Origin of the sequence: Enterobacter cloacae complex sp. SYL003 (genome assembly GCF_049236925.1) — a bacterium.
GTDB classification, from domain to species: domain Bacteria; phylum Pseudomonadota; class Gammaproteobacteria; order Enterobacterales; family Enterobacteriaceae; genus Enterobacter; species Enterobacter intestinihominis.
In genome coordinates this window covers 53003-109050 of record NZ_JBMKJK010000012.1, presented here as the reverse complement: position 1 = coordinate 109050, position 56048 = coordinate 53003, and the positions used below count along the sequence as shown (strand labels likewise).

Annotated in this window: 59 protein-coding genes (2 of these 59 running past the window's edge); 33 read left to right on the top strand and 26 right to left on the bottom strand. The window is 54.9% G+C overall.

Annotated features, from left to right (window positions below):
- The 9 genes from fabG to ptsG form a co-directional block, all read left to right on the top strand.
- Positions 1-724, top strand: the 3' portion of a protein-coding gene (gene fabG, locus ACOT1A_RS16300) for a 3-oxoacyl-ACP reductase FabG (RefSeq protein WP_022647739.1). The gene continues 11 nt to the left of window position 1, outside the view; only the last 724 of its 735 coding nucleotides appear in the window; the start codon falls outside the window, past its left edge; its stop codon occupies positions 722-724.
- Positions 725-878: 154 nt separating this feature from the next.
- Positions 879-1115, top strand: coding sequence for an acyl carrier protein (acpP, locus tag ACOT1A_RS16295; protein ID WP_003857954.1), 237 nt, complete (start codon positions 879-881; stop codon positions 1113-1115).
- A gap of 91 nt (positions 1116-1206) precedes the next feature.
- Complete coding sequence (gene fabF / locus ACOT1A_RS16290) at positions 1207-2448, top strand: beta-ketoacyl-ACP synthase II (protein ID WP_022647740.1); 1242 nt, start codon at positions 1207-1209, stop codon at positions 2446-2448.
- A 120-nt stretch (positions 2449-2568) separates the two neighbouring features.
- On the top strand, positions 2569-3378 hold the full coding sequence (pabC, locus tag ACOT1A_RS16285) for an aminodeoxychorismate lyase (RefSeq protein WP_023299796.1): 810 nt from the start codon (positions 2569-2571) through the stop codon (positions 3376-3378).
- A 2-nt stretch (positions 3379-3380) separates the two neighbouring features.
- Positions 3381-4403: a cell division protein YceG gene (gene yceG, locus ACOT1A_RS16280; protein ID WP_038415832.1), complete on the top strand. Its 1023-nt coding sequence runs from the start codon at positions 3381-3383 to the stop codon at positions 4401-4403.
- Positions 4393-5034, top strand: coding sequence for a dTMP kinase (gene tmk, locus ACOT1A_RS16275; protein ID WP_022647743.1), 642 nt, complete (start codon positions 4393-4395; stop codon positions 5032-5034). The genes yceG and tmk overlap by 11 nt, the downstream gene beginning before the upstream one ends.
- Positions 5031-6035 (top strand): DNA polymerase III subunit delta', encoded by a 1005-nt coding sequence (gene holB, locus ACOT1A_RS16270; RefSeq protein ID WP_271075102.1) that lies wholly within the window; start codon positions 5031-5033, stop codon positions 6033-6035. The genes tmk and holB overlap by 4 nt, the downstream gene beginning before the upstream one ends.
- Before the next feature lie 10 nt (positions 6036-6045).
- Positions 6046-6840, top strand: coding sequence for a metal-dependent hydrolase (locus ACOT1A_RS16265; protein WP_023299800.1), 795 nt, complete (start codon positions 6046-6048; stop codon positions 6838-6840).
- A gap of 298 nt (positions 6841-7138) precedes the next feature.
- On the top strand, positions 7139-8572 hold the full coding sequence (gene ptsG, locus ACOT1A_RS16260; RefSeq protein WP_006809245.1) for a PTS glucose transporter subunit IIBC: 1434 nt from the start codon (positions 7139-7141) through the stop codon (positions 8570-8572).
- 139 nt (positions 8573-8711) lie between these two features.
- Here the strand turns inward: ptsG and fhuE are convergent, their stop codons facing one another.
- Positions 8712-10901 (bottom strand): ferric-rhodotorulic acid/ferric-coprogen receptor FhuE, encoded by a 2190-nt coding sequence (fhuE, locus tag ACOT1A_RS16255; protein ID WP_032622149.1) that lies wholly within the window; start codon positions 10899-10901, stop codon positions 8712-8714.
- Between the two features lie 353 nt (positions 10902-11254).
- Here fhuE and hinT point away from each other — a divergent pair, with 353 nt between their 5' ends.
- The 8 genes from hinT (at position 11255) to ACOT1A_RS16215 (ending at position 17339) form a co-directional block, all read left to right on the top strand.
- Entirely contained in the window at positions 11255-11614 is a 360-nt protein-coding gene (gene hinT / locus ACOT1A_RS16250) for a purine nucleoside phosphoramidase (protein WP_006809243.1), read from the top strand.
- A 1-nt stretch (position 11615) separates the two neighbouring features.
- Positions 11616-11990 carry a YcfL family protein gene (locus ACOT1A_RS16245; protein ID WP_022647747.1) on the top strand — a complete coding sequence of 125 codons (375 nt, stop codon included), beginning with the start codon at positions 11616-11618 and terminating at the stop codon, positions 11988-11990.
- 13 nt (positions 11991-12003) lie between these two features.
- The gene (lpoB, locus tag ACOT1A_RS16240; RefSeq protein WP_085929697.1) at positions 12004-12648 is read left to right on the top strand and encodes a penicillin-binding protein activator LpoB; all 645 of its coding nucleotides are present in this window, start codon (positions 12004-12006) and stop codon (positions 12646-12648) included.
- Entirely contained in the window at positions 12629-13453 is an 825-nt protein-coding gene (gene thiK, locus ACOT1A_RS16235; RefSeq protein WP_276170107.1) for a thiamine kinase, read from the top strand. Before lpoB ends, thiK begins: the two co-directional genes overlap by 20 nt.
- An 11-nt stretch (positions 13454-13464) precedes the next feature.
- Positions 13465-14490: a beta-N-acetylhexosaminidase gene (gene nagZ, locus ACOT1A_RS16230; RefSeq protein ID WP_063146102.1), complete on the top strand. Its 1026-nt coding sequence runs from the start codon at positions 13465-13467 to the stop codon at positions 14488-14490.
- 31 nt (positions 14491-14521) lie between these two features.
- Positions 14522-15064, top strand: a complete 543-nt coding sequence (ycfP, locus tag ACOT1A_RS16225; protein ID WP_022647750.1) for an alpha/beta hydrolase YcfP — start codon at positions 14522-14524, stop codon at positions 15062-15064.
- Between the two features lie 236 nt (positions 15065-15300).
- Positions 15301-16605: an NAD(P)/FAD-dependent oxidoreductase gene (locus ACOT1A_RS16220; RefSeq protein WP_017693633.1), complete on the top strand. Its 1305-nt coding sequence runs from the start codon at positions 15301-15303 to the stop codon at positions 16603-16605.
- A 194-nt stretch (positions 16606-16799) separates the two neighbouring features.
- Complete coding sequence (locus tag ACOT1A_RS16215; protein WP_017384715.1) at positions 16800-17339, top strand: glycine zipper 2TM domain-containing protein; 540 nt, start codon at positions 16800-16802, stop codon at positions 17337-17339.
- Positions 17340-17397: 58 nt separating this feature from the next.
- Here ACOT1A_RS16215 and ACOT1A_RS16210 read toward each other — a convergent pair whose 3' ends face one another.
- Positions 17398-18033 (bottom strand): TetR/AcrR family transcriptional regulator, encoded by a 636-nt coding sequence (locus ACOT1A_RS16210; RefSeq protein ID WP_276170106.1) that lies wholly within the window; start codon positions 18031-18033, stop codon positions 17398-17400.
- A 245-nt stretch (positions 18034-18278) separates the two neighbouring features.
- On the opposite strand from ACOT1A_RS16210, the gene bhsA reads away from it, so the two are divergent.
- Entirely contained in the window at positions 18279-18536 is a 258-nt protein-coding gene (bhsA, locus tag ACOT1A_RS16205; protein WP_006809234.1) for a multiple stress resistance protein BhsA, read from the top strand.
- A 76-nt stretch (positions 18537-18612) separates the two neighbouring features.
- Here the strand turns inward: bhsA and ldtC are convergent, their stop codons facing one another.
- The 3 genes from ldtC to ACOT1A_RS16190 all read right to left on the bottom strand — a co-directional run bounded on the left by ldtC (position 18613) and on the right by ACOT1A_RS16190 (position 24388).
- Complete coding sequence (gene ldtC, locus ACOT1A_RS16200; protein WP_022650791.1) at positions 18613-19578, bottom strand: L,D-transpeptidase LdtC; 966 nt, start codon at positions 19576-19578, stop codon at positions 18613-18615.
- A 144-nt stretch (positions 19579-19722) separates the two neighbouring features.
- On the bottom strand, positions 19723-23169 hold the full coding sequence (gene mfd, locus ACOT1A_RS16195; RefSeq protein ID WP_032624473.1) for a transcription-repair coupling factor: 3447 nt from the start codon (positions 23167-23169) through the stop codon (positions 19723-19725).
- A 145-nt stretch (positions 23170-23314) separates the two neighbouring features.
- Positions 23315-24388, bottom strand: coding sequence for an acyltransferase family protein (locus ACOT1A_RS16190; protein ID WP_022647756.1), 1074 nt, complete (start codon positions 24386-24388; stop codon positions 23315-23317).
- A 256-nt stretch (positions 24389-24644) separates the two neighbouring features.
- On the opposite strand from ACOT1A_RS16190, the gene lolC reads away from it, so the two are divergent.
- Genes lolC through cobB form a run of 5 tightly spaced genes read left to right on the top strand, consistent with a single transcriptional unit; the run spans position 24645 to position 29584 of the window.
- Complete coding sequence (gene lolC / locus ACOT1A_RS16185) at positions 24645-25844, top strand: lipoprotein-releasing ABC transporter permease subunit LolC (RefSeq protein ID WP_017384712.1); 1200 nt, start codon at positions 24645-24647, stop codon at positions 25842-25844.
- Positions 25837-26538, top strand: coding sequence for a lipoprotein-releasing ABC transporter ATP-binding protein LolD (gene lolD / locus ACOT1A_RS16180; RefSeq protein WP_032624471.1), 702 nt, complete (start codon positions 25837-25839; stop codon positions 26536-26538). The genes lolC and lolD overlap by 8 nt, the downstream gene beginning before the upstream one ends.
- A complete protein-coding gene (gene lolE / locus ACOT1A_RS16175) occupies positions 26538-27782 on the top strand; it encodes a lipoprotein-releasing ABC transporter permease subunit LolE (protein WP_022647758.1) in 1245 nt (414 codons plus the stop codon). The genes lolD and lolE overlap by 1 nt, the downstream gene beginning before the upstream one ends.
- 54 nt (positions 27783-27836) lie before the next feature.
- Positions 27837-28748 (top strand): N-acetylglucosamine kinase, encoded by a 912-nt coding sequence (gene nagK, locus ACOT1A_RS16170; protein ID WP_023299807.1) that lies wholly within the window; start codon positions 27837-27839, stop codon positions 28746-28748.
- Positions 28749-28762: 14 nt separating this feature from the next.
- Complete coding sequence (cobB, locus tag ACOT1A_RS16165) at positions 28763-29584, top strand: Sir2 family NAD+-dependent deacetylase (RefSeq protein ID WP_022647760.1); 822 nt, start codon at positions 28763-28765, stop codon at positions 29582-29584.
- 34 nt (positions 29585-29618) lie between these two features.
- Here cobB and potD read toward each other — a convergent pair whose 3' ends face one another.
- From potD to potA, 4 genes are read right to left on the bottom strand one after another with little or no spacing between them, the layout of a single operon-like run.
- Complete coding sequence (gene potD, locus ACOT1A_RS16160) at positions 29619-30653, bottom strand: spermidine/putrescine ABC transporter substrate-binding protein PotD (protein WP_022647761.1); 1035 nt, start codon at positions 30651-30653, stop codon at positions 29619-29621.
- Positions 30650-31441: a spermidine/putrescine ABC transporter permease PotC gene (gene potC, locus ACOT1A_RS16155; protein WP_015570805.1), complete on the bottom strand. Its 792-nt coding sequence runs from the start codon at positions 31439-31441 to the stop codon at positions 30650-30652. Before potC ends, potD begins: the two co-directional genes overlap by 4 nt.
- On the bottom strand, positions 31438-32295 hold the full coding sequence (gene potB / locus ACOT1A_RS16150) for a spermidine/putrescine ABC transporter permease PotB (protein ID WP_108367738.1): 858 nt from the start codon (positions 32293-32295) through the stop codon (positions 31438-31440). Before potB ends, potC begins: the two co-directional genes overlap by 4 nt.
- Positions 32279-33427, bottom strand: a complete 1149-nt coding sequence (potA, locus tag ACOT1A_RS16145) for a spermidine/putrescine ABC transporter ATP-binding protein PotA (protein WP_276170117.1) — start codon at positions 33425-33427, stop codon at positions 32279-32281. The genes potB and potA overlap by 17 nt, the downstream gene beginning before the upstream one ends.
- Before the next feature lie 237 nt (positions 33428-33664).
- Here potA and pepT point away from each other — a divergent pair, with 237 nt between their 5' ends.
- Positions 33665-34888: a peptidase T gene (gene pepT / locus ACOT1A_RS16140; protein ID WP_032624465.1), complete on the top strand. Its 1224-nt coding sequence runs from the start codon at positions 33665-33667 to the stop codon at positions 34886-34888.
- A gap of 97 nt (positions 34889-34985) precedes the next feature.
- The gene (locus ACOT1A_RS16135) at positions 34986-35477 is read left to right on the top strand and encodes an REP-associated tyrosine transposase (RefSeq protein ID WP_022647766.1); all 492 of its coding nucleotides are present in this window, start codon (positions 34986-34988) and stop codon (positions 35475-35477) included.
- Between the two features lie 92 nt (positions 35478-35569).
- Here ACOT1A_RS16135 and ACOT1A_RS16130 read toward each other — a convergent pair whose 3' ends face one another.
- From ACOT1A_RS16130 to phoP, 3 genes are all read right to left on the bottom strand, one after another.
- Complete coding sequence (locus ACOT1A_RS16130; protein WP_022647767.1) at positions 35570-36691, bottom strand: cupin domain-containing protein; 1122 nt, start codon at positions 36689-36691, stop codon at positions 35570-35572.
- Between the two features lie 91 nt (positions 36692-36782).
- A complete protein-coding gene (gene phoQ, locus ACOT1A_RS16125; protein WP_022647768.1) occupies positions 36783-38246 on the bottom strand; it encodes a two-component system sensor histidine kinase PhoQ in 1464 nt (487 codons plus the stop codon).
- On the bottom strand, positions 38247-38918 hold the full coding sequence (gene phoP, locus ACOT1A_RS16120; RefSeq protein WP_026094318.1) for a two-component system response regulator PhoP: 672 nt from the start codon (positions 38916-38918) through the stop codon (positions 38247-38249).
- A 475-nt stretch (positions 38919-39393) separates the two neighbouring features.
- Between phoP and ACOT1A_RS16115 the strand changes: the two genes are divergently transcribed.
- Positions 39394-39786 carry a hypothetical protein gene (locus tag ACOT1A_RS16115; protein ID WP_022647769.1) on the top strand — a complete coding sequence of 131 codons (393 nt, stop codon included), beginning with the start codon at positions 39394-39396 and terminating at the stop codon, positions 39784-39786.
- 84 nt (positions 39787-39870) lie between these two features.
- On the opposite strand, the gene purB is transcribed toward ACOT1A_RS16115, so the two are convergent.
- From purB to rluE, 5 genes are read right to left on the bottom strand one after another with little or no spacing between them, the layout of a single operon-like run.
- Positions 39871-41241, bottom strand: coding sequence for an adenylosuccinate lyase (gene purB / locus ACOT1A_RS16110; protein WP_023305884.1), 1371 nt, complete (start codon positions 41239-41241; stop codon positions 39871-39873).
- A 19-nt stretch (positions 41242-41260) separates the two neighbouring features.
- Positions 41261-41890: a high frequency lysogenization protein HflD gene (hflD, locus tag ACOT1A_RS16105; protein ID WP_276170105.1), complete on the bottom strand. Its 630-nt coding sequence runs from the start codon at positions 41888-41890 to the stop codon at positions 41261-41263.
- A 27-nt stretch (positions 41891-41917) separates the two neighbouring features.
- Positions 41918-43030 (bottom strand): tRNA 2-thiouridine(34) synthase MnmA, encoded by a 1113-nt coding sequence (mnmA, locus tag ACOT1A_RS16100; RefSeq protein WP_032103856.1) that lies wholly within the window; start codon positions 43028-43030, stop codon positions 41918-41920.
- 40 nt (positions 43031-43070) lie between these two features.
- Positions 43071-43544: an NUDIX hydrolase gene (locus ACOT1A_RS16095; RefSeq protein ID WP_171933080.1), complete on the bottom strand. Its 474-nt coding sequence runs from the start codon at positions 43542-43544 to the stop codon at positions 43071-43073.
- A complete protein-coding gene (rluE, locus tag ACOT1A_RS16090) occupies positions 43544-44206 on the bottom strand; it encodes a 23S rRNA pseudouridine(2457) synthase RluE (protein ID WP_276170104.1) in 663 nt (220 codons plus the stop codon). The genes ACOT1A_RS16095 and rluE overlap by 1 nt, the downstream gene beginning before the upstream one ends.
- 117 nt (positions 44207-44323) lie before the next feature.
- Between rluE and icd the strand changes: the two genes are divergently transcribed.
- Positions 44324-45574, top strand: coding sequence for an NADP-dependent isocitrate dehydrogenase (icd, locus tag ACOT1A_RS16085; RefSeq protein WP_003857898.1), 1251 nt, complete (start codon positions 44324-44326; stop codon positions 45572-45574).
- Positions 45575-45650: 76 nt separating this feature from the next.
- A complete protein-coding gene (locus ACOT1A_RS16080; protein WP_023299817.1) occupies positions 45651-45896 on the top strand; it encodes a DUF2543 family protein in 246 nt (81 codons plus the stop codon).
- 4 nt (positions 45897-45900) lie between these two features.
- Here the strand turns inward: ACOT1A_RS16080 and ACOT1A_RS16075 are convergent, their stop codons facing one another.
- Positions 45901-47400, bottom strand: coding sequence for an EAL domain-containing protein (locus ACOT1A_RS16075; protein WP_023305887.1), 1500 nt, complete (start codon positions 47398-47400; stop codon positions 45901-45903).
- 123 nt (positions 47401-47523) lie between these two features.
- Positions 47524-47616: a stress response membrane protein YncL gene (yncL, locus tag ACOT1A_RS16070; RefSeq protein ID WP_071524166.1), complete on the bottom strand. Its 93-nt coding sequence runs from the start codon at positions 47614-47616 to the stop codon at positions 47524-47526.
- Positions 47617-47986: 370 nt separating this feature from the next.
- Between yncL and ACOT1A_RS16065 the strand changes: the two genes are divergently transcribed.
- Complete coding sequence (locus ACOT1A_RS16065) at positions 47987-48235, top strand: GlsB/YeaQ/YmgE family stress response membrane protein (protein WP_022647775.1); 249 nt, start codon at positions 47987-47989, stop codon at positions 48233-48235.
- Between the two features lie 52 nt (positions 48236-48287).
- Here ACOT1A_RS16065 and yoaJ read toward each other — a convergent pair whose 3' ends face one another.
- From yoaJ to ACOT1A_RS16050, 3 genes are read right to left on the bottom strand one after another with little or no spacing between them, the layout of a single operon-like run.
- A complete protein-coding gene (gene yoaJ, locus ACOT1A_RS16060; RefSeq protein ID WP_071785224.1) occupies positions 48288-48362 on the bottom strand; it encodes a protein YoaJ in 75 nt (24 codons plus the stop codon).
- Entirely contained in the window at positions 48363-48461 is a 99-nt protein-coding gene (locus ACOT1A_RS16055; RefSeq protein ID WP_015570793.1) for a YoaK family small membrane protein, read from the bottom strand. It lies immediately after the preceding gene.
- Between the two features lie 45 nt (positions 48462-48506).
- Positions 48507-49535, bottom strand: a complete 1029-nt coding sequence (locus ACOT1A_RS16050; RefSeq protein WP_022647776.1) for a sensor domain-containing diguanylate cyclase — start codon at positions 49533-49535, stop codon at positions 48507-48509.
- A gap of 313 nt (positions 49536-49848) precedes the next feature.
- Between ACOT1A_RS16050 and ACOT1A_RS16045 the strand changes: the two genes are divergently transcribed.
- Positions 49849-50103, top strand: coding sequence for a DUF333 domain-containing protein (locus ACOT1A_RS16045; RefSeq protein WP_022647777.1), 255 nt, complete (start codon positions 49849-49851; stop codon positions 50101-50103).
- A gap of 80 nt (positions 50104-50183) precedes the next feature.
- Positions 50184-50489 carry a hypothetical protein gene (locus ACOT1A_RS16040; RefSeq protein ID WP_022647778.1) on the top strand — a complete coding sequence of 102 codons (306 nt, stop codon included), beginning with the start codon at positions 50184-50186 and terminating at the stop codon, positions 50487-50489.
- Here the strand turns inward: ACOT1A_RS16040 and ACOT1A_RS16035 are convergent, their stop codons facing one another.
- Entirely contained in the window at positions 50490-50834 is a 345-nt protein-coding gene (locus ACOT1A_RS16035; protein WP_022647779.1) for a DUF488 domain-containing protein, read from the bottom strand. It abuts the gene before it with no gap.
- A 150-nt stretch (positions 50835-50984) separates the two neighbouring features.
- Between ACOT1A_RS16035 and ACOT1A_RS16030 the strand changes: the two genes are divergently transcribed.
- A complete protein-coding gene (locus ACOT1A_RS16030; protein ID WP_022647780.1) occupies positions 50985-51692 on the top strand; it encodes a CTP synthase C-terminal region-related (seleno)protein in 708 nt (235 codons plus the stop codon).
- 31 nt (positions 51693-51723) lie between these two features.
- Here ACOT1A_RS16030 and ACOT1A_RS16025 read toward each other — a convergent pair whose 3' ends face one another.
- Positions 51724-52911 carry a CynX/NimT family MFS transporter gene (locus ACOT1A_RS16025; protein ID WP_276170103.1) on the bottom strand — a complete coding sequence of 396 codons (1188 nt, stop codon included), beginning with the start codon at positions 52909-52911 and terminating at the stop codon, positions 51724-51726.
- Positions 52912-53010: 99 nt separating this feature from the next.
- Here ACOT1A_RS16025 and ACOT1A_RS16020 point away from each other — a divergent pair, with 99 nt between their 5' ends.
- Positions 53011-53802 (top strand): AraC family transcriptional regulator, encoded by a 792-nt coding sequence (locus tag ACOT1A_RS16020; protein WP_023305889.1) that lies wholly within the window; start codon positions 53011-53013, stop codon positions 53800-53802.
- On the opposite strand, the gene ACOT1A_RS16015 is transcribed toward ACOT1A_RS16020, so the two are convergent.
- Both ACOT1A_RS16015 and ACOT1A_RS16010 read right to left on the bottom strand, forming a co-directional pair.
- A complete protein-coding gene (locus ACOT1A_RS16015) occupies positions 53786-54232 on the bottom strand; it encodes a DUF441 domain-containing protein (protein ID WP_003857881.1) in 447 nt (148 codons plus the stop codon). The genes ACOT1A_RS16020 and ACOT1A_RS16015 overlap by 17 nt on opposite strands.
- Before the next feature lie 106 nt (positions 54233-54338).
- Positions 54339-56048: the 3' portion of a glycoside hydrolase family 31 protein gene (locus tag ACOT1A_RS16010; RefSeq protein ID WP_276170102.1), read on the bottom strand. Its footprint extends 327 nt past the window's final position; only the last 1710 of its 2037 coding nucleotides appear in the window; the start codon falls outside the window, past its right edge; it ends in the stop codon at positions 54339-54341.

The following is a 56048-nucleotide window of genomic DNA, read 5'->3' as shown; positions in this document are numbered from 1 at the left end:
AGGAAAAATTGCCCTGGTGACCGGCGCAAGCCGCGGTATCGGGCGTGCTATTGCTGAAACACTGGTTGCGCGCGGCGCGACGGTGATCGGGACTGCGACCAGCGAGAATGGCGCACAGGCCATCAGCGAGTATCTGGGTGCGAACGGTAAAGGTCTGGTACTGAATGTGACTGAACCAGCATCTATCGAATCTGTTCTGGAAAATATTCGCGCAGAGTTTGGCGAAGTGGATATTCTGGTCAATAATGCCGGGATCACTCGCGACAACCTGTTGATGCGAATGAAAGATGATGAGTGGAACGATATTATCGAAACCAACCTGTCATCGGTATTCCGTCTGTCAAAAGCGGTAATGCGCGCTATGATGAAAAAGCGTCATGGACGTATTATCACTGTAGGTTCTGTGGTTGGTACCATGGGAAATGCTGGTCAGGCTAACTACGCTGCGGCGAAAGCAGGTCTGATCGGTTTCAGTAAGTCGCTGGCGCGCGAAGTCGCGTCCCGCGGAATTACTGTAAACGTTGTTGCTCCGGGCTTTATTGAAACGGACATGACGCGTGCGCTGACCGATGATCAGCGTGCGGGTACGCTGGCGGCAGTTCCAGCGGGTCGTCTTGGCGACCCTAAAGAAATCGCCAGCGCGGTTGCATTTTTAGCCTCTGACGAAGCGGGTTACATCACTGGTGAAACCCTCCACGTCAACGGCGGGATGTACATGGTTTAATCACGATCGAAAATATTTGCGTTATTTGGGCAAATGGCCTCAAAATAACGTAAAATCGTGGTAAGACCTGCCGGGATTTAGTTGCAAATTTTTCAACATTTTATACACTACGAAAACCATCGCGAAAGCGAGTTTTGATAGGAAATTTAAGAGTATGAGCACTATCGAAGAACGCGTTAAGAAAATTATCGGCGAACAGCTGGGCGTTAAGCAGGAAGAAGTTGTGAACTCCGCTTCCTTTGTTGAAGACCTGGGCGCAGATTCTCTTGACACCGTTGAGCTGGTAATGGCTCTGGAAGAAGAGTTTGATACTGAGATTCCGGACGAAGAAGCTGAGAAAATCACCACCGTTCAGGCTGCCATTGATTACATCAACGGTCACCAGGCGTAAGTGAACATCTCCAGGCGGTCATTCGACCGCCTGAGTTTTATCTTTTGTAGTCCCACGAATCTCTTTTTTTATCCCTCCCTGGAGGACAAACGTGTCTAAGCGTCGTGTAGTTGTGACCGGACTTGGCATGTTGTCTCCTGTCGGCAATACCGTAGAGTCCACCTGGAAAGCTCTCCTTGCCGGTCAGAGCGGCATCAGCCTAATCGACCATTTCGATACTAGCGCCTATGCAACGAAATTTGCTGGCTTAGTAAAGGATTTTAACTGTGAAGAGATCATCTCGCGCAAAGAACAGCGCAAGATGGATGCCTTCATTCAATATGGAATTGTCGCTGGCGTTCAGGCCATGCAGGATTCTGGCCTTGAGATTACGGAAGAGAACGCTACCCGTATCGGCGCTGCTATCGGCTCCGGGATTGGCGGTCTTGGTCTGATCGAGGAAAACCATACATCTCTGGTGAATGGCGGCCCGCGTAAAATCAGCCCGTTCTTCGTTCCGTCTACGATTGTAAACATGGTGGCAGGTCACCTGACCATTATGTTCGGCCTGCGTGGCCCAAGCATCTCAATCGCGACAGCCTGTACGTCTGGCGTGCATAACATCGGCCAGGCCGCGCGTATCATCGCGTACGGCGATGCAGATGCTATGGTTGCGGGCGGTGCTGAAAAAGCCAGTACCCCGCTGGGCGTCGGTGGCTTCGGTGCAGCGCGTGCGCTCTCTACCCGAAACGATAATCCTCAGGCGGCGAGCCGTCCGTGGGATAAAGACCGTGATGGTTTCGTGCTGGGTGACGGTGCAGGCATGATCGTACTGGAAGAGTACGAACACGCGAAAAAACGTGGCGCGAAAATTTATGCTGAAGTTGTTGGCTTTGGCATGAGCAGCGATGCTTACCACATGACGTCTCCTCCAGAGAACGGCGCAGGTGCTGCGCTGGCGATGGAAAACGCCATCCGTGATGCGGGCATTACGCCGGCACAGATTGGCTACGTTAACGCGCACGGGACATCTACCCCTGCGGGCGATAAAGCAGAAGCGCAGGCGGTTAAGTCTATCTTCGGCGAATCTGCCAGCCGTGTACTGGTGAGCTCCACGAAATCCATGACCGGTCACCTCCTGGGTGCGGCGGGTGCAGTAGAATCAATCTACTCTATTCTCGCGCTGCGCGATCAGGCTGTACCGCCAACCATCAACCTGGATAATCCAGATGAAGGTTGCGATCTGGACTTCGTTCCCCACGAAGCGCGCCAGGTTAGCGGTATGGAGTACACCCTGTGTAACTCCTTCGGCTTCGGTGGGACTAACGGTTCTCTGATCTTCAAAAAGGTCTGAGTCTGGTTAGTCGCTGACGATAATAAAGGTCCGCTTGCCGGGCCTTTTTTATTAGGTGATATCCCCTTGTCCGGCTAACCACATCCTGCCAGACTGAGCCTCCATGCATAAGGAGCCACTATGTTTTTAATTAATGGCCTTGAGCAAGAAATGCTGCCGGCAAGCGACAGGGCGACCCAGTTTGGCGATGGCTGTTTCACGACCGCGCGTATTCTCGACGGTGGCGTGTGCCTGCTCGGGGCCCATATCCTTCGTTTACAAAAAGCCTGCGAAGCATTACTGATCCCCTTCTCGCAGTGGGACATTCTTGAAAGTGAAATGCGTCGGCTGGCGTCAGAGAAAGCAAGCGGCGTCCTGAAAGTCATTATCAGCCGCGGCAGCGGTGGTCGGGGCTATAGCGGTTCTGCCTGCCAGCATCCTGCGCGGATCCTTTCCGTTTCAGATTATCCTTCCCATTACGCGCACTGGCGTGAAGAGGGCGTAGTCCTGGCGCTTAGCCCGGTACGTCTGGGGCGAAACCCGATGCTCGCTGGCATAAAACATCTTAACCGTCTTGAACAGGTGCTTATTCGTACTCATCTTGAGCAGACGGAGGCCGGGGAGGCGCTGGTTCTTGACAGCGAAGGGTACATTACGGAATGCTGTGCGGCTAATTTACTCTGGCGGAAGGGCAGTGACGTATTCACGCCTTCGCTGGAGCAGGCCGGAGTCAACGGCATTATGCGGCAGTTTTGTTTGCAACAGCTGGCACGCGCAGGCTTTCGCGTTGTCGAAGTTAACGCTAAGGAAGAGGCGCTGCTGGCTGCCGAAGAAGTTGTTATCTGCAATGCGCTGATGCCCGTTGTCCCCGTTCGCGCTTATGACCGCAAGTGCTGGTCATCCCGCGAGCTGTTCCAGTTTCTGGCCCCGTTATGTGAGCAAACCAGGTAGTCATGAAGAAAATGTTACGCTTTGTCCTCCTTCTTATCGTTGCGTTCGGAATCGCTGGCGGAGCGGGAGTGTGGAAAGTCCGTCAGCTGGCTGAAAGTCAGATCCTGATTAAAGACGAGACGATTTTTACCCTGAAAGCGGGGACCGGGCGGCAGGCGCTTGGTCAGCAGCTGTATGACGACAAAATTATCAATCGCCCACGCGTATTCCAGTGGCTGCTGCGTATTCAGCCGGACCTGTCCCATTTCAAGGCCGGTACCTATCGTTTCACCCCTGGCATGACCGTGCGCGAGATGCTGCAACTGCTGGAGAGTGGTAAAGAAGCCCAGTTCCCATTGCGTTTTGTGGAAGGTATGCGTCTGAGCGATTATCTCAGGCAACTGCGTGACGCGCCGTACATCAAGCATACGCTGAAAGATGACCGCTACCAGACCGTGGCAGACGCCTTAAAATTCGAACATCCCGAGTGGGTGGAAGGCTGGTTCTGGCCCGATACGTGGATGTATACGGCAGGCACGACGGATGTGGCAATTCTGAAGCGCGCGCACAACAAAATGGTCGCGGCGGTAGACGCTGCGTGGAAAGGGCGAGCAGAGGGCCTGCCTTATCAAGATCAAAACCAGTTCATGACGATGGCCTCGATCATCGAGAAAGAGACGGCCGTTGCTGCCGAACGTGACCAGGTTGCCTCGGTGTTTATTAACCGTCTGCGCATCGGCATGCGTTTGCAAACTGATCCTACCGTCATCTACGGCATGGGCGAAAACTACAACGGCAGGATTTCCAGAAAAGATCTGGAAACGCCAACGGCGTATAATACTTACGTGATTAGCGGCCTGCCGCCTGGACCGATTGCGACGCCGAGTGAAGCATCGTTGAAGGCCGCCGCGCACCCGGCCAAAACGCCGTATCTCTATTTTGTGGCTGACGGAAAAGGGGGGCATACGTTCAATACCAACCTGGCCAGCCACAATCGCTCCGTTCAGGACTATCTGAAGGCACTTAAGGAAAAAAATGCGCAGTAAATACATTGTCATTGAGGGACTCGAAGGGGCGGGCAAAACCACCGCCCGTAACGTGGTGGTGGATACACTGAAATCGCTTGGCGTCGCCGACATGGTCTTCACCCGCGAGCCGGGCGGTACGCAGCTGGCGGAAAAACTGCGCAGCCTGGTTCTGGATATCAAATCCGTTGGCGATGAAGTTATTACCGACAAAGCGGAAGTGCTGATGTTCTATGCGGCGCGCGTTCAGCTGGTGGAGACGGTGATCAAACCCGCTCTGGCAGAAGGCAAATGGGTGATTGGCGATCGCCACGATCTCTCAACCCAGGCGTATCAGGGCGGTGGCCGGGGTATCGATCAGGCCATGCTGGCTACGCTTCGCGACGCGGTTCTGGGCGATTTCCGTCCTGACCTGACGCTGTATCTGGACGTGACCCCTGAGGTGGGCCTGAAGCGCGCCCGTGCCCGCGGCGAACTGGACCGCATTGAACAGGAGTCTTTTGATTTCTTTAACCGCACCCGTGCGCGTTATCTGGAACTGGCCGGGCAGGACAAGACCATTCGTACCATCGATGCGACGCAATCCCTTGAAGACGTTACATGTGATATTCAGCAGACCGTTACGCAGTGGCTACAGGAGCAGCAGGCATGAAATGGTATCCATGGTTGCGCCCACACTTTGAACAGCTGATCGGCAGCTATCAGGTTGGTCGGGGGCATCATGCGTTACTGATCCAGGCGCTGCCGGGAATGGGTGATGATGCGTTGATTTATGCCATAACCCGCTTTCTGATGTGCCAACAGCCGGAAGGACATAAAAGCTGTGGTAAGTGTCGGGGTTGCCAGCTCATGCAGGCGGGCACGCATCCTGACTATTACACCCTCGAACCTGAGAAGGGCAAAAATACGCTCGGTATCGACGCGGTGCGTGAGGTCAGTGAGAAACTGTACGAATATGCGCGTCTGGGGGGGGCGAAAGTGGTGTGGCTGAAAGATGCCGCGCTGCTCACGGAAGCCGCAGCCAACGCGCTGTTAAAAACCCTGGAAGAGCCGCCAGAAAACACCTGGTTTTTCCTCTCCTGCCGCGAGCCGGAACGCTTGCTGGCGACGCTGCGCAGTCGCTGCCGTCTTCACCACCTTGCTGTCCCTCAGGAATCCTGGGCACTCGCCTGGCTTGAGCGGGAAGTGACGGTGTCACAAGACGCGGCGCTCTCAGCGTTGCGCCTGTGCAGCGGTGCGCCTGCGGCTGCGCTGGCCTTATTACAGCCCGAGGTGTGGTCCCAGCGTGAAACGCTGTGTCGTGCGGTTGAATCAGCCCTCGACATCCATGACTGGCTGAGCGTGCTGCCAGCGCTGAACAGCGATCAGGCTCCGGAACGGCTGCACTGGCTGGCCGCGCTGCTGCTGGATGCGCTCAAAATTCAGCAGGGGGCTACGCTTCTGACTAACCCTGACGAGTGGGCGCTGGTCACCACGCTGGCGAATCGCCTGTCAGGGCAGTCGCTGCACGCTATCCTTCATGATATCTGCCAGAGTCGTGAACAACTTTTGACGGTAACCGGTCTCAATCGCGAGCTTTTACTGACCGACCAGTTACTGCGTATTGAACACTACCTGCAACCGGGCGTCATACCGCCGGTTTCCCACCTCTGAGAGAGACATTATGTTTTTAGTCGACTCACACTGCCATCTCGATGGCCTGGATTATCAATCCCTGCATAAAAATGTGGACGACGTGCTGGCGAAAGCCGCCGCGCGCGATGTGAAATTTTGCCTGGCCGTGGCAACCACGTTGCCGGGTTACCGCTCCATGCGTGAACTGGTAGGCGAGCGCGATAATGTCGTCTTCTCCTGCGGCGTGCATCCGCTGAATCAGGATGAAGCGTACGACGTTGAGGATTTACGCCGTCTTGCCGCAGAAGAGGGCGTAGTGGCGATGGGCGAGACCGGCCTGGACTATTTCTACACTCCGGAAACGAAACCTCGCCAGCAGGAATCCTTCCGTAACCACATCCGCATTGGCCGGGAACTGAATAAGCCGGTTATCGTTCACACCCGAGATGCGCGCGCCGACACGCTGGGTATCCTGCGGGAAGAAAAGGTGACGGATTGCGGTGGCGTACTACACTGTTTCACAGAAGACAGAGAAACGGCGGGTAAGCTGCTTGATTTGGGCTTTTATATCTCGTTCTCGGGGATTGTCACGTTCCGTAATGCTGAGCAACTGCGTGATGCGGCGCGCTATGTTCCGCTGGATCGTATTCTGGTGGAAACCGATTCCCCGTACCTGGCGCCGGTGCCTCATCGTGGCAAAGAGAACCAGCCAGCGATGACCCGGGATGTCGCTGAGTATATGGCCGTTCTGAAAGGTGTCAGTATTGAAGAACTGGCTCGCGTGACAACGGAAAACTTCGCCAGCCTGTTCCATATTGACCCCGCCCGCCTGCAATCTGTCTGATACACCTGTTATTTTTAGGCTCGTAATTAATAAGTAAAGCGAGTAAAGTTCACCGCCTCATTCGGGGCGGTGATGGCGTTTTTAGACACATCCAGACATGCTTTATGTAAATATCTGCAAGTTTTTTGGCCGTCTTGAACTGAAACGTGATAGCCGTCAAACAAACTCAGAGGGAATTATTTTACTCTGTGTAATAAATAAAGGGCGCTTAGATGTCCTGTCCACGGCGCGGTACTCCCCCCGGGCCAATGCGTGAAAACGTAAAAAAAAGCACAAATACTCAGGAGCACTCTCAATTATGTTTAAGAATGCATTTGCTAACCTGCAAAAGGTCGGTAAATCGCTGATGCTGCCAGTATCCGTACTGCCTATCGCAGGTATCCTGCTGGGTGTCGGTTCTGCAAACTTCAGCTGGCTGCCAGCCGTAGTTTCCCACGTGATGGCCGAAGCAGGCGGTTCTGTTTTTGCTAACATGCCGCTGATCTTCGCTATCGGTGTTGCTCTGGGCTTCACCAATAACGACGGTGTTTCCGCTCTGGCGTCCGTTGTTGCTTACGGCATCATGGTGAAAACCATGGCTGTGGTTGCGCCGCTGGTACTGCATTTACCTGCTGAAGAGATTGCCGCTAAGCACCTGGCGGACACCGGTGTTCTCGGTGGTATCATCTCCGGTGCGATTGCAGCGTATATGTTTAACCGCTTCTATCGCATCAAGCTGCCTGAGTATCTGGGCTTCTTCGCGGGTAAACGTTTTGTGCCGATCATTTCTGGTCTGGCCGCGATTTTCACCGGTGTGGTCCTGTCCTTCATCTGGCCACCAATCGGTACGGCAATCCAGACCTTCTCTCAGTGGGCAGCTTACCAGAACCCGGTTGTGGCGTTCGGTATCTACGGCTTCATTGAGCGCTGCCTGGTACCATTTGGTCTGCACCACATCTGGAACGTTCCATTCCAGATGCAGATTGGTGAATACACCAACGCAGCAGGTCAGGTGTTCCACGGCGACATCCCACGCTACATGGCGGGCGACCCAACGGCAGGTAAACTGTCTGGTGGCTTCCTGTTCAAAATGTACGGTCTGCCGGCAGCTGCAATTGCTATCTGGCACTCTGCTAAACCAGAGAACCGTGCAAAAGTGGGCGGTATCATGATCTCCGCAGCGCTGACCTCGTTCCTGACCGGTATCACCGAGCCGATCGAGTTCTCCTTCATGTTCGTTGCGCCGATCCTGTACATCATCCACGCGGTACTGGCAGGTCTGGCATTCCCAATCTGTATCCTGCTGGGTATGCGTGACGGTACGTCCTTCTCTCACGGCCTGATCGACTTCATCGTTCTGTCCGGTAACAGCAGCAAGCTGTGGCTGTTCCCAATCGTGGGTGCGGGCTACGCAGTGGTGTACTACACCGTCTTCCGCGTGCTGATCAAAGCACTGGACCTGAAAACGCCGGGTCGTGAAGATGCAACGGAAGACAGCAAAGCCGGTGTGACCAGCGAAATGGCACCTGCTCTGGTTGCTGCTTTCGGCGGTAAAGAGAACATCACTAACCTGGACGCGTGTATCACTCGTCTGCGTGTGAGCGTTGCCGACGTTGCGAAAGTCGACCAGCCGGGTCTGAAAAAACTGGGCGCAGCAGGCGTCGTTGTTGCAGGTTCTGGTGTTCAGGCAATCTTCGGAACGAAATCCGATAACCTGAAAACCGAAATGGATGAGTACATCCGCAACAACTAAGCTGTGATCTGGGGAGACTAAGGCAGCCGATTGGCTGCCTTTTTTATTATTGCGGTTTGTGGTGCCGGGTGGCGGCTGCGCCTAACCCGGCCTACGTGATGGGTAGGCCCGGTAAGCGCAGCGCCACCGGGCTTAATACTCAGAAGTCGTAGCTCGCGCTCACCGAAACGTTCAGTGGCGCGCCATACACTACATACGATCCGACGTAGTCGTAATACTCTTTGTCGAACAGGTTGTTGACGTTAGCCTGAACAGCAAAGTCTTTGGTGACCTGATAGCGACTGAACAGGTTCACCAGCCCATAGCTGCCTTGCTCCGCGCGGGAACGTCCTGCCGGACCGCCTTCCACGTCCGTCCACACTTTGTTCTGCCAGTTTACGCCACCGCCCACGGTCAGTTCCGGCAGCATTGGCAGTTGATAACGGGTGAACAGCTTCATGGTTGTGCGCGGCTGATCGGAGCTGACGGCGTTGCCATTCTTATCTTCTGCAATGTAACGCGTCGCGCCAAAGGTCAGCTGCCAGTTATCGGTCAGTGCACCGTTGAGCTCAAACTCGACCCCTTTACTGACCACCCCGTCCAGCGATTCATAAATCGACTCACCGCTCGGCATGTAGGTATACGTGTTGCTGGCCACGTTATCCTGCTCAATGCGGAAAATCGCCAACGAGGTGGTGAGGCGGGTATTAAACCAGTCTGCCTTCACCCCGGCTTCGTAGCTTTTACCCGTGGTAGGGTCGAGATAACGTCCACTGGCATTGCGCTTATCCTGCGGCTGGAAGATAGAGGTATAGCTGACGTAGGTCGACCAGTCCTCATTGATGTCATACACCAGGCCGGCATACGGCGTGACATCATCTTTGGTGCTTTCCAGACGGGTATTCGGCGAACCAGCGGGGTTATAGCGTATGTTGTATTGGGTGTAACGCGCCCCCAGGATCAGATGCAACGGATCGGCGAGTGAGAAACGCGCAGAGGAATAGGCTGAAGACTGGCGAATATCATCCTTGCTGTAGAGTTTCCACGGCGTCCACTGCGGATCGGCAATGTTCCCGTTCCAGTTCTTAAAGTTGCCGACATCAACCATGCCGTATACTGCATCCGGCATGGTGTTGTCGTAATGGTTACGCTGACGGCTAAAGCTGCCGCCGAACATCATCTCGTGCTGACGGCCAAAGAGATCGAAGCCGCCGCGCAGGAAGGCATCGACCGCATCCTGTTTACGTTCCCCGCGGTTCCAGCCGCCGTAACCCACCAGGCCAGCGCCGGTCTCTTTATCCGGATAACCGGACATATACATCAGCTTAGAGTCAAAGTTGGTTTCAGCATGCATGCCGTTGATGTGCGCTTCCCAGCCATTATCGAAACGCTGGGTCAGGTTAGCGAAGATGCGGGTGCTGTCTTTATCTGAATAGGCCCAGTCAGGCGCGACGGTCTGGCTGCGATTGTAGTTGGTCTTACTTCCGTCGCTGTACCAGGTCGGCAGCCCACCCCAGGTTGGGTCGGCGGTATGGCTTTCCTGATACTCATACCCTACCGAGAGGGTCGTGCTGTCGGTAACATCTGCATCCATCACGCCGTAGAGGAATTTCTTCCGGTAGTGGTAGTTATCCACGAAGCTGTCGTTGTCCTGATAACCCGTGATCAGACGACCCCGTACCTTACCTGATTCCACCAGCGGCGCCTGGAGATCCAGCACGTAACGCTGCTTGTCCCAGCTGCCATAGCTGGCGGAGACGTTGCCTTTAAATTCCTGGCTGTCCGCATGCTTGCGTACCATATTAACGTACGCCGCCGGGTTGCCCGTCCCGGACATCAGGCCTGTGGCGCCGCGGACCACTTCAATGCGGTCATAAATTGCGGTATCGGCGGCGGTATCACCAAAGTTCCACACTTCACTGATGGACGTTGGAAGGTCGTCATAGGCGTAGTTGCTGACGAAAAATCCGCGTGAGTAAAATACGGTACGGTCGCTGTCCTGCACCTGCGCCGTAATGCCCGTGGTGTTCGTCAGCACCTGGCCGATGGATTGCAGATTCTGGTCAGCCATACGTTGCTGACTGATAACGCTGACGGACTGTGGGATGTCGCGGGGAACCAGCAACAGTTTGGTGCCGGTGGTGGTGGTTTTTACGCTGTAATCCTGATCCTGGCTGGCAGAAAGATCCTGTGTGTTATCAAAACCCCCATCAACGACGACGGTATCTTCGGCTGTTGAAGCAGCGAAAGCGGTGGTTGGCGTCAATGCCATAGCAATGCAGGCGGCCAACAACGAAGGTGTTGCGGCAGGCTGACGTTGCCCATCCCTGGTGTGATTAATGAAAGACATCATCAAACCCTTAGTGAATGGTGAAGGTAGTGCGCGACAGTCCCGCTAGCACGGGCTGACGTCGTTTTCTATGTTAAAAATGCGCATGAAAATGCAAATGCGAAATATACGCATTGTGATTAACGCTGTAAACAGATGTTTCGGGATGAACTGAAATCAGGTTTCAGAAAAGAAATGTCCTAAAGCGATGCCTCTTCAGCCAGATGGGCGATAATCAGGAAAGAAATCACGGGAGAAGGTTGAAAGGACAGGAGAAACTCGCTCATACTCTTGTGTTGTGTCACACAGTAAAACAGACAATGTGTGTTAACAACGGACGCACGACGCCAGATTAAACATAAAAGGAAAAGGTCATGGCTGAAGAAACGATTTTCAGTAAAATTATCCGCCGGGAAATTCCGTCGGATATTGTCTATCAGGATGAACTGGTCACGGCTTTCCGCGACATTTCTCCCCAGGCGCCGACGCACATCCTTATTATTCCCAATATTCTGATTCCGACCGTCAATGACGTTAAAACCGAGCATGAAGTTGCGCTGGGCCGTATGCTTACGGTGGCCGCGAAAATTGCTGAGCAGGAAGGGATTGCTGAAGATGGATACCGTTTGATCATGAACTGTAATCGCCATGGCGGCCAGGAAGTCTATCATATTCATATGCATCTTCTGGGTGGACGTCCACTGGGACCGATGCTGGCACATAAAGGTCTTTAATATGTTAACTGGGCGTATTGCAGCGCTGATCGTGACGCTGGTTATGGTTGGGTGCAGCGCGCGTCCCGCCATCCCGGTCAGTGAAGAACAGACGCTGGTGATGGAGTCCTCAGTGCTTGCTGCGGGCATCACGGCGGAAAATCCTTCGTTGACCATAAGCGAAATCCAGTCTTCTGCCTCCTCTACGCTCTATAACGAAAGGCAAGAGCCAGTGACGGTGCATTATCGCTTCTACTGGTATGACGTGAGAGGTCTTGAGATGCACCCGCTTGAGGCGCCGCGTAGCGTGACGGTCCCGGCAAGATCGTCGGTCACGCTCTACGGCAGCGCCAGCTATCTGGGTGCACATAAGGTGAGACTTTATCTTTATTTGTAAGGAGTGAACCTTGATTAAAACAATGAGCCGTTATGCGCTCCTGAGTGCGTTCGCACTCTTTCTGGCAGGCTGTGTGACGCGAACGGAAGAACCTGCACCGGTGGATCAGGCGAAGCCGGGAACGGAACAGCCAACAACACCGGCGCAACCTGTTCCAACCGTGCCGTCTGTACCGACTATTCCGGCGCAGCCTGGCCCGATCGAACATCCGGACGATACCGCGCAGCCTGCGCCGCGAGTGCGGCACTATGACTGGAACGGCGCGATGCAGCCGATGGTGGGCAAAATGTTGCAGGCACAGGGCGTTACGCCTGGCAGTGTGCTGCTGGTGGACAGCGTGAACAACCGTACAAACGGTTCCCTGAATGCGGGAGAAGCGACGGAAACCCTGCGCAACGCGCTGGCAAACAACGGTAAATTTACGCTGGTCTCAGCCCAGCAGCTCGCGGTCGCCAAGCAACAGCTTGGTCTGTCGCCTCAGGACAGCCTGGGTTCGCGCAGTAAAGCGATTGGTATCGCCCGCAACGTTGGTGCGCAGTATGTCCTTTATTCTAACGCGACAGGCAACGTGAACACGCCGTCGTTGCAGATGCAGTTAATGCTGGTTCAAACCGGCGAAATTATCTGGTCAGGTAAAGGTGCCGTTACGCAACAATAAGCGCACGCGTCAGGATGTCCAGACGCGTTATTTCCCCCAGTACCGTGTTATCGCGCCGCAAGCCCCCGTCGGGCTTGGCGGCGCGAGTTGCATTATTGAGCGTGGCGACCATCGGCTGGTATTACGCCAGCATCACGATGCCGCCGCGCCTGCCGCCCATTTTCGTCGCCAGTTCCGCGCCCTGAAGCGCCTTCCCGCCGACCTTGCCCCGAAACCTCATCTCTTTATCAGGGACTGGATGGCGGTGGCGTTTATTGCGGGTGAGATCAAAAGCGAGCTTCCCGATACGCCCACGCTGGCAGCCATGCTGTATCATCTGCATCGACAGCCGCGTCTGGGCTGGCGGGTGACGTTACTTCCATTACTGGATAGCTATTGGCAGCAGGCTGCGCCTGGACGACGCACGCCCTTATGGCTGGCGCAGCTTAAGCGGCTGCGTAAAGCGGGAGAGCCGAAGGCGTTACGTCTGGCGCCGCTGCATATGGATGTCCATGCGGGGAATATCGTTCATACCACGGCGGGCGAGAAACTTATCGACTGGGAATATGCAGGGGACGGTGACGTGGCGCTTGAACTCGCTGCGGTCTGGATGCCTGATGAGGCTTCGCGCGTGCAGCTGATAACCGCCTATGCCCGAAACGCCAACATAAATGTACTCACCCTTGCGCGGCAGGTCGCGCGCTGGCGTCCGTGGGTGCTGATGCTGATGGCGGGATGGTTTGAAATGCGCCTTCAGCAGACAGATGACGAACAATTTATTGCGCTGGCAAATGATGCCTGGCGTCAGTTACAAACGAAAGGATAAGAGAGGTTGGTGTGGGTCCAGTAATGTTGGATGTTGAAGGGTTTGAGCTGGATGCGGAAGAGCGCGAAATTCTGGCGCACCCGCTGGTAGGGGGGCTGATTCTTTTCACCCGCAATTATCACGATCCGGCGCAGTTGCGCGAGCTGGTTCGCCAGATCCGCGCGGCGTCACGCAATCGCCTGGTGGTGGCCGTCGACCAGGAAGGTGGACGCGTGCAGCGTTTCCGCGAAGGGTTTACGCGTTTACCCGCCGCACAATCTTTTGCTGCGCTGCTGGGTGCTGAAGAGGGCGGTCAACTGGCGCAGGACGCAGGCTGGCTGATGGCGAGCGAGATGATCGCCATGGATATCGATATCAGCTTCGCCCCGGTGCTGGACGTAGGACACATTAGTGCGGCAATAGGTGAGCGTTCGTATCATGACGATCCACGTATCGCGCTGGCAATGGCGACGCGCTTCATTGACGGTATGCACGATGCGGGCATGAAAACCACCGGCAAGCATTTCCCGGGCCACGGGGCGGTGACGGCGGATTCCCATAAAGAAACCCCGCGCGATCCGCGCCCGGAAGCAGACATTCGCGCTAAAGATATGTCTGTTTTCCGCTCGCTGATTACCGATAACAAGCTGGACGCTATTATGCCTGCGCACGTCATCTACAGTGACGTTGATCCGCGTCCGGCCAGCGGCTCTCCGCACTGGCTTAAAACCGTGCTGCGTCAGGAGTTGGGCTTCAATGGCGTTATTTTCTCTGACGATTTATCCATGGAAGGGGCGGCGATCATGGGAAGCTATGCCGAACGTGGGCAGGCTTCGCTGGATGCAGGTTGCGATATGATCCTCGTCTGCAATAATCGTAAAGGGGCGGTGAGCGTGCTGGATAACCTGTCGCCGATCAATGCTGAACGTGTTACACAATTGTATCATAAAGGTTCATTTAGTCGTCAGGAGCTGATGGACTCGGCGCGCTGGAAATCGGTAAACGCCCGGCTTGAAGCCCTGAACGAGCGCTGGCAGGCACATAAAGCAGCCCTTTAATTCATCCCGGAAGGCGTAGCGTGGTGAGACGATGATCATTTATTTACACGGTTTTGACTCAAACAGTCCTGGTAATCATGAGAAAGTGCTGCAATTGCAGTTTATCGATCCGGATGTCCGGCTGATCAGTTACAGCACGCGTCATCCGAAACATGACATGCAGCATCTGCTTAAAGAAGTGGACAAAATGTTGCAGCTCAATATCGACGATCGTCCGCTGATCTGCGGCGTGGGGTTGGGGGGATACTGGGCAGAGCGCATCGGTTTTTTGTGCGATATCCGTCAGGTCATTTTTAATCCTAACCTGTTTCCAAACGAAAACATGGAAGGCAAGATTGACCGTCCGGAAGAGTACGCCGATATCGCAACAAAATGCGTGAGCAATTTCCGCGAAAAGAACCGCGACCGGTGTCTGGCGATCCTCTCCCGCAACGATGAAGCGCTGGACAGCTCCCGCGCTGCCGAACTTCTGCATCATTACTACGAAATTGTCTGGGACGAAGAGCAGACCCACAAGTTCAAAAATATTTCCCCGCATTTGCAGCGTATTAAGGCCTTTAAAACGCTGGGCTGAACTCCCTGAACCTGACAAAGGCCCGGTACGTGAAAGCGTGCCGGGCCTCTTTTTTGTCAGAGTTGTCTACTTTTAAACCATCAAAACTTGATACATATCAATTTTGGTATGACCAATGCGCCTGACGTGCTATTCTCAATGAATATGAATGGTTTCAGCGCAGTAACCTGTTGTTAATTAAGGGTTATTTATATAACTTTTAATTAACAATTGGTTAATAATTTGAGGGGGTCACGTTGACTACGCCATTGAAAAAGATAGTGATTGTCGGCGGTGGTGCTGGCGGACTGGAGCTGGCGACGCAGCTGGGTAAGAAACTGGGTCGCGGTAAGAAAGCCAAAATCACGCTGGTGGATCGTAACCACAGCCATCTGTGGAAGCCGTTACTGCACGAAGTGGCGACCGGGTCGCTGGATGAGGGCGTGGATGCGCTCAGCTATCTGGCACATGCGCGTAACCACCACTTCCAGTTCCAGCTGGGTTCGGTGGTGGACATCAACCGTGAAAATAAAACCATCACGCTGGCCGAGCTGCGTGATGATAAAGGCGAGCTGCTGGTTCCTGAGCGCAAGCTGGCCTATGACACGCTGGTGATGGCCCTGGGCAGTACGTCCAATGATTTCAACACCCCAGGCGTAAAAGAGCACTGTATCTTCCTGGATAACCCGCATCAGGCGCGTCGTTTCCATCAGGAGATGCTTAACCTGTTCCTGAAGTACACCAACAACATGGGTGCTAACGGCAAGGTTAACATTGCTATCGTGGGCGGCGGCGCAACGGGCGTTGAATTATCGGCGGAGTTGCACAATGCGGTCAAACAGCTGCACAGCTATGGCTACAAAGGGCTGACTAATGAAGCGCTGAATGTGACGCTGGTGGAAGCAGGTGAACGTATTCTGCCTGCGCTGCCGCCGCGTATTTCCGGCGCGGCGCACAACGAGCTGACTAAACTGGGCGTGCGCGTGCTGACCCAGACCATGGTGACCAGCGCGGATGAGGGCGGACTGCATACCAAAGACGGCGAATACATCCAGGCCGACCTGATGGTCTGGGCTGCGGGGATCAAAGCGCCTGATTTCATGAAAGATATCGGTGGGCTGGAGACAAACCGCATTAACCAGCTGGTGACAGAGCCGACGCTGCAAACCACGCGCGATCCGGACATCTTCGCTATCGGCGACTGTGCCTCCTGCGCGCGTCCGGAAGGCGGGTTTGTGCCTCCTCGCGCCCAGGCCGCGCACCAGATGGCAAGCCTCGTGCTGCATAACATCCTGGCGCAGATGAAAGGCAAACCGATGAAAGCCTATGTCTACAAAGACCACGGCTCTCTGGTGTCGCTCTCAAACTTTTCCACCGTGGGCAGCCTGATGGGCAACCTGATGCGCGGCTCCATGATGGTGGAAGGGCGCATCGCCCGCTTCGTGTACATTTCTCTGTACCGTATGCACCAGATTGCGCTGCACGGCTACTTCAAAACCGGCCTGATGATGCTGGTCGGCCGCATCAACCGCGTTATCCGCCCACGCCTGAAGCTGCATTAATTTCTCCCTCCCTCCGGGCTCTCCGGAGGGAATTCTTAGCACATCATGCTGTGCATTTCGCTCCTGACGCTTAAGAGTTCTCTTAAACAGACGCTATCCCAGCTCATCCCCCGGTTTTTTGATCCTTTATCTTATTGGCGAAGCGTTTATTGCGCTGCAAAATTGCTACCAATTGCAACAAAGGAGGAAGTCCCGTGAATAAATCAATGTTGGCGGGTATAGGGATTGGCGTCGCAGCTGCGTTAGGTGTGGCTGCCGTTGCCAGTCTGAACGTACTTGATCGTGGCCCGCAGTATGCGCAGGTTGTTTCCGCTACACCGATCAAAGAGACGGTCAAGACGCCTCGTCAGGAGTGCCGTAATGTTTCTGTCACCCATCGTCGTCCGGTTCAGGATGAAAACCGTATCGCTGGCTCCGTACTGGGCGCGGTTGCTGGTGGGGTGATTGGTCATCAGTTTGGTGGTGGCCGTGGTAAGGATGTCGCGACGGTAGTTGGTGCGCTGGGTGGCGGTTATGCCGGTAACCAGGTGCAGGGCGCGATGCAGGAAAATGATACCTACACCACAACGCAGCAGCGCTGTAAAACCGTGTATGACAAGTCTGAAAAAATGTTGGGCTACGACGTAACCTACAAAATTGGCGATCAGCAGGGCAAAATCCGCATGGATAAAGATCCTGGTACGCAGATCCCTCTCGACAGCAATGGTCAGCTGATACTGAATAACAAAGTGTAAAAAAGATGTTCTCTGAACTTAGCTCCTCATGCGCTCAGGCTGAGGAGCTTTTTTTGCGTCAGAGTTTAAGAAGTTCAGGCCACAGGCGCAGCGTTATTTGCGTAATCCCCTGCAGTTTTTCCAGCGTCGCGCCTTCACGGGCGCTGATGGACATCCCCTGTAGAATACAGCTCAGATACTGGGCCAGCTCCTGCGGACGGCAATGCGCCGGGATTTCACCGCGCTGCTGGCGTTGAGCCAGAAACGTGCTGAGCGTCTCCTCCTGCATCGCATGGCGCGATTTGACCGTGTTGGCAATCTCTTTCGACGATGCCGCGAGGGTCGCGGAGGTGTTGATCATAAAACAGCCCGCGGGCGTGTCTTTACTGGTAAAGCAGGTTGCGACTGCGCAGAAATAATCCTGCAATGCCTGCTCAACCGTTTTTTCTTCACAGAATAGCTGGGCCTCGTGTTTTGCCGCGAAGCGCGAGATGTATCTGTCCAGAACGGCCCGGAATAAGCCTTCTTTGTTGGTGAACTCTGCGTACAGGGTAGGGGCTTTCGCGCCCGTTGCTTCCACCAGGTCGGAGAGCGACGTGGCTTCATACCCATGCTGCCAGAAGAGCGTCATGGCCTTATCGAGCGCCGCATCCCTGTCGAACACTTTTGGTCGGCCACGGCTTTTCTTTGTGCAACGCGTGACATCGGTTGTCATGTGCCGTTGGTCCTCTGTTGTTTTGTTGAATAGTCATTATAAAAATAAACGTCTGCGACGACCAGCGGTGATTTCTTAAAAATAATTTAATTTTATCTTTATGAAATATAAGGAAAATGAAATTAATTTAACGACCATTATAAAAATGGGTTGACGTGTGACCTGGATCACATCTATCATTTACCTATCGATCGTTAACTAAATAACTAACGACCACTACATCATCTGCCCAAAGGTATAAAATCATGAAAAACGTTAAAACCCTCATCGCTGCCGCCGTTCTGAGTTCACTCTCTTTCGCAAGCTTCGCTGCTGTTGAAGTGCAATCCACTCCAGCAGACCAGCAGAAAGTCGGTACCATCTCTGCCACTGCCGGGACTAACCTCGGCTCTCTGGAAGATCAGCTGGCACAAAAAGCTGACGAAATGGGTGCGAAATCATTCCGCATCACCTCTGTGACCGGTCCTAACACCCTGCACGGTACCGCAGTCATCTACAAATAAGCGTAACGCAACCCTCCGTTATGCCACTGCAAAAAAAACGCCCTGCTAATGCAGGGCGTTTGTCGTTATTACCGTTCTACATTGACTGCTGAGCAACCTCATGATGCCGCGTGACATCGGTTGGCATCCCCGAGCGCGCTTCCATCGCCCGCTCCATCACTGCGCCATCGGTGTTTGCATTCGTTTTAAAGCTCACCATCGAGGCATTCAGATTAATCGGCAGCGTCTGCGGATCGTCATTAATGTTTTTCGATAGCGGCTGGTGGATCTCAACCAGACGGACGCCACCCGGCTCTTCAGACACTTTAATCGGCGTATTGATGATATTCACTTTCGTGCCAGGGGCGATCACGCGGTAGAGCGTTTTGATGTCGTCATCGCGCAGGCGAATGCAGCCGGAGCTGACGCGCATCCCGATCCCAAAATCCGCATTCGTTCCGTGCAGAAGATAAACCCCACCGTAGGCCGCCAGGCGAATGGCATGGTGCCCCATCGGATTATCCGGGCCCGCGGGAACCACGGCAGGGAGATCGATACCCTGTGCCTTATAGCGGGCGCGGATGTTTGCCGTCGGAGTCCAGGTTGGATTAGCGCGCTTATCAGAGACGGTGGTGACCATGGTAGGGGTCAGCGTATCGCCCCCCAGTTGACCAATACCGATAGGGTAAACGGTCACTTCGTTCTTGCCCGGCGGGTAGTAATACAGACGCAGTTCGGCGAGGTTAATTACAATGCCCTGACGCGGCGCGTCCGGCAGGATGGTTTGCAGCGGAATCGTCAGTACGCTGCCCGCCCGGGGCACATAGGGATCTACGCCCGGGTTGGCCTGCAACAGCGCCAGGAACCCGACGTTATATTTTTTAGCAATCGCTTCCAGCGAACCGCCATCGTTTTCAACCACGTGAAAGCGGTTTTCACCTACGACGTTGCTGCCGGCGGGCGGAAGAGGCCAGGTATTGGCGCGAGCAGGGAGCGCGACGGCAACCGTCGCGGCCAGCGCAACCAGAGTTAACCAGCGGGTAAAACGCGAAGAAATCATCATTATCATAATCCATACAAATGATAAGGTTATTGTTTTATAAGGCGTTAATGATAATTATGGCGAATGTATGGTCGGGAAGATCGGGCGAAGTGCAAAGAGTTTGTAAATTGTCCCCCACCAGCCGGGCGCTGGCGGGGGAAACCGTTATGCGATGGCGTTCTCTTCCAACTGACGCATAAAGTTACGCACCCAGTCCATGCGGATTTTACGTTCCGTCAGATCCTGAGTAAATTTCAGACGCGTCGGGCCATCAAGACGGAAATGCTGCGGCTGTTTTTGCAGAAGGCCAATCAGCCACATCGGATCGACGTGGTTCTTCTCGGCAAACTCAATTACGCCGCCTTTCTCGTTGCCTTCAAGCTTGCGAATGCCCAGCTTCTGCGCCTGCTGACGCAGGCGGGCAATATCCAGCAGGTTGCGCGCCGCATCGGGCAATATCCCAAAACGGTCAATCAGTTCGACTTTAATCTCTTCCAGCTCGCCTTCGCTTTTCGCGCTGGCAATACGTTTGTAGAACGACAGACGGGTATTCACGTCAGGAATAAAATCATCCGGCAACAGGGAAGGCATGCGCAGTTCCACTTCGGTCTGCTGGCTGGTGAGATCTTCCAGAGACGGTTCACGTCCGGCTTTAAGCGCGTCGACGGCATTTTCCAGCAGCTCCATATACAGAGAAAAACCGATGGTTTCCATGGAGCCGCTCTGGTCTTCACCCAACAACTCACCGGCGCCGCGGATCTCCAGGTCGTGCGTCGCCAGCGCAAAGCCAGCACCCAGATCTTCCAGCGAGGCGATAGCTTCCAGACGCTTTTGCGCGTCGGTGGTCATCGCCTTCGGATGCGGCGTCAGCAGCCACGCGTAGGCCTGATGGTGCGAACGCCCGACGCGCCCGCGCAGCTGATGCAACTGGGCCAGGCCGAAGTGATCCGCGCGTTCGATGATGATGGTGTTCGCCGTCGGAATGTCGATCCCGGTCTCAATGATGGTGGTACATACCAGCACGTTGAAACGCTGATGGTGGAAGTCGTTCATCACCCGCTCCAGCTCGCGCTCGCGCATCTGGCCGTGACCAATGGCGATGCGCGCTTCCGGCACCAGCTCTGCCAGCCTGTCGGCGGCTTTCTGAATGTTTTCAACGTCGTTATACAGGTAATATACCTGGCCGCCGCGCAGCACTTCACGCAGGATCGCCTCGCGAACCACCAGATTGTCGTACTCGCGAACAAAGGTTTTCACCGCCAGACGGCGCGCCGGCGGGGTGGCAATAATCGACAGATCGCGCATGCCGCTCATCGCCATATTCAGGGTGCGCGGGATCGGCGTGGCGGTCAGGGTCAGAATGTCGACGTCGGCGCGCATCGCTTTGATGCGCTCTTTGTGGCGCACCCCAAAGCGGTGCTCTTCATCGACGATCAGCAGCCCCAGATCTTTCCACTTCACGTCGCTTTGCAGCAGCTTGTGGGTGCCGATCAGAATGTCAATTTTGCCTTCGCTTGCCTGTTCCAGGATTTGCGTCTGCTCTTTGGCGCTGCGGAAACGCGACAGCATCTCAATGCGTACCGGCCAGTTGGCGAAGCGGTCGCGGAAGTTGTCGAAGTGCTGCTGGGCGAGGAGGGTAGTCGGCACCAGCACCGCCACCTGCTTGTTGTTTTCCACCGCCAGGAAAGCGGCACGCATTGCTACCTCGGTTTTACCGAAGCCCACGTCGCCGCAGACTAAGCGATCCATCGCCAGCGGCTGGCACATGTCGCTCAGCACGGCATTTATGGCCTGAGCCTGATCCGGCGTAGTTTCAAACGGGAAGCTGTCGCAGAACAGCTGGTACTGCTCTTTATCATGCTTAAACGCATAACCCTCTTTGGCCGCGCGCTGGGCGTAAATGTCCAGCAGCTCGGCGGCCACGTCGCGCACTTTTTCCGCCGCCTTCTGCCGCGCGCGTGACCAGGCGTCGCCGCCCAGCTTATGCAGCGGCGCGTTATCTTCCGCGCCACCGGCGTAGCGGCTGATAAGGTGCAGGGACGACACCGGCACGTACAGTTTGGCGTCGTTCGCGTAGGTCAGCATCAGGTATTCACCTTTGATGCCGCCTGCTTCGAGGGTGGTCATTCCCTGATAGCGACCCACACCGTGTTCCAGGTGAACGATCGGCTGACCGGGGTGCAGTTCGGCCAGGTTGCGGATCAGGGTGTCCGGGTTGATGGTGCGACGGCTGTCCTGACGACGGCGCGCCACGCGCTCGCCCAGCAGGTCGCTTTCACAAATCAAGGCCAGGTTATTGAGCGTATCAATAAATCCGTGTTCGGCGGAGCCGATCATCAGGTAACGACCATTTCCGGTCGCTTCGCTCAGGCGATGAATGCGCTTCGGTGCAACTTTGATCCGCCCTAGTAGTTCGCCCAGCGCTTCACGACGACCCTCACTCTCAACGGAGAACACCACTGGCCCGGTGAAGGAATCAAGAAACTTGCGCAGGTTATCGAGCGGGGATTTCTGCTGCGCCTGGACGGCCAGATCGGGCAGCGTCCGGAACGCGAGATTGGTGTTCGCCGCCTTATCGGCAAGCGAATCGGTTTTGAGCTGCATACGCGGCCAGCGTTTTAGCTCGGCGTTGAGCTCGTCGGTACGCAGCCACAGCATTTCCGGCGGCAGCAGCGGACGCATCGGGTCAACGCCCCGGTTTTCAAAGCGGGCGCGCGTTTCGCTTTCAAAGCGGCTGGCGCTGGCGTCGATATCCCCGGTGTTAACAATCAGCGTATTCGCCGGGAAGTAGCTGAACAGCGCCGGCAGCGGTTCGTTAAAGAACAGGGGCTGCCAGTACTCGATCCCGGCCGGAAGGGTGCCTTTGCTGACCTGCTGGTAGATATGTTCGGCATCACGTTTCACGTCGAACCTGTCGCGCCACTGGCTGCGGAACAGTTCGATGGCGGTTTTATCCGTCGGGAACTCATGGGCGGGCAGCAGATTAATGGAGTCCACTTCCTCCAGCGTGCGCTGGGTGTCGGCGTCGAACACGCGCAGGCTGTCGATCTCATCATCGAAGAAATCCAGACGATACGGCTGGTCGCTGCCCATTGGATAGAGATCCAGCAGCGCACCGCGCGTCGCGTATTCGCCGTGCTCCATCACCTGATCGACATGACGGTAACCGGCTCCGTCAAGCTGCACGCGCAGGGCATCGCGCGACAGGCGCTGGCCTTTTTTCATCACCAGCGCATGGCCGTGCAAATAGCTGTGCGGACAGACGCGCTGCATCAGGGTATTCACCGGCACAATCAGCACGCCGCGCTGCATGGTGGGGAGCTGATACAGCGTCGACAGGCGTGAGGAGATGATCTCCTGGTGCGGAGAGAAACTGTCGTAGGGAAGCGTTTCCCAGTCGGCCAGGCTGAATACCAGACTGTCGGTGAACTGACGAATTTCGTCGTGCAGGCGCAGGGCGTTTTGCATGTCCGGGGCAACCAGCACCACCGGCCCCGGATGGCGCTCGGCAATTTCCGCCACCAGCGTGGCGCAGGCCGCGCCTGTCAGTTCGCCCAGCTGGCGTTGGTCACCTGCTTTTACAGGCAAGGAAAAACGATAGTGTTCAGGCATGGCTATGTCAGGGTCTCTTGGGGATATACCAACAGTATTGGGGCATATCACTGATACGCAATGTCTTTATTATCCTCGATCGTTATGCATAAGCAAATCGTAACCGCACAAGAGGAAAAGTGCCCCCGGATGGGGGCAGGGTAGGTTAGCGGCTGGCGAGCTGTGGCGTAAGACGCGCGGGAGGGGAGAAGAAAAGGTCGCCAAAGAGGGCGGTCGAGAGCTTACGTGCGCCCAGTCCAACCAGCGTGCAGACGAGCAGGCTGACGAACGGATAGACCAGAATCAGCGTTAACTCCGCCCAGATCGGCCAGTACGCCGCATTCATTTCGCGAATCAGGAGCAGGCTAAACGCCTCAATTAAAATGCGGTGAGTGGTATAAATCGCGATGGTGTTTGAACCGATGACGTTCAGCAGATTATTGGGATGAACGGCATAACGCTGCTCGAAGCTGTAAAAGAGCTTCATGATGACCACGATCGACAGCAGTGAGAGCGGCAGAGGAACATTAGCGAACCACAGCACTACCGACACCGCGCCAGAGGCGATAAGTACCAGCCAGCTGCGGCGCAAATTCATCCCTTTCATCCACGTCATCAACTGCGCGCCGTACCATGCGCCGAGGCTGTAGTAGATCATGTTGCGCACCACGCTGTTCATTCCCCACCACGGTAAAGGCAGGAAGTTAATGGCGATGCTTGCCAGCGCCAGAAGCCCCAGCATCGGCAGTTTCCAGCGGCTCAGCAGTTTACAGAGCGTGAAGTAGACTACTAAGGCGTACAAGTACCACAGGCTGGTGCTGGCCGTGAGCATTCCCAGTACAAACCCTGAAACGGAATCGGCGTAGGCCGCATTGGATGCTGTCGCCAGTTCACGCTCGGGGGCGAGCCAGGCATTCAGATGGGTCAGCGCCTGCCATTGCAGGACGCCCCACAGGGCCAGCACCCAGACAATGCTCCAGATCCGCTTGTCGAGACTGGTGCGCCAGTTCACCTCGTCAATATATCGACGAATCAAATAGCCGGAGATGAAGAAAAACACCGGCATACGGAACGGTGCGAGGTAAAGATTAAAGTAGACCCAGCATTTGGCGAGCAGGCCCGATAACGGATGCTGTAGCCCGTCCAGGTGAGGATAAAAGGTGATCACCGAGTGGTAAATCACCACCAGGCAGATGCACAGCCCTTTTATCTGGTTAATCCATAATGCTTTTTGTTTCATTGTGCGTGACGACCTTGTTGCCATAAACGAAAGGTCGATTGTTGTAAAATGAAACCCCGATGTAACGGGTAACAGTCTGTATCAGGACGATTTTCGGAAAAGGTGGAGGCTGTATGGCGGAAGTTCAATCAGTAGCTTGATGATTTATCTGAATTTTTCGGAAAAATGATTACCGAATCTTACGGTTTCAGTCATTTACGCTTAGCGGATTCGCTTATATACTCGTGGGTCTGCTATCAGCAAACAGACGGATTTCATGTATCAACCTGTCGCACTCTTCATAGGCTTACGTTACATGCGTGGGCGCGCCGCGGACCGCTTCGGTCGCTTTGTCTCCTGGCTTTCGACTATTGGCATTACGCTTGGCGTGATGGCTCTGGTGACGGTGCTTTCCGTCATGAACGGCTTCGAGCGCGAGCTGCAAAACAATATCCTGGGGCTGATGCCGCAGGCCGTTCTCTCTTCCACTCAGGGCTCCGTTAACCCGCAACAGCTGCCGGAAAGCGCGGTGAAGTTACAGGGTGTCACGCGCGTTGCGCCCCTCACGACGGGCGATGTGGTGCTGCAAAGCGCCCGCAGCGTGGCGGTCGGGGTGATGCTGGGTATCGATCCGGCGCAAAAAGATCCGCTGACGCCGTTCCTGGTCAATGTGAAACAAACCGACCTGGAAGCGGGTAAATACAACGTCATCCTCGGTGAGCAGCTTGCCGGGCAGCTCGGGGTCAACCGTGGCGATCAACTGCGCGTGATGGTGCCCTCAGCCAGTCAGTTTACGCCGATGGGGCGTCTGCCAAGCCAGCGCCTGTTCAACGTGATTGGCACGTTTGCGGCGAACAGCGAAGTCGATGGTTACCAGATGCTGGTTAACATTCAGGACGCCTCGCGTCTGATGCGCTACCCGGCGGGAAATATCACCGGCTGGCGTCTGTGGCTTGATGCGCCGCTGAAGGTGGATACCCTTAGCCAGCAGACGCTACCGGAAGGAACGAAATGGCAGGACTGGCGCGACCGCAAAGGCGAACTGTTCCAGGCCGTGCGCATGGAGAAAAACATGATGGGGCTGCTGCTGAGCCTGATCGTGGCCGTTGCCGCGTTTAATATCATCACCTCGCTCGGGCTGATGGTGATGGAGAAGCAAGGCGAAGTCGCCATTCTGCAAACCCAGGGGCTGACGCCGCGCCAGATCATGGCGGTATTTATGGTCCAGGGCGCCAGCGCTGGCATCATCGGCGCGCTGCTCGGCGCGGCGCTGGGTGCGCTGCTCGCCAGCCAGCTCAACAATCTCATGCCGATTATCGGCGCGCTGCTTGATGGTGCGGCGCTGCCGGTGGCTATCGAGCCGCTCCAGGTGGTCGGTATTGCGCTGGCCGCGATGGCTATTGCGCTGCTCTCTACGCTTTATCCTTCCTGGCGGGCTGCCGCCACTCAACCCGCTGAGGCTTTACGTTATGAATAAGATCCTGTTGCAGTGCGACAACCTGTCCAAACGCTATCAGGAAGGCGCTGTGCAGACCGACGTGCTGCACAATGTGAGCTTTAGCGTGGGTGAAGGCGAGATGATGGCGATTGTCGGCAGCTCCGGCTCCGGCAAAAGTACGCTGCTGCACCTGCTGGGCGGGCTGGACACGCCAACCGAAGGCGATGTGATCTTCTCCGGTCAGCCGCTGAGTAAAATGTCGTCTACGGCGAAAGCCGAGCTGCGTAACCGTGAGCTGGGTTTTATCTATCAGTTCCACCACCTGCTGCCGGACTTTACGGCGCTGGAAAACGTCGCAATGCCGCTGCTGATTGGTAAAAAGAAACCCGCAGAAATCAATGCCCGCGCCAGCGACATGCTAAACGCGGTAGGGCTGGGTCATCGCGGGAATCATCGTCCGTCTGAGCTTTCCGGCGGCGAGCGTCAGCGTGTGGCCATCGCCCGTGCGCTGGTCAACAACCCGCGCCTGGTGCTGGCGGATGAACCGACAGGTAACCTCGATGCGCGTAACGCAGACAGCATTTTCCAGCTTCTCGGCGAACTGAACGCCGCGCAGGGAACCGCATTTCTGGTGGTCACGCACGATTTGCAGCTGGCTAAGCGGATGGGCCGTCAGCTGGAAATGCGCGACGGTCGTCTGAATGCAGAACTGACGCTGATGGGAGCGGAGTAATGGCTTCACCGTTATCGTTACTCATTGGGTTACGCTTTAGCCGCGGTCGTCGCCGGAGCGGGATGGTTTCCCTTATTTCCGTGATCTCCACCATCGGTATCGCCCTGGGCGTGGCGGTTCTAATCGTGGGCTTAAGCGCCATGAATGGCTTTGAGCGCGAACTGAATAACCGCATTCTGGCCGTTGTACCCCACGGTGAAATCGAGCCGGTTAACCAGCCGTGGTCCAGCTGGCGTGATGCCCTTAACAAAGTGGAAAAGGTACCCGGCATTGCGGCGGCTGCACCTTACATCAACTTTACCGGGCTGGTAGAGAGCGGGGTAAACCTGCGCGCCATTCAGGTGAAAGGGGTGAACCCACGTCAGGAGGAGCGTCTGAGCGCGCTGCCTCGCTATGTGCAAAATGGTGCATGGGCAAACTTTAAGGCTGGCGAACAGCAGATCATCATGGGCAAAGGCGTTGCCGATGCACTGAAGGTGAAGCAGGGCGACTGGGTCTCGATCATGATCCCGAACGCCAGCGCTGATCACAAATTGCAGCAGCCTAAGCGCGTGCGTCTGCACGTCACCGGTATTTTGCAGCTGAGCGGCCAGCTCGATCACAGCTTCGCGATGGTGCCGCTGGAAGATGCGCGCCAGTATCTGGATATGAGCGACAGCGTGACGGGCATTGCCATTAAGGTTAACGACGTTTTCAACGCCAATACACTGGTGCGTGACGCTGGCAGCGTGACCAATAACTATGTCTACATCAAAAGCTGGATCGGCACTTACGGGTATATGTACCGTGATATCCAGATGATCCGCGCGATTATGTATCTGGCGATGGTGCTGGTGATTGGCGTGGCGTGCTTTAATATCGTCTCTACGCTGGTCATGGCCGTTAAGGACAAGAGCGGCGACATTGCCGTGCTGCGTACCTTAGGGGCGAAAGACGGTCTTATTCGCGCCATCTTCGTCTGGTACGGTTTGCTGGCGGGGCTGTTTGGTAGCCTCTGCGGCGTGGTCATCGGCGTGGTGGTGTCTCTTCAGCTGACGCCGATTATCAACGGGATTGAGGCGCTTATCGGCCATCAATTCCTGTCAGGCGATATCTATTTTATTGACTTCCTGCCGTCTGAACTGCACTGGCTGGACGTCATTTATGTGCTGGTTACAGCACTTTTACTGAGTCTGCTGGCAAGCTGGTATCCGGCGCGTCGCGCAAGCCGAATTGATCCGGCGAGGGTATTAAGTGGCCAGTAATTTCGTCATGGTTTAGCGGTCTTTTGGCCGCTGAATCAAACAGAGGAATGCATCATGTATTACGGATTTGATATTGGCGGCACCAAGATTGCGCTCGGCGTGTTCGATAAAGACCTTAAGTTACAATGGGAAACCCGCGTGCCTACGCCGCGCGATAGCTACGATGAATTTTTAACCGCCATTGCCGCGCTGGTGGCGCAGGCGGATGAACGCTTTGGCGTCAAAGGCAGCGTCGGCATTGGTATACCGGGTATGCCCGAAACCGACGACGGCACGCTGTATGCCGCCAACGTTCCTGCTGCAAGCGGCAAACCCCTGCGTGCCGATCTTTCTGCTCTCCTTGAGCGCGACGTGCGCTTAGACAACGATGCCAACTGTTTTGCTCTCTCAGAGGCCTGGGACGACGAGTTTCGTCGCTATCCGTTGGTGATGGGGCTGATCCTCGGAACGGGCGTCGGTGGCGGGATTGTCATTAACGGCAAGCCCATTACAGGGCGCAGCTACATTACCGGAGAATTTGGTCATATCCGTCTGCCGGTGGATGCGCTGGACGTCGTTGGTCGTGATTTCCCGCTTACCCGCTGCGGCTGTGGTCAGCACGGCTGCATTGAGAGTTACCTTTCAGGGCGCGGGTTTGCATGGCTTTATGAACACTTCTATCATCAGAAACTTGAGGCCCCTCAAATCATTACGCTGTGGGAGCAGGGAGACGCGCAGGCGCGTGAGCACGTTGAGCGTTATCTTGATTTGCTGGCGGTGTGTCTGGGGAATATCCTGACCATCGTCGACCCGGATCTGCTGGTGATCGGGGGAGGGCTGTCAAATTTCACTGCGATTACGGAACAGCTGTCCGGGCGTTTGCCCCGACATTTATTGCCGGTCGCCCGCGTGCCGCGCATTGAGCGTGCGCGACACGGGGACGCAGGAGGCATGCGCGGAGCCGCATTCCTTCATCTCACCGATTAGTTTACGAGGTTACTATGCTGTCGCGTCGCCAGGGTCGACTCAGCCGTTTTCGCAAAAATAAACGCCGCTTACGTGAACGCCTGCGTCAGCGGATCTTTTTCAGAGACAGGATGATGCCAGAAGCGATGGATAAACCCAGAGTGGTGGTGTTGACCGGGGCGGGGATCTCCGCCGAATCCGGTATTCAGACCTTCCGCGCGGCGGACGGGCTGTGGGAAGAACACCGAGTAGAAGATGTGGCGACGCCGGAAGGTTTCGCCCGCGATCCGGCGCTGGTTCAGGCGTTTTACAACGCCCGCCGTCGCCAGCTTCAGCAGCCGGAGATTGCGCCAAACGCGGCGCACCTGGCGCTGGCAAAGCTGGAGGAGGCGCTGGGGGATCGTTTTCTGCTGGTGACGCAAAACATCGACAATCTTCATGAAAGAGCCGGAAACCACAACATCATTCACATGCACGGCGAACTGCTCAAGGTGCGGTGTGCATGGAGTGGGCAGGTGCTGGAGTGGAAAGAGGACGTGCTGGACGAAGACCGCTGCCACTGCTGTCAGTTCCCTTCGCGTCTGCGTCCCCATGTGGTCTGGTTTGGCGAAATGCCGCTGGGAATGGATGAGATCTACAGCGCCCTGGCCATGGCGGACGTCTTTATCGCCATTGGTACCTCAGGACATGTCTATCCTGCGGCGGGGTTTGTTCACGAAGCGCGACTGCAAGGTGCCCATACGGTGGAGCTTAATCTGGAGCCAAGCCAGGTCGGGAGTGAGTTTGAAGAGAAGCATTACGGTCTGGCCAGCGAGGTGGTACCAGCCTTTGTGGATAAACTCCTGAAGGGGCTATAAGGGTAACGGGCGACCTTGCGTCGCCCGTTGTGCATTAACGGCCTGCTTTTAGCTTCTGATAATACTCTTCATACAGGCGGCTCGCGTCACCGACGTCGTTCTGCCATTCCCCTTTGCTGATGGTTTCAGCGTCCGGATAAAGCGATTTATCATTCGCCACTTCAGGACTTAACAGCTTCCGCGCGGCCAGGTTTGGTGTCGGGTAACCAATAGTTTCCGCCACCTGTTTTGCCACATCCGGGCGCAGCAGGAAGTTAATCAGCTTCAGGGCGCCATCGACGTTTTTCGCATTAGCCGGGATCGCGAGGCTGTCCATCCAGAAGATGCCGCCCTCTTTCGGCCAGACCACCTCCAGCGGCGTACCGGCCTGACGCGCCACAAACGCAGAGCCATTCCAGACCATCCCCAGATTCACTTCACCTTCCATATACGGGTTAGCCGGGTTATCCGAGTTGAACGCTGCCACGTTTGGCATCAGCTTTTTCAGTTCGTTATACGCCGCTTCGATCTCTTTCGGATCGGTGGTGTTGCCGGAGTAGCCGAGTTTACGCAGCGCAATCTGGAACACTTCGCGCGCATCATCGGTTAACAGCAGGCTGCTTTTGTATTCCGGCTTCCACAGGTCAGCCCAGGATGAAACCGTTTTTGGATCAACGGCATCGCTGTTGACGCCAATTGCCGTCGCGCCCCAGATGTACGGAATGGAATAATCGTTGTTCGGGTCGAACGGCTTGTTTAGCATCTCAGGATCGAGGTTTGAAAAATTGGTTAGCTTCGTTTTATCGATCTTCTGGATCATGCCTTCTTTGCGCATCTTGTCGACGAAATAGGTCGACGGCACCACCAGGTCATACGCGCCATCTTTATAGGTTTTGAGCTTGGCGTACATGGTTTCATTCGACTCGTAGGTCGAATAGATCACCTTGATGCCCGTCTCTTTGGTGAACTGCTCTAGCAGGCCCGGCGGCACATACTCGGTCCAGTTGTAGAAATAGAGCGTTTTGCTGTCATCAGCATGCGCGGCACCCATTCCGAGCACCAGTGCCGCAGCGGCAAGCATTTTTTTCATTTCTGTGTCCCCTGAGATTTTGTTTTATCACGAGCAATAACCTGGCTGGCAATCACCAGAACCAGCGATAACACCAACAGAATAGTCGCCAGCGCGTTCACTTCGGGTGAAACACCGACTTTCACCATTGAGTAGATCTTCAACGGCAGAATTTCGTAGCTCGGCCCGGTGACGAAGGAGGACACGACCACGTCGTCCATCGACAGGGTAAAGCTGAGCAGCCATCCGGCTGCCACGGCAGGCATCGCCAGCGGCAGGATGATTTTGCGAAGAATGGTCATCTCGCTGGCTCCCAGATCCTTCGCCGCTTCCAGCATGCGTACATCGAATCCTTTCAGTCGCGCGTAGACGGTTACCACCACAAACGGCAGGCAGAAGGTGATATGCGAAAACAGCAGCGACCAGAAACCGAGCTGGACGCCCAGCAGCATAAACAGCACCAGCAGTGAAATGGCCATCACGATGTCCGGGGACATCATCACCACAAACAGCATACCGCTGACGAACGGCTTACCGCGAAAACGGTAGCGGTACAGCGCCACGGCGGTCAGCGAGCCAATCAGCGTCGCGAAGGTGGCAGAGAATACCGCCATCGTCAGCGAGTGCTGAGCGGCCTGTAGCAGGCTGTCATTGTTCATCAGCAGGCCATACCATTTGGTGGTAAACCCTTGCCAGTTGATCCCGAAGCGTGAACTGTTAAAGGAGTTCACGATCAAAATGATTATTGGAATATAGAGATAGGCATAAATGGCGGTCATAAAACCGCCGCGAAGCAGTCGACCGATCATTCCAGCTCCACCTTCTTGTTCAGCAGGCGTGAGGCACGCCAGTAAACCAGCAGCATCAGCCCCATTACCACCGTCAGCGTAATGCTGGTGGCCGAGCCGAACGGCCAGTCGCGGATGTTCAGGAACTGGCTCTTGATCACGTTGCCGATCAGCAGGTTTTTCGCCCCGCCCATCAGGTCCGACACGTAGAACAGGCCCATCGCAGGCAACATGACCAGCAGACATCCGGCAATAATGCCCGGCATGGTCAGCGGGATAATGATGCGGATAAAGGTTTGCAGCTTGCTGGCCCCCAGGTCTCTCGCGGCTTCCAGAAGTGGTTTATCAAGCTTTTCAATACTTGAGTAAAGCGGCATCACCATAAACGGCAGCAGGATATAGACCAGGCCGACGATCACCGCGCTCGGAGTGAACATAATGCGGATCGGCGTATCAATAACCCCAAGCCATAGCAGAAACTCGTTCAGATAACCTTTGGTGCTGAGGAAGATTTTCAGCCCGTAGATGCGGATCAACGAGTTGGTCCAGAATGGCACAATCAGTAAAAACAGCAGCAGCGGACGCACTTTTTGCGGCAGGCGAGCCAGGAACCACGCGAACGGATACCCCAGCACCAGACAGGCAACGGTGGCAATCAGCGCCATATTGAGCGAGTGCAGCAGCACGTCAAAGTAGAGCGGATCGAGCAGGCGTGCGTAGTTGTCCAGCGTAAAGACCATCGAGACGAAGTTCGCGTCGTCGCGGGTCAGGAAGCTGGTTACGATGATCATCAGGTTGGGAAGAAAGACAAACAACACAAGCCAACCGACGATCGTGGCAATCACCACATTCTGGAACTTACTTGTGTTCTTCATCAGCCAGTACAACCTCCCAGCTTTCTACCCAGTTGATGACCATCTTCTGATCCAGCGAGTGGTCGAAGTCCGGATCGTCCTCGTTGAAGAACTCACTAACCATCACCATTTTGCCGTTTTCCAGTTCCACAACGGATTCGAGGGTCATCCCTTTGTAGTTGCGTTCGCGAACGTAACCGATCAGACCTTCGGCGTCAGCCGTGTCGTGGATCTCATCGACGCGAAGATCTTCCGGGCGCAGCAGAACGTTGAGCCTTTGTCCCTTTTCCACGGCAAAGTTCACCGTGATGTTGCATTCGCGGCCTTCCACGTTGGCGAGTACGCGCTGCTCGTCCAGACGCTCAATCACCGAGGCGTTGAAAATATTGATTTCGCCAATGAAGCTGGCGACGAACAGGTTTTTCGGCTCCTCGTAAATTTCACGCGGCGTGCCGTCCTGCTCAATCTTGCCCTCACGCATCACCACGATACGGTCTGACATAGTCAGGGCTTCTTCCTGATCGTGAGTGACAAACACGAACGTGATGCCGAGCTTACGCTGAAGCGCTTTCAGCTCGTTCTGCATCTGCTTGCGCAGCTTGTAGTCCAGCGCGGAGAGGGATTCATCCAGCAGGAGCAGGCGTGGTTTGTTGACCACGGCGCGGGCAATAGCCACACGCTGCTGCTGACCACCAGAAAGTTGATGCGGCTTGCGCTGGGCGAATGCCTCCAGCTGCACCATGCGCAGGGCTTCGGTAACGCGCGGCGGGATCTCGCTGGCGGGTGTTTTTTGCATCCGCAGGCCAAACGCCACGTTCTCAAACACGGTCATGTGCGGGAACAGGGCATAGCTCTGAAAGACGGTATTGACGTGGCGATCTTCGGCAGGGACCTGGGTAATGTCCTGGTTCTCAAGATGGATATGGCCGCTATCGACGCTTTCCAGCCCGGCAATAAGGCGCAGGACGGTGGTTTTGCCGCAGCCGGAGGGGCCAAGCAGCGTGAGAAACTCACCGTCATTGATGGTCAGATTAAGATCGGAAATGACATCTTTGCCATCGAAACTTTTACGAATTCGTTCCAGTTGCACCAGCGGTGAAAGGGAACGGGGTTGTGTATTCAATTTTCGCGCTGTCCCATATAGACGCCTCAGGCAGCAGACTGAAGCGGGGTTTGTGTGTAACCACCTTGGTGACTCGTAATGAGGGCGGACATTCTACGGCAAACCCATTGAATCGCCAATCCTTCTCACTTATTCATAAGCTACATTTATTAACGCAGAACGATATAAACGTAAAAAGTTCTCGTTTGCGGGATAAAAGTGACCTGACGCAATATTTGCGTTTTGCTGCTTAATGATAATGTTGTCACAAAAAGTGAGGGTGACTGCATGGATAAACTACTTGAGCGTTTCTTACATTACGTTTCGCTGGATACCCAATCTAAGCCGGGGGTCCGACAGGTGCCAAGCACCGAAGGCCAGTGGAAGCTGCTAAATCTGCTGAAAGAGCAGCTGGAGGCCATGGGGCTGGTTGATGTCACGCTCAGTGAAAAGGGGACCGTGATGGGAACGCTGCCGGCCAACGTTGAGGGAGATATCCCGGCGATTGGCTTTATTTCTCATGTCGATACCTCACCTGATTTTAGCGGTAAACACGTTAATCCGCAGATTGTTGAAAACTACCGCGGCGGAGATATTGCGCTGGGCATTGGCGACGAAGTGCTGTCGCCGGTGATGTTCCCGGTACTGCATCAGCTGCTGGGGCAGACGTTAATCACCACCGACGGCAAAACCTTGCTGGGGGCCGATGACAAAGCGGGTATCGCCGAGATCATGACGGCGCTGGCGGTGCTGAAGGGCAAAAATATCCCACATGGCGATATCCGCGTGGCCTTCACGCCGGATGAAGAGGTAGGAAAAGGCGCGAAACATTTTGACGTTGAGGCGTTTAATGCTCAGTGGGCCTACACCGTCGACGGTGGCGGCGTGGGTGAACTTGAGTATGAAAACTTTAACGCGGCATCGGTGACGATCAAAATCGTCGGGAATAACGTGCACCCGGGCTCTGCGAAAGGGGTGATGGTGAATGCGCTGTCGCTGGCTGCGCGTATTCATGCGGAAGTTCCTGCCGAAGAGAGCCCGGAGATGACGGAAGGGTATGAGGGTTTTTATCATCTGACCAGCATCAAGGGGAACGTGGACAGCGCGCAGATGCACTATATCGTCCGCGATTTTGACCGCAAAGCCTTTGAAGCGCGCAAGCGTAAGATGATGGAAATCGCGAAAAAGGTCGGCAAGGGACTGCATCCGGATTGCTATATTGAGCTCATCATCGAAGACAGCTATTACAATATGCGCGAGAAGGTGATGGAGCATCCGCACATTCTTGATATCGCCCAGCAGGCGATGCGCGATTGTGATATCGAGCCGGTGATGAAACCGATCCGTGGTGGAACCGATGGTTCGCAGCTGTCATTTATGGGCCTGCCGTGCCCGAACCTGTTTACCGGTGGATATAACTACCACGGCAAGCATGAGTTCGTGACGCTGGAAGGGATGGAAAAAGCGGTGCAGGTGATTGTGCGGATAGCAGAGTTAACCGCGAAGCGGTAATGTTTCATGCCGGGTGGCGGCTACGCCTTACCCGGCCTACATTTCGATCGTAGGCCCGGTAAGCGAAGCGCCACCGGGCAATGGGCAAGGAGTGCCAATGTCAAACTACCGCCGCCACTACATCCCCGGTGGGACCTGGTTTTTCACCGTCAATCTGCAAAACCGCCAGAGCGATTTACTTACCCGCCACATCGACAGCCTGCGTTCCGCTACCGCCACGGTTAAGCATGCGAAGCCCTTCACCATTAACGCCTGGGTTATCCTGCCTGAACATATGCACTGTATCTGGACCTTACCGGAAGGGGACAGTGACTTTTCGGCGCGCTGGCGCGACATCAAAAAAATGTTTAGCCGCAACATTGAGATGCGCCACGTCTGGCAACCGCGTTTCTGGGAACACACCATTCGCAATGAACAGGATTACCGGCGGCATATGGATTACGTCTACATCAATCCGCTGAAGCATGGCTATGTCGGGAAAGTCGTCGACTGGCCCTATTCAACGTTTCATCGGGACGTGCGGGAGGGGTTATATCCGGCAGACTGGGCGGGTGAGATTGAGGATTTTGCGGCGGGGGAGCGGAAGTAAAAAAAGCCCGGTGGCGCATCGCTTACCGGGCCTACGGGAACGGCTTTTGTAGGCCGGGTAAGGCGTAGCCGCCACCCGGCAAACATCATGACTCAGTCCTCAAAAAACCAGTACCCGCTGTTAACCAGCGCGGCCAGCATGGCGAGGAAGGAGGGATCGTCCAGCGCGTCGCCAAAGGTATCCGCAGACAGCACCATATGGCTGGCAATCGCTTCCAGTGCCGGACGGTGTGGAGAGTCCAGGCGCTCGCCGTTGACGAATACCTCTTCGCCAATGCGCAATACACGTAATCCGCCCAGACGAACCAGCTTATCGCCCTGCTGGAGGGCATCATAAATTTCATCTGCCTGATACGGCGGCTCTGGCGGCGCGACGTCCAGTTCGTGACGCGACTGGCTGATAAACTCGCCAAACCACTGTCTGAAGTGCTCCGGTTCGTTGATCAGATCCAGCATCATACCGCGCAGCTTATCCAGCTCCTCTGGCAGAATATCGGCCGGGTGCTCACGCGCCGGAACATCCGGATCGCTGTAACGATGGCTGCCCAGCTCGCGCTGTAAAACATAGTCAGCGAATCCGCTGATCATCTCGCGGCCGCTTGGCGCGCGGAAACCAACCGAATAGTTTAGCGAGTTTTCAAGGGAATAACCTTCATGCGGGAAGCCTGGCGGGATATACAGAATGTCGCCTGGCTCCAGCTCTTCATCAATGATCCCTTCAAACGGATCAACCTGAAGCAGATCCGGGTGCGGGCAGTGCTGCTTCATTGGCACTTTTTCGCCCACTCGCCAGCGACGGCGACCTGTACCCTGAATGATAAACACGTCGTACTGATCAAGATGCGGACCCACGCCGCCACCGGGAACAGAGAAGGAGATCATCAGATCGTCCATTCGCCAGTCTGGGAGGGCGCGGAAGGGACGCATCAAGGCTGCGGTGGGTTCGTGCCAGTTGTTGACCGCCTGCACCAGTAAAGACCAGTTGCTTTCGCCCAGGTGATCGTAGCTTTCAAAGGGACCGTGGCTGACCTGCCATTTCCCGTCCTGATGGCTCACCAGACGGCTGTCTACCTCGTTTTCCATCGCCAGACCAGCGAGTTCGTCAGGAGAAATAGGGTCGATAAAATTGCTGATCCCGCGTTTAAGAACGACCGGGCGTTTTTGCCAGTAACGTTCAATAAATTCGGGCCAGTTAAGCGTTAATTGATAATCCATATTTTTGTATTCCGCAGGCTCTTACTGAGACGGATTATAACGGAAGCACCGACCCCTGGCTGCGAGATCCGCGTATTTTTCACATTTCGGGTTAACTATCGTTCAATACGGGCTGTTGGCGGCCAAAAATGACTTCCATACGGGCACCGCCCAGCAGACTTTCGCCGGTTTCAATCTTGCCCTCGTACTGATCGACAATTTCCCGGGCGACGGATAATCCGACACCCTGGCCCGGGCGCAGCGTATCGGCGCGCTGACCGCGATCGAATACCACTTCGCGTTTATTATGGGGAATGCCAGGACCATCATCCTCAACGATAATATGCAGTTCGTTATCCGTTACGCGCGCGGACACCTCGACAAACTCCAGACAATATTTGCAGGCGTTATCGAGCAGATTACCCATCACTTCCATAAAGTCATTCTTCTCGCCAACAAAGCTTATTTCCGGTGAGATATCCAGACTGATGTTTACCCCTTTACGCTGGTAAACCTTGTTCAGCGCAGAGGTGAGGTTATCCAGCAGCGGGGCTACCGGGTGCAGTTCACGGCTCAATAAGGCGCTTCCGGAACGCATGCTCGCGCGGTGCAGATAATAACCAATCTGCTGTGAAATACGGCTGATTTGCTCCAGCATTACCGGCTCGGCGTCATCCACGCTCATTTTCGAACTGCGCATTGAACGCAGTGTACTTTGCATCACTGCCAGCGGGGTTTTCAGGCTGTGCGTAAGATCGGTGAGCGTCGTGCGATACTTGTCGTAACGTTCACGTTCGCTTTTCAGCAGGCGGTTGAGGTTGCGCACCAGGCTGGTCAGTTCGCGCGTAGTTTCAGGGTTAAGCTTCTCGCGGTGATGTTCCTCCAGCTCGCGCACCTCTTTGGCAAGGGATTCAATCGGGCGGAGGCTCCACCAAGCAGCAACCCACAGGAGAGGGATCACAAGCAGCAGGTTGGCAGCCAGAACGTACACGAACCAGTTCCAGACCATATACGAACGTTTTAGCTCAACCGGTATGGTATCGATCACTACAATGGTCAGCTGCGGCATGTTCAGAGTAGCGGGATACAGGTTGATGGCCACCGAGTGGGTCATCTCCGTGTCGTCATCTTCAGCGCGGATCTCATTGAGCTTGTTCTGTAACGCCCGATCGTCACGCAGCAGGATGCTGGTAGAGTTGAGGTCGGCTTCTATTTCGTGAAAACCATTGGTTTTAAGCCATTCCGGACGGATGCGCTTTTTCAGCCAGGGGACGTCGCGCTGCGCCCACAGCAATTTTCCTTTTTCATCGTAAATGAGTGCCAGCGTTGGGCTCTGCTGGTTCAGGTTTTCCGGCATCTCGACGGTGATTTGGTTGTTCTCCCATTTCGCCAGGGTATAGAACAGATTACTTTCGCCGCGAAGCAGGCGGAAGGTGGTTTTATCGAAGCTTACGCTGTACCCGACCAACGCCACCATTCCGTAAGAGAGGGACAGCACGAGCACGACGGCGGCGGTTGCCAGCAGAAAGCGAACCCGCAGTGAAAGGGGTAAAATGTGGCGCAAAATCCCTTTCATTTAGCGTAATTCGAACAGGTAGCCCTGACCACGCACGGTGGTAATCACGTCGTGCGGGTACTGTGCCTGAATTTTTTTGCGCAGGCGGCCCATCAGCACGTCAATGGTGTGGCTTTCGCGCAGTTCGGCATCCGGATAAAGCTGAAGCATCAGGGAATCTTTGCTCACCACTTTACCGTTGTTACGGATCAGCGTTTCCATGATGGTGTATTCGAATGCGGTCAGCTTGATTACTTCATCATTTATTGAAAATTCGCGGCGGGAGAGATCCACCTGGAACGGCGGCAGAGAGATCACCTGTGACGCCAACCCGCTGTTGCGGCGCAGCAGCGCCTGCATACGCGCGGCGACTTCTTCAATATGGAAGGGTTTGGTCACGTAGTCATCTGCGCCTGCGCTCAACACTTCAACCTTGTCCTGCCAGCCTTCGCGAGCAGTCAGCACCAGTACCGGCAGGGAAACGTCATGGCTACGCCAGCGGCGGATAAGAGATAATCCGTCTTCATCCGGCAGCCCTAAATCGACAATGGCGATGTCCGGCAGGTGTTCATTGAGATAATAATCGGCCTCTTTTGCGTCTTCAGCATCGTCCACCTGATGACCCATCTCCTGAAGTTGAACTTTCAGGTGATGACGTAGCAATGCGTTATCCTCAACAACCAGTACGCGCATCATCATTTCTCCCTTTATAAATGGTATGAATAGTTTAACGCTGATTATCCAGGTTGACACCAGCGTTATGAAATTAAATGATTTTTTTCATGCTTCCGAAGACAGGTGGTAATACCCCAGGCATCTGATTATTAAGTATGTTGACCTGATCCTGTTTCATATCGCCCACCCACCTCACATAAGCCTCATACGCCCCCAGAAGGCGCGGGTAATATAAACTGACTTGTTTTCGCACGCTTTCGCAATCCGGATAAAACATCCATCCGTTTATGAACGGTTGAAGGCGAGTCGCTTTTTTGACAGAACGGGCACGCCAGTTTTGTAAAGATTGCCCTTTTTTTTGTAAGGATGTTCTCACTATGTCTGTCTTTGTCTACGCTTATTTTATGGTGCGAAATTAGATTTGCATAAGATGTGCCAGAAAATCAGCATTTTTACACAACAAAACAGCAATATAGCGAGTAAAGAGGATTCTATGGAATGGAAGGTTGTTGAGACTATTGCGAGCCCGGAAAGTGGAACCATCTTTTGCAAAGTTGAAACACAATATGGCCTGAATTATATCCTTTGGCTAAAAGGGGATTATTACGTTCGTGCCGGTGAAATCATCACCACCTCAAACCAGGGTATCCTGATTAACGATCGGCGGCGTAGGGTATGGATAGCGCAGGCAATGCCCTATACATCAATTGGCTGGATGGGGTTCAAACAGAAAAACGCGTGTCCAGGTAACCGGCAGGAGATGGATCGGCCATGCACGGTTGAGACCCCGTGCCAGTTCAGGCTGTGCCCGTTCGGCTTAAAACGATATATTCCGGAAAGTTATTCCACGGCGAAAAATAACAACCAGCCTGACAACAGGTTGTAATCCCGGCAGAGCCTGTAACGGGGTGTGAACGTCGACACGATGATGAAAAGCAGCCCCCTTTCCGGGTGGAAAGGGGGAGGGTGATTACTTCAGCTCGTCAACCATAGTAATGGCGCGGCCAATATAGTTTGCCGGGGTCATCTCTTTCAGGCGCGCTTTTTCTTCTTCGGGCAGCGCCAGACCATCGATAAACTGTTTCATACCCTCAGCATCAACGCGTTTACCGCGGGTCAGCTCTTTGAGTTTCTCGTACGGTTTTTCGATGCCATAACGACGCATCACCGTCTGAATCGGCTCCGCCAGCACTTCCCAGTTGTGATCCAGCTCGTCCAGCAGACGGTCGCGGTTCACCTCCAGCTTGCTCACACCCTTCAGGGTGGACTGGTAGGCGATCAGCGCGTAGCCAATACCCACGCCCAGGTTACGCAGCACCGTGGAGTCAGTCAGGTCGCGCTGCCAGCGGGAGACCGGCAGCTTACTCGCCATATGCTGCAACACGGCATTCGCCAGGCCCAGATTACCTTCGGAGTTTTCGAAGTCGATTGGGTTCACTTTGTGCGGCATGGTGGACGAACCGATTTCCCCGGCGATGGTCTTCTGCTTGAAGTGGTTCAGGGCGATGTAGCCCCAGACGTCACGATCGAAGTCGATCAGGATGGTGTTGAAGCGCGCAATGCAGTCAAACAGCTCAGCGATGTAGTCGTGCGGCTCAATCTGGGTGGTGTACGGGTTCCACTGGATCCCCAGAGACGTCACGAACTCTTCACTGAACTGGTGCCAGTCCACTTCCGGGTACGCCGCAATGTGGGCGTTGTAGTTACCCACCGCGCCGTTGATTTTGCCGAGGATCTCAACCTGCTCCAGCTGACGATACTGGCGTTCCATGCGGTACGCCACGTTTGCCATCTCTTTACCCATGGTGGATGGGGTTGCTGGCTGGCCATGAGTACGGGACAACAGCGGAATATCGCGGTACTCCACGGACAGCGCTTTCACCGCATCGATGATTTTACGCCAGTAAGGGAGTACCACCTCTTTGCGTGCGGTAGAGAGCATCAGCGCGTGAGACAGGTTGTTAATATCTTCAGAGGTACAGGCGAAGTGAATAAATTCAGATACCGCGTGCAGGGCAGGGACGCTTGCCACTTTCTCTTTCAGGAAGTATTCAACCGCTTTCACGTCGTGGTTGGTGGTGCGTTCGATGGTTTTAATACGCGCGGCATCTTCTTCGCTGAACTCAGCAACGATTTTATCAAGGTAATCGTTTGCCTTTGCGTCAAAAGCAGGAACTTCCTTGATTGCTGTCTGGGCGGCCAGCTTTTGCAGCCAGCGCACTTCAACCTGAACACGGAACTTCAGCAGGCCATATTCGCTGAAGATCCCGCGCAGCGCGCTGACTTTATCGCCGTAGCGTCCATCGACAGGGGATACGGCGGTCAGTGAGGATAATTCCATAATTCGCAACTCCGGGAGGTTAACAATGAGCAAGAATTTGTTTTGCCTGAGTCGTCAGGCGATGACGAGAAAACATGAGCTGTAGGCGGCCACCGCCGACCTGTTGCCACAGCACGGCGGCACGGATGCCTGCCAGCAGCGAAGCGCGTACCTTCGCCTGTACCTGTGGGCTTTGCAATACGGCAGGCGAACCGGTGACCTGAATACGCGGGCCGAGCGGGCTAATTACGTCGACGTAGATACCGGCCATCGCGCTCAGCAGGGTCTCAGACTGGAGGTCAAAGTGGTCGAGCTGGCGCTGTAGCCCGGCGATGCGATCGCCCAGGGTATTCATTGCGCCTTTCGCCGCGTTCAGCTTACGTTCCAGCACCATCAGGCTTAAGGTGTAGCGGGTCAGTTCCGCGTTCAACCCCTGACGGTTGCTGGCGTTGAGCATGCCGAGCAGGGTTTCAAGACCGAGACGAAGATTGGTTTCACTGCCGCCAAAGACGCCCAGCGTGGAGCCTGGGTTAAGATCGATAACGCTGTTGAGTGAAACGTGCAGGGCATCAGCGTCGCAATGACCCTGATGCGCCAGCTGTTGCACCAGACGGGCTGACTGGCAAATTCCCGCCAGCGCCAGGGTGATGTCGTAATAGTTCTTCGCCACACGGTCTCCTTTATGTGTGCAAACGGTTTAAACAGCAGGCAGCGGCAGGCGCTGTTCAATGATCCCACCGCCGAGGCAAATTTCGCCGCTGTAGAAAACAGCTGACTGGCCAGGGGTAACGGCGGAAACCGGTTCGTCGAAACGCACGTCAATGCGATCGTCATCCAGTGCGGTGACGGTGCAAGGGATGTCCGTCTGGCGGTAGCGCGTTTTCACGGTGCAGCGCAACGTGCCTTTCAGCGGCTCGCGATCGACCCAGTGCAGCTGTTGCGCGATAAGTCCAACGGACATCAGGCGCGGATGGTCGTGACCCTGAGCCACCACCAGAATATTGTTTTCGACATCTTTGTCGACCACGTACCACGGATCCTCGCTGCCCTCTTTGGTGCCGCCGATACCCAGACCTTTACGCTGGCCGAGAGTGTGGTACATCAGCCCCTGGTGCTGACCAATCTCATCACCGTCAACGGTGACGATTTTGCCCGGCTGTGCAGGCAGGTAGCGCCCCAGGAACTCGCGGAATTTACGCTCGCCGATAAAACAGATACCGGTGGAGTCTTTTTTCTTCGCGGTGATCAGATCCAAATCTTCAGCAATCTTACGCACTTCCGGCTTTTCCAGCTCGCCGACCGGGAACAGACTTTGGGCAATCTGTTCATGGCTCAGCGTATAGAGGAAGTAGCTCTGATCTTTATTGCCATCCAGACCGCGCAGCAGCTGGCTTTTACCATTCACATCCGCGCGACGCACGTAGTGGCCGGTCGCAATGTAGTCTGCGCCCAGATCTTCCGCGGCGAATTCCAGGAAGGCTTTGAATTTGATCTCTTTGTTACACAGGATATCCGGGTTTGGCGTGCGGCCCGCTTTGTACTCTTCGAGGAAGAGTTCAAAAACGTTGTCCCAGTATTCTGCGGCAAAGTTAACGGTGTGCAGTTCGATGCCGAGCTTATCGCACACGGCCTGCGCATCGGCGAGATCCGCAGCGGCAGTGCAGTATTCCTCGCCATCGTCTTCCTCCCAGTTCTTCATGAACAGGCCCTCCACCTTATAGCCCTGTTGCTGCAACAGGTAGGCGGAAACGGAGGAATCGACACCGCCGGACATGCCGACGATCACTTTTTTCTGGCTGTTATCTGACATGGAATACTCACGACATTGAACTTCAAGGCGGCGTATTCTATCACGCCCCCCCACCATTGACACCCTCTGTAAACGGCCAGTTAAATTCTGCAATGACATCCAGCGGCAGGCGAGCCGCAGACTGCCAGCAGCGGATGCTTTCCGCAACCAGCGGCGAGCGCAGGTTTGACGCGTTCAGGATCTCGTCTGCGGTCATCCACAGGCAGCGATCGATATCGTCGTCGTGCGGTTCAGTGGCGCACGTTTCGTTAAGCTCAACGGCGAATAAAAAGCGCAGGAAAGGTGTCTGGTCAGGCGCTATCCACTGATGCATACGGATAAAGTGCTGCGGTTCGGCGCGGATACCCGTCTCTTCCCAGAGCTCGCGTTTCGCTGCCTGCAATAAGGTTTCGTTGGCTTCAAGATGCCCGGCTGGCTGATTCCAAAGCGCTTTGCCGTTGATGGTCTCTTCCACCACCAGGAATTTCCCCTGCGCGTGGACCACGCAGGCGACCGTAACATGGGGTTTAAACATCAGTTCTCCTTAGGGGTAACATCCCGCCATTCCCCGTTAGCCAGCGAGTCCAGCGTGTAGCTGCCCATGGCGTAGCGAATGAGTCGCAGGGTAGGGAAGCCCACATGCGCAGTCATGCGCCTGACCTGTCGGTTGCGGCCTTCATAAAGGGTGATTTTAAGCCAACTGGTGGGAATCGATTTGCGCTCACGAATCGGCGGGTTGCGCGGCCACAGCCACTCGGGTTCATTCACGCGCTCAATACCAGCTGGCAGGGTAGGACCATCGTTCAGCGTTACGCCGTTGCGCAGCTTTGCCAGCGACGCGTCGTCCGGCTCGCCTTCAACCTGCACATAGTAAATTTTTCCGGTACGTTTGCCCGGCTGAGTAAGCCTGGCCTGGAGCACGCCGTCATTGGTAAGCACCAGCAGCCCCTCGCTGTCGCGATCCAGACGCCCGGCCGCGTAGACCCCCTGAACGGGGATAAAATCCTTCAGCGTGCTGCGCCCGGCCTCGTCGGTAAACTGCGGCAATACATCGTAGGGTTTATTGAACAGTATGACCCGCGTTGGCTGGGGTTCTGGCGTTCTTTTGGTGGCTTGTCGTGAGCTGAATCGCTCAACCCGGTGTTTTCTAAAAGAAGTTTTCTTCATGGTATTTTCAGGCGTTATCAATTGCCGCATTATAGCCTAATAACGAAGACCTTTCATGGCGTCGGACAATCAGGTACTATCGGAAGGCTCATTACAATTTATTAACATAAGATCAGTAACAACCAGAAGCGCTCGAAGGAGAGGTTAATGGAAAGCAAAGTAGTTGTTCCGGCGGAAGGTAAAAAGATCACCCTGCAAAACGGCAAGATTAACGTTCCTCACAACCCGATTATCCCGTTCATCGAAGGTGACGGTATCGGTGTAGACGTTACCCCGGCAATGCTGAAAGTGGTTGATGCCGCTGTTGAGAAAGCCTACAAAGGCGAGCGTAAAATTTCCTGGATGGAAATTTACACCGGTGAAAAATCGACTCAAGTTTATGGCCAGGACGTCTGGCTGCCAGCCGAAACGCTGGACCTGATCCGCGACTATCGCGTTGCTATCAAAGGCCCTCTGACCACGCCAGTTGGCGGCGGCATTCGCTCCCTGAACGTGGCGCTGCGTCAGGAACTGGATCTGTATGTGTGTCTGCGTCCGGTGCGTTACTACCAGGGCACTCCAAGCCCGGTTAAGCACCCGGAACTGACCGACATGGTCATCTTCCGTGAAAACTCTGAAGACATCTACGCCGGTATCGAATGGAAAGCGGATTCTGCTGATGCAGAAAAAGTGATTAAATTCCTGCGCGAAGAGATGGGCGTGAAGAAAATTCGCTTCCCTGAGCATTGCGGCATCGGCATCAAGCCGTGCTCCGAAGAAGGGACCAAGCGTCTGGTGCGTGCCGCCATCGAATACGCTATCACCAACGATCGTGACTCTGTGACCCTGGTTCACAAAGGCAATATCATGAAGTTCACCGAAGGCGCGTTCAAAGACTGGGGCTACCAGCTGGCGACCGAAGAGTTCGGCGGTGAACTGATCGACGGCGGCCCATGGCAGAAAATTAAAAACCCGAACACCGGTAAAGAGATCATCATTAAAGATGTGATCGCCGATGCGTTCCTGCAACAGATCCTGCTGCGTCCTGCTGAATATGACGTGATCGCCTGTATGAACCTGAACGGTGACTACATCTCTGATGCGCTGGCAGCGCAGGTCGGTGGTATCGGTATCGCCCCGGGCGCGAACATCGGTGACGAGTGCGCCCTGTTCGAAGCAACTCACGGTACTGCACCGAAATATGCGGGCCAGGACAAAGTCAACCCAGGCTCTATCATTCTGTCCGCAGAGATGATGCTGCGTCATATGGAATGGTTCGAAGCCGCAGACCTGATCGTTAAGGGTATGGAAGGCGCGATTAACGCCAAAACCGTCACCTATGACTTTGAACGTCTGATGGAAGGCGCTAAACTTCTGAAATGCTCAGAGTTTGGCGACGCGATTATCGCGAACATGTAATCCACTCGCTGGGTTAAATGACAACGGGAGCCTGAGGGTTCCCGTTTTTTATGCACACAAGACGGAAAACAACGCTATGACCCATGATATCCCGCTCAAGTATTATGACATCGTCGACGAGTATGCGACTGAAACGGCAAAACCGCCAGAAGAGGCGGAGCGTACGCCACTGGCACACTATTTTCAGCTGCTGCTCACTCGCTTAAACAACAATGAGGAAATCAGTGAAGAGGCGCAGCGGGAGATGGCTGTCCAGGCGGAGATAGATGAAGCGCGCATTGACGATATTGCGAACTTCCTGAATCAATGGGGCAATGAATAACGCTTCATCGCGCTGAGTAAGCCAGCAGGCTGGCGAGGTCGTGCCGGGTTAGTGATTTTGAAAAGTACCAGCCTTGCACGAGGGCATCGGGGTATCTCTGCGCGATGAACTGATATTGCGTTTCGCTTTCGACTCCCTCAAACACCAGGGTTTTGTGCAGTTTAGCGAGCGCGTCGCTAAAGATCACCAGGATATCCTGTTTATAATGCTCGTTGATGCCATCCACTAACGACTTATCCACTTTGATTTCGTCATATTTGAGATTGGACAGCCTTGCCAGATTAGAGTTTTGCACGCCAAAATCGTCTATTGAAATTTTGACGCCTGCCGATTTAAGATCCTCACAAAACTCTTCAAGGATGGCCGAGGTGGAAACGCCATTCTCGGATAACTCAACTTTGATTAACGATAAGGGAATAGCGTTCTCTAAGCATGCATGACGTAATACCGCCAGAAATTTGCCGTCTTCAATTTCCGTCCGGCCAACGTTCAGTGAAATCATTAACTGATGTTCGGCCGCCAGCCCGGCAATTTCCGCCAGGGATTTCTTTATCATGTTCTGATAATAAACGTTATACAGACCAATTTTTTTAATTAACGGGATAAACAGCTCAGGAGAAACCTCTTTGTGATTGTTATCCTGCCATCTTGATAAGACTTCAACCCCGACGATTTTCTTATCAGCAACCCGAATTATGGGCTGAAAATGAACGCTGATAGTATTCGCTATCACCGCCTTGACCAGCGTTCGCTCAAGAGAAAGTCGATCTTCATAAAGTCGAAGAGAAAACAGCGTCAGGGATACCCAGATAAAGTATAAAAACAGGCACAGGAGCACCATCACTACGCGGGAGAGCGATGCCAGTCCGGCATTGTGGTGGGTGACGGTAACGCACAAATCCCAGCGCGTGCTGCACTGCGTCACGGTCTGTGTGAATAACAGTGACGACAAGCGGCTAAGGTTTTCTGTAGGTGACGTAACGGTAAAAAAGGTTCGGTCGAAATCTTTCGTGGTAGAACGAAGTGAATAGTTGGCGGTGACCGGAGAGAATTTATCGTAGGCTGAACGTGATGTGAAGATAATAAGATGGTTATAAATTGTCGCATTGCCTACAAAAAAATCTTTCTGTGAAAATTGCGCCAGACTGAATCCGTTCAGGGTGTTGTGAAGCTCAGAGGGAAGGGCGATGGGATTTGCCAGCTTGCCCCAAAATGCGGTGCAGGTAATTTTCCCATTTTCAATAAACCCCACATCGGCGAAATAGAGACTCTGCATCTTTAAATTACGGTAGACGTTCAGGCTGGCGTTATCGCATCCCTTCGCGGAGGTATTTTTAAGCGTACTGGCGATATTTTGCGTCAAGTCTTCGGAATAGCGTAAGAGCGTGTGGGAGATCTCCCTCTGCCGGTCCTTTTGCTGCTCAACGATAATGGCGTTAACCGCATACAGCGACAGGACGACCATAAAGGTTGAGATGATAGCAACGGCAATGGCCTTGTTCATTTTCCTGCTGTCCCGCCACGTCCTGAGGTGCAGGGATCTTAACACAGGTCATTAAAGCTACAAGTATGCGCGTTAAGCCCGCACGTAATTGAAAGGAAAGCCACCATGCCGACTCATTACATCTCAGAACCACTCAAACCGTGTTGAGAGCAGTAACAGTAGCGTACTGGCAGAAACAAGATTAAGGCAGATGACGAACTTGCTCGATACGTTCATGTTATCAGATTCACTTTGCTGTTCAGTAGCCACAGAGAATAGCGGTTCACCTCCTGGGAAAAAACGCCAGATTTTGGTGGGGTGAGGCAAAAAAAAGCCCACTAAAAAGTGGGCAAGAAATACTGGAAGCAATGTGAGCAATGTCGTACTGAATACCTGAGTGATTTGCTCAACTATTCAGTAATGAGAAAGATAATCTTTCTCAGTAAAAGATGCAACCCCACGATGAGTGTGGAACGGCAATTTTTATTGCTCAGATTTTACTCAAACGAACCGTGTGATTCTTATCACAAATTTCCTTTCTCAGATCCTGTGCTATCCTTTTCTGTGTCGTTGATTTAATGACAAAAACCATACAGAGAGGAAAGCTATGGGAATTTTATCCTGGATTATCTTTGGGCTGATTGCGGGGATCCTGGCGAAGTGGATTATGCCGGGCAAAGATGGCGGCGGTTTCATCGTCACGATCGTTCTGGGGATTGTGGGTGCAGTCGTCGGTGGCTGGATCAGTACCCTGTTCGGCTTTGGCAGAGTTGATGGCTTCAACTTCGGCAGCTTTGTCGTCGCGGTGATTGGCGCGCTGGTTGTTCTGTTTATCTACAGAAAAATCAAAAGCTAAATCTGACCTGTGTTAAAAAGGCTGCCTGAGGGCGGCCTTTTTACTTTGGGCGTTACCACCAGCCTAACTGCGTACCGGCGACGGCCACGATGGCGACAATCAGCATGATGAGGGTCGTTTTTCTCATTTATGCCCCCGGCGCGGCGTAACCGCCAAGGAAAAACCAGCCTAAAAACACGACTGCCGTGATAAAAATAACCACCGGAAAGAGGATCCCTATTCTCATGCCATCACCTGTTTGAGTTTGTATAAGGCCGTAGAGTGTACGGTTTTAATCTAACGCGACAAAGCCTGTTTTGTTTTTTCCTTTTTTATCCTGATACATCGCGAGGTCTGCGGTGCGCAGGGCACTATCTTCATCTGTGCAGTGAGGATCAACAATAACGACGCCATAGCTTGCACCGGGATAGAGAATAGTGACATTACCTAACCCATATTCACCCGCGATACGGCCGTTGAGGCGGGTTTTGATAGCGTTGACCTCTGTGCTGGCGTCGCCATCATCGCTGTGACTCAGGCTGGCAACCAGAAATTCATCGCCGCCGAGCCGGCCGATAATTTCGTCCTGCGTTTGCTGGTGAGTCAGACGATTGCCGACCTGAACGAGGAACCGATCGCCCGCTTCATGACCGTACTGATCATTGATTCGCTTGAAATCATCGAGGTCAATAAAGGCAATCATGACGTTGCGGTTAAGATGGCGCGCCAGTGAGAACAGGGTGGTAAGGTTTTCAAAAATGGCGCGACGGTTCGGCAGGCCGGTAAGGGCGTCGGTGTAAGAGTGGGCAATGAGCGCCGCATTTGCTTCACGAAGCTGAAGCACAAGCGACTCTTTCTGAATGTACTGACCAATTAACCCGGCAAAGAGCCTGATCACCTGCTCGCCACGCTCGCTGAACTGTTTCTGTGCGGTGCTGGCAGCGCAAAGCGTGCCGTACAGAGAACCGTCAGCCAGGTGAACCGGCACGCTCATATAGGTTGTAATACCCAGTGCTTTTGCCGCTTCACACTCCGGCCAGCGGTCGGGCACCTCGTTACTGAACAAGGTGTCGCTATCCATGGCGCGCTTACAGAGCGTTTCGTCCCAGGGCACGCTGAACCCTTCCGGGATCTGCATTTGCTTGCTGTTACGGGCATATAAAATGTGCTGCAAACGCGCGTTGATATCGATTTTGGTCAGGTAGGTTGATTCCATATCCGTCACAATTTCCAGCATTTCCAGTAGCTGACGCACCAGACTGTCGAGAGATTGCTCGGTGGAGAGGGTTTCTGAAACACGGGCAAGAATGATATCTGACATGAGGCAGGTTGACTCCCATGCAGAAGACCTCTGTATCTGCATGTTATGCTGAAAATATAGACTCCGGTCATAGTAAAACATGAACTGGATTAATTTTATAGATTCTTCTGAAAGCGGATGAAGGAGAGGCTAAAAAAAAGCCCCGATGTTGAGATCGGGGCAAAACATCTTGATTACGGAATGATGTTCTCTGGTCAGAGTGAGAACAGACACCACTATAGGGATGAATCGTGCAGGTTTAATGGAGAAATCATGGAGAAAACGGCGATGACCCGTTACTCTGACGTTTTCAACACCCTGAAGGATCATGATAATGAAATATCTTCTCCTGGCGCTGGTTTTACCGCTGGCCGCATGCTCAACAAAGACACCTCCTCCCGATGCGCCTCAACCGCCGCACGCTATTGGTATGGCAAATCCGGCGTCAGTGTACTGTCTGGAGAAAGGGGGAGAGCAAATCCCTGTTCAAAGCCCGCAGGGTGTACGTACCGAGTGCAAATTGCCAGGCGGGGAAGTGATCGATGAATGGGATCTCTACCGCCGCGATCATCCGCAACCGACCAGATGACAACGGCAATAAAACTGCGATACACTTCTCTTTAGGATTATTCTTAGCCAGTTTCTGGCGGTACGTTTGCGAGAAGAAGTATGTTTCAGTTAAAACCGGGCAGCATGGCGATAATTGTGGGTGCGCGTACGACGGCGGGCCGTCGAAATATCGGTAAATCCGTGGAGCTGTTTGGCCTTTGTCAGCCGGGCCAGCGTTTTGTGAACCCGGTTAACGGCGTCATGACGCAATTACCTGATACATCAGCGCGTGCGCTGTGGCTGGTCACCGGTGATGTTTACGCCTTTGATAATCAGCACGGTTTTGCGTTTGTTCGCCCGGAACATTTGATGCCGCTTACTCCCGACGAGATGCCACACAACGTGGATGAGCTGGCAATCGGTTAATCACAGTTCACGCAGCCAGTCCGCCAGTACCCGCGCGTGATTCTGCTCCGTATTTTTCGCCCCATAGAGTAGCGTCACGGTCTGCTGTCGGGCGAGGGCCGCCAGGCGTTTGCCTTCATCCTGCTGCTGCGCCAGCTCTTTACGATAGGCTTCACTGAACGCGGTGAAATCGATCGTTTCACTGTGAAAGGCTTTCCGCAGTTCGCTGGACGGCGTTAGCGCTTTACACCACTCATCACAGGCGAGGTCGGTCTTTTTTATCCCTCGCGGCCAGAGTCTGTCTACCAGCACCCGGTAACCATCGTCTGACGTTGCCTGCTCATAGACGCGCTTACATTGAATCATCCGTTTTCCTCCTACCGTTCGACGTTCGGCAAGAACACTATAGCACCCGGCGTTTAACCACCCAATTTAAGGTATTGTGATAATTGCAAAAGATCGGTAGTCTGAGGTTCCTTATGTTATCTGAAAATCCTCCGGCATAAGGAATCTCTCATGGAACTCTCCCCGGTTAAAACGACGCTGCGCATTGCGCTGGTTGGTGATTACAATCCCGATGTTATTGCGCACCAGGCGATCCCGCTGGCGATTGACGACGCCGCTGCGGTTCTGGATCTCACCGCTGATTATGACTGGCTCGCCACGCCTGAGCTGACCAACCCCGAAGACCTGGTCGGGTACGATGCCATCTGGCTGGTACCGGCAAGCCCGTATAAAAACACCGAGGCGGCGTTTATTGCCGCGCGTTACGCGCGTGAAAACAGCATCCCTTTTCTCGGCACCTGCGGCGGGTTCCAGCATGCGCTGATTGAGTATGCCCGTAATGTGCTGGGTTGGCACGATGCAGGCCATGCCGAAACCGATACCGAGGGGAGGATGGTGATTGCGCCGCTGGCCTGCTCGCTGGTGGAAAAAACCGACGCGATTGAGCTGCGGAACAACACGCTGATTGCCAAAGCGTACGGCAAGCCGGAAATTCAGGAAGGTTATCACTGCAATTACGGCGTCTCGTCTGAGTTTGCCAGCCAGCTTGAGCGGGGCGACATGCGCGTAACGGGCTGGGACGAGCAGGGCGAGATCCGCGCGGCAGAGCTGCTGACCCATCCTTTCTTTGTCATCACCCTGTTCCAGCATGAGCGGGCTGCGCTTCAAGGGCGCCCGGTGGTGCTGGTACAGGCCATGCTGCGGGCGGCGCAGGGATAAAAAAAGCAGACCGTCAGGTCTGCCTTGAATGTCAGCGGGGTGTGATCTCCCGGTCACGCCCGGCCAGCATGCCGCACAGGGCCATCACTACCGCAGCCAGCGCGCAGGCCAGCAGCGGAATGCGCCAGTCTCCGGCGGTATCGTGAATTTTCCCCATCAGCGGTGGGCCACAGGCCGCCAGCAGATAGCCAATCGACTGTGCCATGCCGGAGAGCGCGGCGGCCTGATGGGCCGAGCTGGCCCGCAGTCCGATAAACGTCAGGCCGAGGATCATGGTGGCGCCGGATCCAAAGCCAAACACCAGCGTCCAGACGACGGCCAGCCCCGGCGCGAACCAGAACCCGGCCGCACTGACGGCGCACATCAGAGCGACAAGCCCGGCTATGCCACGCTGATCGTTAAGACGGTGCAGGATCAGCGGAATGGCGAGACCGGGAACAGCGGTTGCCAGCTGGAGAAGTCCGTGCATGGAGCCAGCCTGCGTTTCGCTGTAGCCGTGGCTAAGTAAAATCGCGGGTAACCAGCCGTTAATGACGTAGTAAATCAGCGAGTTAATGCCCAGAAAAAGCGTCACCTGCCAGGCGAGTGCCGAGCGCCAGATTGCCCGATTGTGCAACGCGCCCGCACCGGTCAGGGTGGCGGCCGGCCTCTTGCGCCATTGCGGTAACCACAGCAGCAGCGCCACCAGCGGGAAGAACATCAGCATCAACAGCGCCCCGTGCCAGCCAGCATTCCCCAGCGACAGCGGGACGATCAGCGCCGACCCTGCGGCAGCGGCGGCCCCCATCGTCAGCGAATAAGCCCCCGTCAGTTTTGCGACCTGGCCCGGAAAATCACGTTTGATTAATCCGGGTAACAGGACATTGCCCAGCGCAATCCCACAGCCCACGATCGCCGTACCGATAAACAGCAGCGAGGCCGACGGCAGCGAACGTACGCCAATCCCGATGCAAATCAGCAGCAGAGCGATAAAAAGGCTGCGCTCCATGCCCAGGCGCCGGGCGACGCCTGCGGCAAGGGGAGAGATAAAGGCGAAGGCCAGCAGAGGCAGCGTTGTGAGCAGGCCGGTTTGCGCCGTGCTTAAGCCATAGTCCTGTCGGATGGTGTCGAGCAGGGGGGCGACCCCGGTAAAGGTGACGCGCAGCGTCGTGGCGATCATCAGGATGCCTGCAACCAGCAGCGCGCCCTGTTTCCCGGAAGGTTGAATAGCAGTAGTCATTATTGTCTCTTACGTTCAGGCGAGCGCATACCATACCGATTTAAGTCGTGGTTGAAATCAGGCTAAAATGACAGTTTATCGCTAATATCGGACATCTTTATGTATGGACTGGGACTCGACGGCTACGATCCCGATAGCCAGCACGACGCGGCGGTGGCCTTTCGCATCCGCGTGGTGGCACAAGAACAGTACATTCCGCTGCATCAGCACCGCAAAGGGCAGCTGATTATGGCGTTGGGAGGAGCGATCACCTGTGAAGTAGAGAACGCGATGCTGATGGTACCGCCCCAGTATGCGGTGTGGATCCCGGGTCAAACGCCGCACAGCAACAAGGCGACGCCCGGCGCGCAGCTCTGCCTGCTGTTTATTGAACCCGGTGCGCTCGAATTGCCGACCCGTACCTGTACGTTGAAAATATCACCCCTGGTGCGGGAGCTGGTGCTGGCGCTCGCGGACAGGTCACAGGAGGAACTGCCTCTTCCCGCTACCGGAAGGCTGGTTGACGTCCTGTTTGATGAACTGCCCCTGCAACCGCAGGAGCATCTCCAGCTGCCGGTATCTCCGCATCCGAAAATTCGTCTGATGAGTGAGACCATGGCAAACGAACCTGCCGCCTGGCAGACGCTGGCGCAGTGGGCCAGCCACTTTGCCATGAGCGAGCGCAATCTGGCGCGGCTGGTGGTGAAAGAGACCGGCTTAAGCTTTCGCCGCTGGCGACACCAGCTCCAGCTGATTGTCGCATTGCAGTTTTTGATCGGCGGAAAGTCGGTCCAGCAGGCGGCGCAGGCGCTGGGGTATGACTCCACCACCGCCTTTATCACCATGTTCAAGAAAGGACTGGGACAGACGCCCGCCCGCTATATCGCCAGCCTGACTACGACTTCCCGATAAACAGCGAAACCAGTCCGGCAGCAATCAGCGGGCCAACCGGCACGCCACGAAATAGCGCCACGCCTAACACGGTGCCCACCAGCAGCCCGGCCACCAGAGAAGGCTGGCTGCTCATCAGCGTCACGCCGCGCCCGCCAAGCCATGAGACAAAAACGCCCACTGCAATCGCCACCAGCGATTTCCAGTTCACAAAGGAGTGCAGCAGCGTTGAGGCCGGTAGCGTTCCGCTGGCAATCGGGGCCATCACACCGATGGTCAAAATAATGATCCCGATGGTAAGCCCCTGTTTTTCTATCCACGGGAAGAAGGTGTTCAACGGTGTGACGCGAACGATGATCAGGACCAAAATGGAAATCGCGACGGTGGTATTGTGGCTGACAAAACCCAAAGCAGCCAGGGCCAGAAGTATGAGTAGTGTAGGGTCGAACATGACGGGATCCTTGCCAAAAATAGTAAGCCTGCTTACTTTACGCGCAAACGCGACGGCAGGCAGGCTTTACTAAAAAAATTGTCTATTTTTGGGCACTTGCCTGACGTCAGTCCACCAGTTGCTGGATAAGCGGACTCCCTTCGCGGATAAACACCGGGATGGTTTCCAGCGCCGCAGGCACCCGGATATGCTCCCCACCGGCGTAGCGCTCACCGTTGAGGGCGATCCAGCTATTGCCCGTCGGCAGCCAGACATCGCGCTCACGCTGACCGGCCTGCATAACCGGCGCCACCAGAAGATCTTCACCAAACAGATACTGATCTTCACACGCCCAGCTCTGCTTATCCTTCGGATAGTGCCAGAACAGCGGACGCATGAGCGGGTCTCCGTGCAGATGAGCCTGCCGGTACAACGCGTCAATATACGGGCGCAGGGTTTCGCGCACGGTAAGCCAGTGCTGCATGATGGCGTAATTCTCTTCTCCGTAACTCCACAGCTCATTAGGCGAACCGCTGTTACACTGAGGAATACCGTCACGGTAGCGCTCCGGAGGTTGGATCTGCGGTTCGCGATAGCCGTGCATGCGCAGTACCGGTGTAAACACCGCCCACTGGAACCAACGGATCAGCAATTCATGGAACGCCGGGTCGTTAACGTTCCCTCCCTGGAAGCCGCCGATATCGGTCGTCCACCATGGGATCCCCGCCAGCCCCATATTCAGTCCTGCGGCGAGTTGATTGCGAAAAGCATGGAACGAGGAGTGGACATCACCCGACCACGCCAGCACGCCGAAGCGTTGGCTGCCAGCCCAGGCGCAGCGTACCAGGTTAACAATGTCGGTTTCGCCGTTTGCCTGGAGCCCATCGTAAAAGCCCTGTGCAAAGTCACGCGGGTAGCGATTGCCCACTTCCAGTACCGGACCGGCGTGGTAGCGATAGTTGTCAAAATCATAGGCGCGATATTCCGGCTCCGCTTCGTCCAGCCAGAACAGCTTAATGCCCATGTCGTAGTAATTTTTTTTCACCGTATCCCAGACGAATTTCCGCGCCTCTGGATGGGTCGCATCAAAGAAGGTGGTATTGCCCATAAAATCGAGGTTGACCTGCACGCCGCGCTCACTGCTGACAAGCCAGCCTTTGGCTTTCATCAGCGGGTAGAGGGGGCTGCGCGCCTCTACCGTTGGCCACACCGACACCATCAGCGCAATACCCATTTCGCGCAGCTCGTCGACCATGCCTTCAGGATCGGGCCAGTCTACGGGGTCGAAGCACCAGGTGCCCTGATTCGGCCAGTGGAAAAAGTCGATGACCATCACCGACAGCGGCAGATTACGGCGGCGATACTCCCGCGCAACCTCAAGCACCTCCTGCTGGGTGCGGTATCGCAATTTGCACTGCCACAGTCCACTGATAAACGCCGGGGCGGGGGGCGGAGTACCGGTGGCTTTCACATACTGGCGGGTGATCTCCGCCACCGTGTCAGCGGCGGTGATCCAGTAGTCCATCTCTCCTGTGACGCGGGCGCGCCATTCCGTCTGATTTTTTGCAAAGCTGGCTTCACCAATCGCCGGGTTGTTCCACAGCAGGCCATAGCCAAGGCTGGACTGCATAAAGGGCACGCTGGCCTGGGAGTTGCGTTGAGCCAGCTCCAGCGTACAGCCTTTCAGATCCAGCCACGGCTGTTGATACTGACCCATGCCATAGATGCGTTCATCCGGACGCGATTCAAACCGGACGGTGAGCTGATATTTGCCGCCCATCAGCGGTTTAAATTCGCGGCTATCCAGCTTCAGAGCGCTGACATATTTATCCTGACT

Bases quoted from the DNA above. Each gene is read 5' to 3' on its own strand.
- hinT (WP_006809243.1), top strand. From the start codon at position 11,255: ATGGCTGAAGAAACGATTTTCAGTAAAATTATCCGCCGGGAAATTCCG.
- lolE (WP_022647758.1), top strand. From the start codon at position 26,538: ATGGCTTCACCGTTATCGTTACTCATTGGGTTACGCTTTAGCCGCGGT.
- ACOT1A_RS16020 (WP_023305889.1), top strand. From the start codon at position 53,011: ATGTATGGACTGGGACTCGACGGCTACGATCCCGATAGCCAGCACGAC.
- pabC (WP_023299796.1), top strand. From the start codon at position 2,569: ATGTTTTTAATTAATGGCCTTGAGCAAGAAATGCTGCCGGCAAGCGAC.
- ACOT1A_RS16245 (WP_022647747.1), top strand. From the start codon at position 11,616: ATGTTAACTGGGCGTATTGCAGCGCTGATCGTGACGCTGGTTATGGTT.
- ACOT1A_RS16080 (WP_023299817.1), top strand. From the start codon at position 45,651: ATGACCCATGATATCCCGCTCAAGTATTATGACATCGTCGACGAGTAT.
- ldtC (WP_022650791.1), bottom strand. From the start codon at position 19,578: ATGATGATTTCTTCGCGTTTTACCCGCTGGTTAACTCTGGTTGCGCTG.
- potD (WP_022647761.1), bottom strand. From the start codon at position 30,653: ATGAAAAAAATGCTTGCCGCTGCGGCACTGGTGCTCGGAATGGGTGCC.
- lolD (WP_032624471.1), top strand. From the start codon at position 25,837: ATGAATAAGATCCTGTTGCAGTGCGACAACCTGTCCAAACGCTATCAG.
- ACOT1A_RS16040 (WP_022647778.1), top strand. From the start codon at position 50,184: ATGTTTCAGTTAAAACCGGGCAGCATGGCGATAATTGTGGGTGCGCGT.
- ACOT1A_RS16135 (WP_022647766.1), top strand. From the start codon at position 34,986: ATGTCAAACTACCGCCGCCACTACATCCCCGGTGGGACCTGGTTTTTC.
- ACOT1A_RS16190 (WP_022647756.1), bottom strand. From the start codon at position 24,388: ATGAAACAAAAAGCATTATGGATTAACCAGATAAAAGGGCTGTGCATC.
- lolC (WP_017384712.1), top strand. From the start codon at position 24,645: ATGTATCAACCTGTCGCACTCTTCATAGGCTTACGTTACATGCGTGGG.
- ACOT1A_RS16210 (WP_276170106.1), bottom strand. From the start codon at position 18,033: ATGACAACCGATGTCACGCGTTGCACAAAGAAAAGCCGTGGCCGACCA.
- phoP (WP_026094318.1), bottom strand. From the start codon at position 38,918: ATGCGCGTACTGGTTGTTGAGGATAACGCATTGCTACGTCATCACCTG.
- ACOT1A_RS16030 (WP_022647780.1), top strand. From the start codon at position 50,985: ATGGAACTCTCCCCGGTTAAAACGACGCTGCGCATTGCGCTGGTTGGT.
- bhsA (WP_006809234.1), top strand. From the start codon at position 18,279: ATGAAAAACGTTAAAACCCTCATCGCTGCCGCCGTTCTGAGTTCACTC.
- acpP (WP_003857954.1), top strand. From the start codon at position 879: ATGAGCACTATCGAAGAACGCGTTAAGAAAATTATCGGCGAACAGCTG.
- ACOT1A_RS16035 (WP_022647779.1), bottom strand. From the start codon at position 50,834: ATGATTCAATGTAAGCGCGTCTATGAGCAGGCAACGTCAGACGATGGT.
- ACOT1A_RS16055 (WP_015570793.1), bottom strand. From the start codon at position 48,461: ATGAGAATAGGGATCCTCTTTCCGGTGGTTATTTTTATCACGGCAGTC.
- mnmA (WP_032103856.1), bottom strand. From the start codon at position 43,030: ATGTCAGATAACAGCCAGAAAAAAGTGATCGTCGGCATGTCCGGCGGT.
- potC (WP_015570805.1), bottom strand. From the start codon at position 31,441: ATGATCGGTCGACTGCTTCGCGGCGGTTTTATGACCGCCATTTATGCC.
- ACOT1A_RS16075 (WP_023305887.1), bottom strand. From the start codon at position 47,400: ATGAACAAGGCCATTGCCGTTGCTATCATCTCAACCTTTATGGTCGTC.
- ycfP (WP_022647750.1), top strand. From the start codon at position 14,522: ATGATCATTTATTTACACGGTTTTGACTCAAACAGTCCTGGTAATCAT.
- nagK (WP_023299807.1), top strand. From the start codon at position 27,837: ATGTATTACGGATTTGATATTGGCGGCACCAAGATTGCGCTCGGCGTG.
- holB (WP_271075102.1), top strand. From the start codon at position 5,031: ATGAAATGGTATCCATGGTTGCGCCCACACTTTGAACAGCTGATCGGC.
- yncL (WP_071524166.1), bottom strand. From the start codon at position 47,616: ATGAACGTATCGAGCAAGTTCGTCATCTGCCTTAATCTTGTTTCTGCC.
- ACOT1A_RS16050 (WP_022647776.1), bottom strand. From the start codon at position 49,535: ATGTCAGATATCATTCTTGCCCGTGTTTCAGAAACCCTCTCCACCGAG.
- ptsG (WP_006809245.1), top strand. From the start codon at position 7,139: ATGTTTAAGAATGCATTTGCTAACCTGCAAAAGGTCGGTAAATCGCTG.
- fhuE (WP_032622149.1), bottom strand. From the start codon at position 10,901: ATGTCTTTCATTAATCACACCAGGGATGGGCAACGTCAGCCTGCCGCA.
- potB (WP_108367738.1), bottom strand. From the start codon at position 32,295: ATGAAGAACACAAGTAAGTTCCAGAATGTGGTGATTGCCACGATCGTC.
- ACOT1A_RS16265 (WP_023299800.1), top strand. From the start codon at position 6,046: ATGTTTTTAGTCGACTCACACTGCCATCTCGATGGCCTGGATTATCAA.
- cobB (WP_022647760.1), top strand. From the start codon at position 28,763: ATGCTGTCGCGTCGCCAGGGTCGACTCAGCCGTTTTCGCAAAAATAAA.
- mfd (WP_032624473.1), bottom strand. From the start codon at position 23,169: ATGCCTGAACACTATCGTTTTTCCTTGCCTGTAAAAGCAGGTGACCAA.
- yceG (WP_038415832.1), top strand. From the start codon at position 3,381: ATGAAGAAAATGTTACGCTTTGTCCTCCTTCTTATCGTTGCGTTCGGA.
- purB (WP_023305884.1), bottom strand. From the start codon at position 41,241: ATGGAATTATCCTCACTGACCGCCGTATCCCCTGTCGATGGACGCTAC.
- ACOT1A_RS16045 (WP_022647777.1), top strand. From the start codon at position 49,849: ATGAAATATCTTCTCCTGGCGCTGGTTTTACCGCTGGCCGCATGCTCA.
- ACOT1A_RS16130 (WP_022647767.1), bottom strand. From the start codon at position 36,691: ATGGATTATCAATTAACGCTTAACTGGCCCGAATTTATTGAACGTTAC.
- pepT (WP_032624465.1), top strand. From the start codon at position 33,665: ATGGATAAACTACTTGAGCGTTTCTTACATTACGTTTCGCTGGATACC.
- ACOT1A_RS16095 (WP_171933080.1), bottom strand. From the start codon at position 43,544: ATGTTTAAACCCCATGTTACGGTCGCCTGCGTGGTCCACGCGCAGGGG.
- ACOT1A_RS16015 (WP_003857881.1), bottom strand. From the start codon at position 54,232: ATGTTCGACCCTACACTACTCATACTTCTGGCCCTGGCTGCTTTGGGT.
- ACOT1A_RS16025 (WP_276170103.1), bottom strand. From the start codon at position 52,911: ATGACTACTGCTATTCAACCTTCCGGGAAACAGGGCGCGCTGCTGGTT.
- ACOT1A_RS16065 (WP_022647775.1), top strand. From the start codon at position 47,987: ATGGGAATTTTATCCTGGATTATCTTTGGGCTGATTGCGGGGATCCTG.
- rluE (WP_276170104.1), bottom strand. From the start codon at position 44,206: ATGCGGCAATTGATAACGCCTGAAAATACCATGAAGAAAACTTCTTTT.
- icd (WP_003857898.1), top strand. From the start codon at position 44,324: ATGGAAAGCAAAGTAGTTGTTCCGGCGGAAGGTAAAAAGATCACCCTG.
- tmk (WP_022647743.1), top strand. From the start codon at position 4,393: ATGCGCAGTAAATACATTGTCATTGAGGGACTCGAAGGGGCGGGCAAA.
- phoQ (WP_022647768.1), bottom strand. From the start codon at position 38,246: ATGAAAGGGATTTTGCGCCACATTTTACCCCTTTCACTGCGGGTTCGC.
- ACOT1A_RS16115 (WP_022647769.1), top strand. From the start codon at position 39,394: ATGGAATGGAAGGTTGTTGAGACTATTGCGAGCCCGGAAAGTGGAACC.